Source organism: Nonlabens sp. Asnod3-A02, assembly GCF_045063755.1.
GTDB classification, from domain to species: domain Bacteria; phylum Bacteroidota; class Bacteroidia; order Flavobacteriales; family Flavobacteriaceae; genus Nonlabens; species Nonlabens xylanidelens.
The window spans coordinates 1,268,773-1,326,443 of sequence record NZ_JBEFOC010000007.1; the positions used below are offsets into that span (position 1 = coordinate 1,268,773).

At 34.1% G+C, this 57,671-nt stretch carries 55 protein-coding genes and 2 tRNA genes (2 of these 57 only partly in view); 37 read left to right on the top strand and 20 right to left on the bottom strand.

What is annotated here, in order from left to right:
- The 4 genes from lepB to ACJJVN_RS09230 form a co-directional block, all read left to right on the top strand.
- Positions 1-79, top strand: the 3' portion of a protein-coding gene (gene lepB, locus ACJJVN_RS09215) for a signal peptidase I (protein WP_405377900.1). 1,562 nt of this gene lie to the left of the window's left edge; only the last 79 of its 1,641 coding nucleotides appear in the window; the start codon falls outside the window, past its left edge; it ends in the stop codon at positions 77-79.
- A gap of 12 nt (positions 80-91) precedes the next feature.
- Positions 92-706, top strand: a complete 615-nt coding sequence (locus tag ACJJVN_RS09220; RefSeq protein WP_104515202.1) for a WbqC family protein — start codon at positions 92-94, stop codon at positions 704-706.
- A complete protein-coding gene (locus ACJJVN_RS09225) occupies positions 707-1,555 on the top strand; it encodes a DUF1853 family protein (RefSeq protein WP_405377901.1) in 849 nt (282 codons plus the stop codon).
- Positions 1,556-1,799: 244 nt separating this feature from the next.
- A complete protein-coding gene (locus tag ACJJVN_RS09230) occupies positions 1,800-2,291 on the top strand; it encodes a Dps family protein (RefSeq protein WP_104514948.1) in 492 nt (163 codons plus the stop codon).
- Between the two features lie 73 nt (positions 2,292-2,364).
- Here ACJJVN_RS09230 and ACJJVN_RS09235 read toward each other — a convergent pair whose 3' ends face one another.
- Positions 2,365-3,036, bottom strand: coding sequence for a DUF4290 domain-containing protein (locus tag ACJJVN_RS09235; protein WP_104514949.1), 672 nt, complete (start codon positions 3,034-3,036; stop codon positions 2,365-2,367).
- 63 nt (positions 3,037-3,099) lie between these two features.
- Complete coding sequence (locus ACJJVN_RS09240; RefSeq protein WP_104514950.1) at positions 3,100-3,387, bottom strand: DUF493 family protein; 288 nt, start codon at positions 3,385-3,387, stop codon at positions 3,100-3,102.
- Positions 3,388-3,455: 68 nt separating this feature from the next.
- On the opposite strand from ACJJVN_RS09240, the gene ACJJVN_RS09245 reads away from it, so the two are divergent.
- The 5 genes from ACJJVN_RS09245 to ACJJVN_RS09265 all read left to right on the top strand — a co-directional run bounded on the left by ACJJVN_RS09245 (position 3,456) and on the right by ACJJVN_RS09265 (position 7,974).
- Positions 3,456-3,983, top strand: coding sequence for an AAA family ATPase (locus ACJJVN_RS09245; RefSeq protein WP_104514951.1), 528 nt, complete (start codon positions 3,456-3,458; stop codon positions 3,981-3,983).
- A 2-nt stretch (positions 3,984-3,985) separates the two neighbouring features.
- On the top strand, positions 3,986-5,872 hold the full coding sequence (locus tag ACJJVN_RS09250) for an ATP-dependent DNA helicase RecQ (RefSeq protein WP_405377902.1): 1,887 nt from the start codon (positions 3,986-3,988) through the stop codon (positions 5,870-5,872).
- Positions 5,865-6,818, top strand: coding sequence for a methionyl-tRNA formyltransferase (fmt, locus tag ACJJVN_RS09255; RefSeq protein WP_405377903.1), 954 nt, complete (start codon positions 5,865-5,867; stop codon positions 6,816-6,818). The genes ACJJVN_RS09250 and fmt overlap by 8 nt, the downstream gene beginning before the upstream one ends.
- Before the next feature lie 153 nt (positions 6,819-6,971).
- Positions 6,972-7,244: an HU family DNA-binding protein gene (locus tag ACJJVN_RS09260; protein WP_104514954.1), complete on the top strand. Its 273-nt coding sequence runs from the start codon at positions 6,972-6,974 to the stop codon at positions 7,242-7,244.
- Positions 7,245-7,413: 169 nt separating this feature from the next.
- Positions 7,414-7,974 carry a YqgE/AlgH family protein gene (locus ACJJVN_RS09265; RefSeq protein ID WP_104514955.1) on the top strand — a complete coding sequence of 187 codons (561 nt, stop codon included), beginning with the start codon at positions 7,414-7,416 and terminating at the stop codon, positions 7,972-7,974.
- Here the strand turns inward: ACJJVN_RS09265 and ACJJVN_RS09270 are convergent.
- Both ACJJVN_RS09270 and ACJJVN_RS09275 read right to left on the bottom strand, forming a co-directional pair.
- Complete coding sequence (locus ACJJVN_RS09270; RefSeq protein WP_405368667.1) at positions 7,971-8,807, bottom strand: aminotransferase class IV; 837 nt, start codon at positions 8,805-8,807, stop codon at positions 7,971-7,973. The genes ACJJVN_RS09265 and ACJJVN_RS09270 overlap by 4 nt on opposite strands.
- 49 nt (positions 8,808-8,856) lie before the next feature.
- On the bottom strand, positions 8,857-9,246 hold the full coding sequence (locus ACJJVN_RS09275) for an START-like domain-containing protein (RefSeq protein WP_104514957.1): 390 nt from the start codon (positions 9,244-9,246) through the stop codon (positions 8,857-8,859).
- Between the two features lie 148 nt (positions 9,247-9,394).
- Here ACJJVN_RS09275 and ACJJVN_RS09280 point away from each other — a divergent pair.
- Positions 9,395-9,468: transfer RNA gene (locus tag ACJJVN_RS09280), tRNA-Met, on the top strand.
- 502 nt (positions 9,469-9,970) lie between these two features.
- A complete protein-coding gene (locus ACJJVN_RS09285; protein ID WP_405377904.1) occupies positions 9,971-15,322 on the top strand; it encodes a LamG-like jellyroll fold domain-containing protein in 5,352 nt (1,783 codons plus the stop codon).
- A gap of 76 nt (positions 15,323-15,398) precedes the next feature.
- Here the strand turns inward: ACJJVN_RS09285 and hisS are convergent, their stop codons facing one another.
- On the bottom strand, positions 15,399-16,769 hold the full coding sequence (hisS, locus tag ACJJVN_RS09290; RefSeq protein WP_405368672.1) for a histidine--tRNA ligase: 1,371 nt from the start codon (positions 16,767-16,769) through the stop codon (positions 15,399-15,401).
- Positions 16,770-16,891: 122 nt separating this feature from the next.
- Between hisS and ACJJVN_RS09295 the strand changes: the two genes are divergently transcribed.
- Positions 16,892-18,133 (top strand): ABC transporter permease, encoded by a 1,242-nt coding sequence (locus tag ACJJVN_RS09295; RefSeq protein WP_104514960.1) that lies wholly within the window; start codon positions 16,892-16,894, stop codon positions 18,131-18,133.
- Positions 18,126-18,659 carry a methylated-DNA--[protein]-cysteine S-methyltransferase gene (locus ACJJVN_RS09300; RefSeq protein WP_405377905.1) on the top strand — a complete coding sequence of 178 codons (534 nt, stop codon included), beginning with the start codon at positions 18,126-18,128 and terminating at the stop codon, positions 18,657-18,659. The genes ACJJVN_RS09295 and ACJJVN_RS09300 overlap by 8 nt, the downstream gene beginning before the upstream one ends.
- Before the next feature lie 4 nt (positions 18,660-18,663).
- Here ACJJVN_RS09300 and ACJJVN_RS09305 read toward each other — a convergent pair whose 3' ends face one another.
- A complete protein-coding gene (locus ACJJVN_RS09305; RefSeq protein WP_104514962.1) occupies positions 18,664-19,266 on the bottom strand; it encodes an alkylphosphonate utilization protein in 603 nt (200 codons plus the stop codon).
- Positions 19,267-19,520: 254 nt separating this feature from the next.
- Here ACJJVN_RS09305 and ACJJVN_RS09310 point away from each other — a divergent pair, with 254 nt between their 5' ends.
- Positions 19,521-20,696, top strand: a complete 1,176-nt coding sequence (locus ACJJVN_RS09310) for a hypothetical protein (protein WP_146080371.1) — start codon at positions 19,521-19,523, stop codon at positions 20,694-20,696.
- A gap of 83 nt (positions 20,697-20,779) precedes the next feature.
- Here the strand turns inward: ACJJVN_RS09310 and ACJJVN_RS09315 are convergent, their stop codons facing one another.
- The 6 genes from ACJJVN_RS09315 to aroC all read right to left on the bottom strand — a co-directional run bounded on the left by ACJJVN_RS09315 (position 20,780) and on the right by aroC (position 27,768).
- Positions 20,780-21,613 carry an N-formylglutamate amidohydrolase gene (locus ACJJVN_RS09315; RefSeq protein ID WP_405377906.1) on the bottom strand — a complete coding sequence of 278 codons (834 nt, stop codon included), beginning with the start codon at positions 21,611-21,613 and terminating at the stop codon, positions 20,780-20,782.
- Between the two features lie 214 nt (positions 21,614-21,827).
- Positions 21,828-22,706 (bottom strand): hypothetical protein, encoded by an 879-nt coding sequence (locus ACJJVN_RS09320; RefSeq protein ID WP_405377907.1) that lies wholly within the window; start codon positions 22,704-22,706, stop codon positions 21,828-21,830.
- Positions 22,706-24,544: a hypothetical protein gene (locus ACJJVN_RS09325; protein WP_405377908.1), complete on the bottom strand. Its 1,839-nt coding sequence runs from the start codon at positions 24,542-24,544 to the stop codon at positions 22,706-22,708. The genes ACJJVN_RS09320 and ACJJVN_RS09325 overlap by 1 nt, the downstream gene beginning before the upstream one ends.
- A gap of 103 nt (positions 24,545-24,647) precedes the next feature.
- Positions 24,648-26,099, bottom strand: coding sequence for a dicarboxylate/amino acid:cation symporter (locus tag ACJJVN_RS09330; RefSeq protein ID WP_405377909.1), 1,452 nt, complete (start codon positions 26,097-26,099; stop codon positions 24,648-24,650).
- Positions 26,100-26,189: 90 nt separating this feature from the next.
- Positions 26,190-26,702 (bottom strand): hypothetical protein, encoded by a 513-nt coding sequence (locus ACJJVN_RS09335; protein WP_405377910.1) that lies wholly within the window; start codon positions 26,700-26,702, stop codon positions 26,190-26,192.
- A 1-nt stretch (position 26,703) separates the two neighbouring features.
- Complete coding sequence (gene aroC / locus ACJJVN_RS09340) at positions 26,704-27,768, bottom strand: chorismate synthase (RefSeq protein WP_405377911.1); 1,065 nt, start codon at positions 27,766-27,768, stop codon at positions 26,704-26,706.
- A 71-nt stretch (positions 27,769-27,839) separates the two neighbouring features.
- Between aroC and ACJJVN_RS09345 the strand changes: the two genes are divergently transcribed.
- From ACJJVN_RS09345 to ACJJVN_RS09355, 3 genes are all read left to right on the top strand, one after another.
- Positions 27,840-28,610 (top strand): tetratricopeptide repeat protein, encoded by a 771-nt coding sequence (locus tag ACJJVN_RS09345; protein ID WP_405377912.1) that lies wholly within the window; start codon positions 27,840-27,842, stop codon positions 28,608-28,610.
- Positions 28,611-28,720: 110 nt separating this feature from the next.
- The gene (locus tag ACJJVN_RS09350) at positions 28,721-29,185 is read left to right on the top strand and encodes an energy transducer TonB (RefSeq protein WP_405377913.1); all 465 of its coding nucleotides are present in this window, start codon (positions 28,721-28,723) and stop codon (positions 29,183-29,185) included.
- A 2-nt stretch (positions 29,186-29,187) separates the two neighbouring features.
- A complete protein-coding gene (locus ACJJVN_RS09355) occupies positions 29,188-29,979 on the top strand; it encodes a chorismate synthase (protein ID WP_405377914.1) in 792 nt (263 codons plus the stop codon).
- A 136-nt stretch (positions 29,980-30,115) separates the two neighbouring features.
- Here the strand turns inward: ACJJVN_RS09355 and ACJJVN_RS09360 are convergent.
- Positions 30,116-30,189: transfer RNA gene (locus tag ACJJVN_RS09360), tRNA-Arg, on the bottom strand.
- Between the two features lie 131 nt (positions 30,190-30,320).
- On the opposite strand from ACJJVN_RS09360, the gene ACJJVN_RS09365 reads away from it, so the two are divergent.
- From ACJJVN_RS09365 to ACJJVN_RS09375, 3 genes are all read left to right on the top strand, one after another.
- Entirely contained in the window at positions 30,321-31,208 is an 888-nt protein-coding gene (locus ACJJVN_RS09365; RefSeq protein WP_405368696.1) for a phosphatase PAP2 family protein, read from the top strand.
- 65 nt (positions 31,209-31,273) lie between these two features.
- A complete protein-coding gene (gene folE, locus ACJJVN_RS09370; protein WP_104514974.1) occupies positions 31,274-31,873 on the top strand; it encodes a GTP cyclohydrolase I FolE in 600 nt (199 codons plus the stop codon).
- A 52-nt stretch (positions 31,874-31,925) separates the two neighbouring features.
- Positions 31,926-32,228 (top strand): hypothetical protein, encoded by a 303-nt coding sequence (locus ACJJVN_RS09375; protein ID WP_104514975.1) that lies wholly within the window; start codon positions 31,926-31,928, stop codon positions 32,226-32,228.
- Between the two features lie 31 nt (positions 32,229-32,259).
- Here ACJJVN_RS09375 and msrA read toward each other — a convergent pair whose 3' ends face one another.
- Positions 32,260-32,787, bottom strand: coding sequence for a peptide-methionine (S)-S-oxide reductase MsrA (msrA, locus tag ACJJVN_RS09380; protein ID WP_405368698.1), 528 nt, complete (start codon positions 32,785-32,787; stop codon positions 32,260-32,262).
- Between the two features lie 113 nt (positions 32,788-32,900).
- Between msrA and ACJJVN_RS09385 the strand changes: the two genes are divergently transcribed.
- The 9 genes from ACJJVN_RS09385 (at position 32,901) to ACJJVN_RS09425 (ending at position 43,659) form a co-directional block, all read left to right on the top strand.
- The gene (locus ACJJVN_RS09385; protein ID WP_405377915.1) at positions 32,901-35,354 is read left to right on the top strand and encodes a DUF5916 domain-containing protein; all 2,454 of its coding nucleotides are present in this window, start codon (positions 32,901-32,903) and stop codon (positions 35,352-35,354) included.
- 20 nt (positions 35,355-35,374) lie between these two features.
- The gene (locus ACJJVN_RS09390; protein ID WP_405377916.1) at positions 35,375-36,034 is read left to right on the top strand and encodes an ABC transporter ATP-binding protein; all 660 of its coding nucleotides are present in this window, start codon (positions 35,375-35,377) and stop codon (positions 36,032-36,034) included.
- Entirely contained in the window at positions 36,035-36,802 is a 768-nt protein-coding gene (locus ACJJVN_RS09395; RefSeq protein ID WP_405377917.1) for a TIGR02757 family protein, read from the top strand.
- Positions 36,803-36,876: 74 nt separating this feature from the next.
- The gene (locus ACJJVN_RS09400) at positions 36,877-38,079 is read left to right on the top strand and encodes an ATP-binding protein (protein WP_405377918.1); all 1,203 of its coding nucleotides are present in this window, start codon (positions 36,877-36,879) and stop codon (positions 38,077-38,079) included.
- Between the two features lie 48 nt (positions 38,080-38,127).
- Positions 38,128-40,029, top strand: a complete 1,902-nt coding sequence (locus ACJJVN_RS09405) for a vWA domain-containing protein (protein ID WP_405377919.1) — start codon at positions 38,128-38,130, stop codon at positions 40,027-40,029.
- Positions 40,026-41,276 carry a dihydroorotase gene (locus tag ACJJVN_RS09410; protein ID WP_405377920.1) on the top strand — a complete coding sequence of 417 codons (1,251 nt, stop codon included), beginning with the start codon at positions 40,026-40,028 and terminating at the stop codon, positions 41,274-41,276. The genes ACJJVN_RS09405 and ACJJVN_RS09410 overlap by 4 nt, the downstream gene beginning before the upstream one ends.
- Entirely contained in the window at positions 41,269-41,631 is a 363-nt protein-coding gene (locus ACJJVN_RS09415; protein WP_104514983.1) for a hypothetical protein, read from the top strand. Before ACJJVN_RS09410 ends, ACJJVN_RS09415 begins: the two co-directional genes overlap by 8 nt.
- 5 nt (positions 41,632-41,636) lie before the next feature.
- Positions 41,637-42,311, top strand: a complete 675-nt coding sequence (locus ACJJVN_RS09420) for an alpha/beta hydrolase (protein WP_405377921.1) — start codon at positions 41,637-41,639, stop codon at positions 42,309-42,311.
- A 31-nt stretch (positions 42,312-42,342) separates the two neighbouring features.
- Positions 42,343-43,659, top strand: a complete 1,317-nt coding sequence (locus ACJJVN_RS09425) for a DEAD/DEAH box helicase (protein WP_405377922.1) — start codon at positions 42,343-42,345, stop codon at positions 43,657-43,659.
- A gap of 262 nt (positions 43,660-43,921) precedes the next feature.
- Here the strand turns inward: ACJJVN_RS09425 and ACJJVN_RS09430 are convergent, their stop codons facing one another.
- The gene (locus tag ACJJVN_RS09430; protein WP_104514987.1) at positions 43,922-44,437 is read right to left on the bottom strand and encodes a hypothetical protein; all 516 of its coding nucleotides are present in this window, start codon (positions 44,435-44,437) and stop codon (positions 43,922-43,924) included.
- Positions 44,434-45,237, bottom strand: coding sequence for an MBL fold metallo-hydrolase (locus ACJJVN_RS09435; RefSeq protein WP_405377923.1), 804 nt, complete (start codon positions 45,235-45,237; stop codon positions 44,434-44,436). The genes ACJJVN_RS09430 and ACJJVN_RS09435 overlap by 4 nt, the downstream gene beginning before the upstream one ends.
- Before the next feature lie 48 nt (positions 45,238-45,285).
- On the opposite strand from ACJJVN_RS09435, the gene ACJJVN_RS09440 reads away from it, so the two are divergent.
- Positions 45,286-46,770, top strand: coding sequence for a TonB-dependent receptor (locus ACJJVN_RS09440; RefSeq protein ID WP_405377924.1), 1,485 nt, complete (start codon positions 45,286-45,288; stop codon positions 46,768-46,770).
- A gap of 98 nt (positions 46,771-46,868) precedes the next feature.
- On the opposite strand, the gene bcp is transcribed toward ACJJVN_RS09440, so the two are convergent.
- Complete coding sequence (gene bcp / locus ACJJVN_RS09445) at positions 46,869-47,318, bottom strand: thioredoxin-dependent thiol peroxidase (RefSeq protein ID WP_405377925.1); 450 nt, start codon at positions 47,316-47,318, stop codon at positions 46,869-46,871.
- Between the two features lie 37 nt (positions 47,319-47,355).
- Here bcp and nth point away from each other — a divergent pair, with 37 nt between their 5' ends.
- Both nth and ACJJVN_RS09455 read left to right on the top strand, forming a co-directional pair.
- Entirely contained in the window at positions 47,356-48,018 is a 663-nt protein-coding gene (nth, locus tag ACJJVN_RS09450; RefSeq protein WP_104514990.1) for an endonuclease III, read from the top strand.
- Positions 48,019-48,123: 105 nt separating this feature from the next.
- Positions 48,124-49,425, top strand: coding sequence for a hypothetical protein (locus ACJJVN_RS09455; protein WP_405377926.1), 1,302 nt, complete (start codon positions 48,124-48,126; stop codon positions 49,423-49,425).
- A gap of 168 nt (positions 49,426-49,593) precedes the next feature.
- On the opposite strand, the gene ACJJVN_RS09460 is transcribed toward ACJJVN_RS09455, so the two are convergent.
- Positions 49,594-49,740: a hypothetical protein gene (locus ACJJVN_RS09460; RefSeq protein ID WP_170034531.1), complete on the bottom strand. Its 147-nt coding sequence runs from the start codon at positions 49,738-49,740 to the stop codon at positions 49,594-49,596.
- 74 nt (positions 49,741-49,814) lie between these two features.
- Positions 49,815-50,399 (bottom strand): RNA polymerase sigma factor, encoded by a 585-nt coding sequence (locus ACJJVN_RS09465; protein ID WP_104514992.1) that lies wholly within the window; start codon positions 50,397-50,399, stop codon positions 49,815-49,817.
- A 207-nt stretch (positions 50,400-50,606) separates the two neighbouring features.
- Here ACJJVN_RS09465 and uvrA point away from each other — a divergent pair, with 207 nt between their 5' ends.
- From uvrA to ACJJVN_RS09490, 5 genes are all read left to right on the top strand, one after another.
- Positions 50,607-53,408 carry an excinuclease ABC subunit UvrA gene (uvrA, locus tag ACJJVN_RS09470; protein WP_405377927.1) on the top strand — a complete coding sequence of 934 codons (2,802 nt, stop codon included), beginning with the start codon at positions 50,607-50,609 and terminating at the stop codon, positions 53,406-53,408.
- Between the two features lie 91 nt (positions 53,409-53,499).
- Positions 53,500-54,576, top strand: a complete 1,077-nt coding sequence (gene corA, locus ACJJVN_RS09475; RefSeq protein WP_104514993.1) for a magnesium/cobalt transporter CorA — start codon at positions 53,500-53,502, stop codon at positions 54,574-54,576.
- Positions 54,567-55,886, top strand: coding sequence for a hypothetical protein (locus ACJJVN_RS09480; RefSeq protein WP_405377928.1), 1,320 nt, complete (start codon positions 54,567-54,569; stop codon positions 55,884-55,886). Before corA ends, ACJJVN_RS09480 begins: the two co-directional genes overlap by 10 nt.
- 286 nt (positions 55,887-56,172) lie before the next feature.
- Entirely contained in the window at positions 56,173-56,733 is a 561-nt protein-coding gene (locus ACJJVN_RS09485) for a hypothetical protein (RefSeq protein ID WP_405377929.1), read from the top strand.
- 3 nt (positions 56,734-56,736) lie between these two features.
- Positions 56,737-57,402: a hypothetical protein gene (locus ACJJVN_RS09490; protein WP_405377930.1), complete on the top strand. Its 666-nt coding sequence runs from the start codon at positions 56,737-56,739 to the stop codon at positions 57,400-57,402.
- Between the two features lie 77 nt (positions 57,403-57,479).
- On the opposite strand, the gene ACJJVN_RS09495 is transcribed toward ACJJVN_RS09490, so the two are convergent.
- Positions 57,480-57,671 carry the 3' end of an aminotransferase class I/II-fold pyridoxal phosphate-dependent enzyme gene (locus ACJJVN_RS09495; RefSeq protein ID WP_104514996.1) on the bottom strand. It continues 1,065 nt past the right edge of the window, so the window shows 192 of its 1,257 coding nt (coding positions 1,066-1,257); its start codon lies beyond the right edge, outside the window; the stop codon is at positions 57,480-57,482.

Sequence of the window (57,671 nt, forward strand, 5' to 3'; positions counted from 1 at the left end):
TTTCTTAGTAATATTAGGTGGTTACTTTGTGGTTAAAAAGATCATGAGTAATAAGAAAAAGAATCAGGAAAACTCTTAATAATCTATGGCTATGAATGATTTGATTATTCATCCCTCCTACTTTGTGGATGTCATTACACTCATTCATATACATCATGCTCAGAATATTATTCTCGAGCAGCAGGATAGTTATGTAAAACAAACTTATAGAAACAGATGTTACATTGCTGCAGCAAATGGTAAACTAGCACTTAACATTCCTATTGTTCATCAAAAAAAAGGACATTCTGTACTGTACAGTTCGATAGAAATAGATAATTCACAAGCCTGGGCTTCTACGCATTTAAAGAGTATAAAGAGTGCTTATTACAGTAGTCCCTATTTTGAATATTATCAAGACGACCTAGAAGAATTATTTAAGGAAATACCATCTTCATTATTAGAGTGGAATATAAAAACCCTTCATTTTTTGATGCACCATCTTCAAATAGATCGCACTATAAATAGAGTTGTTAATTATGAGGATAACGCACTTGCAAAAAGACTCATTACGGCCAAAGGTGATGCCTTATTTCAACTAGACTCATACATTCAGGTATTTCAAGAAAAGCATGGTTTTACACAACCATTAAGTGGCTTAGATCTATTATTTAATCTAGGACCTGCAGCTGGTAGTTATCTTAAAAAACAATACCATAAATTATAAATGGATAACAGTCTAGCAAGATTTAAAAACTTTTATAGCACTGCTACCCTATGGTCAGGAACATTATTAGGCCTTGATCAATTTCTTTTCTCCAGTCTCAAATTTGACCATTTAAAAGAGAAAGCCTCTATTGATTTACCTATAATACCTCAAAAAACAGTTTTAGGTAAAAGAGCTGAACATTTTTTTAAATTCTGTATAGAGCAGTCTAGTAACTATAACTTACTAGTGTCCAATCAACAAATTTTTAAAGGTAAAATTACCATAGGTGAACTGGATTACATCGTACAAGAAAAACGCAGTAAACAAATTATTCATGTAGAATTAGTTTACAAATTTTATATCTATGATATCGATAAAGATGTACGTGATAAAGACCCAATAAGACAAGAGCTTAGTAAGTATCAAGGGCCTAATGGAAAGGATAATTTAGTCCGTAAAATCGACCATCTTAAAAACCACCAGTTACCCTTACTTTACAATGAGCATACACAAGATATATTAGATCAATTTGACCTGGACGTTCATAAAATGCATCAGGAGGTCTGTTTTATAGCGCATGTGTTTATTCCTCATAGGCTATGGAATCATTCCTTTAAGTACATTAATAAAGCTAGTATTGTGGGATATTACTTTAAGTATTCCGCTTTCGCGAAAGCGGAAACATCAAACATCTATTTCTTACCTAAAAAGTATGAGTGGAAAATGAAACCTCAAGAGTTAGAGGAATCTTTTACATTTCTTCAAATTTTAGAACTAACTACAGCCAGTCTATCACGTGGATTTGCACCGTTAATATGGATGCAATTAGAAGACAGCACCTTTGAGCGATTCTTTGTGATAAAGTAAAACTCGCTGCATAGAGTTCTACTATATTTTAATCACTCACACCTATTTGTGATTTCATAAACACATTTTAACTCAATATTCAAAACATGAGTTGTTATGTCTAACTACCTTTATATCATCATAAAACCATAAAATAGTCTTCTAGATTTTTAATTAATCTTAGAATTCAAATCGATAATGGTAAAGTAGCGTCTTCTATTAGATGTCAGTAATAAAATGTTTAAAAAACTAAAATAACCAAGAAATGAATTATTTAAATTTTGATTTAGAAAAAGCAAAAAACACCAGTAAAGAACTTAATATACTCCTAGCAGATTATCACCTATACTACCAGAAACTGAGAAATTACCACTGGAATATAGTAGGTCGTTCTTTCTTTGATCTTCATGTAAAATTTGAAGAAATGTACAACGACGCGATTTTAAAAATTGATGAAGTTGCAGAGCGTATATTGACCTTAAGATACCAACCTACTTCTAACTACAGTGATTATTTAAAATTATCTAACTTAAAAGAAACTAAGTCAGAGCTTACCGATATAGAAATGGTGAACAACCTGATTGAAGATCATGGAAGTATTCTTACACAAATGGCAAAAGTGGTAGAAACTGCCGGAGAATGTGAAGACGAGGGTACTATTGATTTAATAGGCGCTTATATCAGAGAGTTAGAAACTACAACGTGGATGTTAGACGCATGGAGAATGAATACAGAGAGTACTAGAAAGTCTGTATAACTCTCAATTAACACATAAAAAAGTCCCTTTTTATTGCAAAAAGGGACTTTTTTATGTTTAAGAATTAAAAGAATTAGTTTCTTCTTCTTCTATTATTGTTGTTATTGTTATTACTGCGACCACCTTTTTTATGATGACGATGGTTTTTATTACTAACACGATTACTACTCGTGTTACGGTAAATCAAAGACTTAGATTCTAGAAGATCTTCTTCTTTGGCAGCAAGGTTAATCTCCCCATTACTTAATTCAAACAAATGTTTGAAAATAACAGCATCATCTACAGAGTCTTTATTCCAGTTAAGGAAAGATTTCTTCATGTGATTTGCTATTATATAACTTAAAGCCTCTCGCTTCTCTCCTTTCTCCCATCCTAAAGCGATGTTAATCATGCTCTGGATATTATTTCCATAAAACCTATAACGAGGTCTTTTTTGAGGATAAGTCATTCTCGCTGGTCTCGCTGCAAGAACTTCCTTATCTGGAATAGGATAAGGTGAGTCTACATCTAGATCAAAATTTGCAATTACAAATAATTGATCCCACAGTTTATGTTGAAAATCTGCTACATCTCTTAAATGCGGATTCAGATTTCCCATCACACCTATAATGGCAGTTGCCATACGGTTGCGTTCCTCCTTAGTTTCTAGCGCTCTACAGTGCTCAACTAGTTTTTGAATATGTCTTCCATATTCAGGTATAACGAGCTGGTTACGCTCTGTATTATATTCTAGTGATGATATCAAATTGAAAATGTATTACTTGTTGTGAAGTGTTGCAAAATACATAAAAAGTTGTAATTAATCTACTTAAAGTGATATAACACCTTCTACAGTACTTACCTCTTTGTATTTTTCTATAACAGCATCAGGATCTTTTAACTTTACCATGATAGAAACACTTGTATAAGTTCCTTTACTAGATTCTTTAGTTTTAATCACAGCACCTGTATTATCAAATATATCTTCTATCTCTTTAATTTGCGTCCCTTGAGACGGAACTATAAATTTATATAGATATTTTGCTGGCCATGAACTGGTATCAGCAAGTTGTAGTTTCAACTTTGCGTAAAATTCTTCAGATTTTTTTCCTTCCATCATATCGATGCAAATATAATTCATGATAGACACGATTACTAAGCATAGATTTAGTTATTTTGTACTTTATGGAAAAGTTGAAAAGAATCTTAATAATAGGTGGTCCAGGATCTGGTAAAACTAGTGTCCTTAAAACGATAGAACTTAATGGTTTTAAAGTCCATCATGAAATATCTAGAGAAGTAACCGCAAAGGCTCAAGAAGAAGGCATCGATCAATTATTTTTAACAGACCCTTTTGCTTTTAGTAATCAACTACTTGCTGGCCGTATCATTCAATATAACGAGGCAGTAAATGGAATAAACTTTTATGACAGAGGCATTCCAGACGTACCTTCTTATCATGTATTTACCGGTGATGATATCCCAGATGAATACATGACAGCATGTGACGACCACAGGTACGACCAGGTGTTTTTTCTACCACCATGGGAAGAAATCTATGAAAGCGATGCAGAGCGTTATGAAAGCTATGAAGAAGCGGTCGTGCTAGGTGATATTCTTAAACGCTTTTACACTAAATTAAACTACACTCCTATAGAAGTGCCTAAACTAGACATAGAAGGCAGGTTTAACTTTATAAAGAACCATTTATAATATTGATCAACAAATCGTTAGACATATTAAACACGGTTTACGGTTATGAGAACTTTAAACCTTTACAAAAGGACATAATCTCTAACGTATTAGATGGTAAAGACACGCTTGCTCTATTACCTACAGCTGGTGGTAAATCTATTTGTTATCAAATACCAGGCATACAATTAGATGGAATATGTATAGTTATTTCGCCTCTTGTTGCATTGATAAAAGACCAGGTAGACCAACTTAAAAAACGCAATATAAAAGCGGTAGGTATTACAGGTGGTATATCCTATCAAGATCTAGATAATGTTTTAGATAACTGTATTTATGGCAGTTATGATTTTCTATACTTAAGTCCAGAGCGTTTACAGCAGTCATTAGTAAAAGAACGCATTCTTAAAATGAATGTGAACCTTATCGCTGTGGATGAGGCACATTGTATTAGTGAATGGGGACATGATTTTAGACCTGCATATCGAGAGATACATATATTAAAAGAATTACATCCCAGAGTACCTGTTATAGCTGTTACCGCTACAGCAACTCCTACCGTAGAAAAAGATATTATAGAAACCCTAGAATTTGATAATTATAGAGTTTTTAAAGCTAGTTATGAGCGAAGTAATATAGATTATCATATCCATAAAACTGGTGATAAAAGAAGCTCGCTCAATAGTTTTTATGCAACACATCCAGGTAGTAGCATTACCTATGTAAGAAGTAGAAAAAATGCTGTAGAATACACGCAACAGCTGCTACATAATGGTATTACAGCAGGATTTTACCACGGCGGTTTAAACAATAAATTAAGAGCAAAAACATCAGATCAATGGCTTCATAATCAGTTGCAGGTCATGGTGGCGACTAACGCCTTCGGTATGGGAATAGATAAACCAGACGTGCGTACTGTAGTCCATATGCAATTACCAGATAGTATAGAAAGTTACTATCAAGAAACAGGTAGAGCCGGTAGAGATGGATTACCTAGCATAGCCTACAGCATTTATAATCGCAACGACCTCGAGCATGCTTATAATCAGTTCATAAAATCACAGCCTACCCCTGCTTACCTCAAGTTTATATACCGCAAATTATCTAATTATTTGAGAATAGCACTAGGTGAAGGTGAACAAGAAACACATCCTTTATCATTTTCACAATTTTGCAGTACCTATCAATTAAACGGTATGCAAGCCTACAGCGCATTAACCGCATTAGAGCGATTTAGTGTCATCAGTCTTTCTCAAGGTTACCATAGACGGTCTAGTGTCCGCTTTCGCGAAAGCGGAAAACAAATCATGTACTTTGCTCAAAACAGGCCTGTCGTTAATGCTATCATACAGTCCATATTGCGCACCTATGGTAGTAGTGCAAATCAGGTGCTACAAATCAATGCAGCATTAATTGCAACGAGAAGTAATACTAGTGAGAACGAAGTTTACGAGACCTTACAATTATTACATGATCAAGAATTAATAGAAGCCACTATTACTAACACAGATCTACAAATAACCTATTTAATACCTAGAGATGACGAGCGTGTAATCAACAGTTTTTCTAAAGAACTAGAACGACAGAATGAATTGCGACTGGATAAGTTAAAAGCACTAGTAAGATTGATAACTAATACAGACACCTGTATTAATAGTATGTTACTAGCTTATTTTGGAGAAAAACCAACCTCTAACTGTGGTAAATGTAGCAACTGTTTAAAAGATAAATCACTTACATCTATATCACAAAAAGTATGGCATGTTTTACAAAAAGAACCTCTAGATATAGTAGAGATAGAACGACTTATTAAACAGCCCAAATCAATAATCATAACAGAAATAAAATCATTATTAGAAAGCGGTAAAGTAACCGTAACTAATGATAATAAATACCTATTAAATGGATAAATCATTGAGAATTGTATTTTTTGGAACTCCAGAATTTGCAACTGGAGTTTTAGATACTTTAAATAAATCACACCATACTATAGTAGCTGTAGTTACCGCGCCAGATAAACCTGCCGGTAGAGGTAGAAAAATTAACCAAAGTGACGTAAAAAAGTACGCCGTAGAAAACGAGCTACCAGTTTTACAACCTACTAATTTAAAATCAGAAGATTTTTTAAAAGAACTAGCATCTTACAATGCAGACCTGCAGGTTATTGTAGCTTTTAGAATGTTACCACAGGCCGTGTGGAAAATGCCAGAACTAGGTACCTTTAATCTACATGCTAGTTTATTACCTCAATATCGAGGTGCTGCACCTATAAATTGGGCTATTATCAACCAAGAAAAGAAAACTGGTGTCACCACTTTCTTTATCGATGAAAAAATAGATACCGGTGCTATCATTGCAAATCAAGAAACTGATATAGCACCACTAGAAGATGTAGGCTCACTTTATGGCCGTTTAATGGCTATGGGTGCTTCATTAAGTTTAGAAACAGTAAATAATATAGCGGCAGGAACCATAACTACTACTATACAAAAAGACTCGCAGGACTTAAAAGATGCACCAAAATTAAATAACAGCAATACTTTAATTGATTTTAAACAACCTGCAAGCACAGTAGATGCACTTATAAGAGGTTTATATCCATATCCTGTTGCAAAGGCAACCTTAATTAATAAAGAAGCTATGGTGGTTAAGATTCATAAATCTACCGTAATAGAAAAAGACCATAAAATGACTCCTGGTAGTTTTGTAATAGAAGAAGGAAAAATGGTGATAGCATGTGGTAAATACATGATAGAGATAGATGAGATACAAATACCTAATAAAAAGCGTATGAAAGTAAAAGATCTACTCAATGGATATACATTTGATCCTGATGCTAGATTTGACGTGGCTTAAGCGCATTTACCTTCTAAAAGCATATAGTTATTAACAATCTGTCGGTTTTATGAACAAATCATCGAGTTTTACGCTCTAATCCTTGTGTGGTCGCATATTCCGTATAAATTTGTTTCACGTTTTAGTTTAACCAACATTAATTTAAATTCAATTATGAACAAGACAGATTTAATCGAAGGAATGGCAGAGCATGCTGGAATTTCAAAAGCAGCAGCAAAAAAAGCATTAGAATCATTTTTAGGAAATGTAGAACAGTCTCTTAAAAAAGGAGATAGAGTATCTCTAGTAGGATTCGGTTCTTTCTCAGTTTCTAAAAGAGCTGCACGTGAAGGTAGAAACCCACAAACTGGTAAAACTATTAAGATCGCTGCAAAGAAAGTTGTAAAATTCAAAGCAGGTAGTGATTTACAAAAAGCTGTAAACTAATTTAAAATTAGTTTAAACATTTAAAAGTCCCGACTTAACTAGTTTAAGCTCGGGACTTTTCTTTTTAACCTACTTTTTTGATTAATTATCACTAGATACATTCTAAATTGATAAAATTAGTAGGAAATTGGTAAATTTTTATTAAGTTTATTTTAACTAATTAAACTCTATGAAAAATGTAATTCCAGAAAAAGGAAATCTTTTGGTTTCAGAACCGTCTGTTATCGGTGATGATTCATTCTCAAGGTCGGTTATATTACTTACTGAGTTTAATACAGAAGGTGTGGTGGGTTTTATACTTAATAAACCACTAGACTGTACTCTTGATCAATTGATACCTGAAATCTCATTAAAACTAGAAGTCTATCAGGGCGGCCCAGTAGAAACAGATAATCTATATTTCTTACACAACATTCCAGACCTTATACCAGAATCTCATTTAATAGAAGATGGTATATACTGGGGCGGTGATTTTCACGCTGTAAGTGATCTTTTAAAAAAAGGGATTATTACTGGTGAAGAAATAAAGTTCTTTCTAGGCTATTCTGGTTGGGAACGCTCTCAACTAGAAAATGAATTAGACTCTCATTCTTGGGTAGTGGTAGAAAATACAGACAGTAAAGACCTACTATCTGACAATATGCATGATATCTGGAAGAAGAAAATGAAAAACCTAGGTGGTGCTTATGAATTATGGTCTAACGCGCCAGAAAACCCTTCTTACAATTAATGAAAGAAGGTGTCGTTAAGTAATTCTGTTAATTCATTTGCCGTATCCAGGCTATATTCTTTTTTACGATATTTAGTAATGCTTTGAACACCTTTAACCATATTAGTAACAAAGATTTCATCTGCTCTTTGTAATTCAAATGGTGTGATAGTTTCTTCTACAAATTGATAATTAAGCATTTTCTTAAGTTGCTTAATTATTTGAGCTCTCATTATTCCTGTTAAACAACCATCAGAAATAGGTGGTGTTTTAATGACATCACCTTTACGTAAGAATACATTTCCAGATATGGCCTCTACAATCATTTTATTTTGATTGAGTAATAACAAATCATCATAGCTATTCTCTTTGGCAAAAATACCAGCTAGAATATTGATCGCTTTATTAGTAGATTTCAAATTGCTAAGCATAGACGCATAGACTAGATGATCTTTGAATAAGTCTACCTCTTTCTTTCCATCATTTATGTATGCATGTTCTAATGGAGTACAAGAAATAGAATAGTTAACACCGAGATCTTCTGGCGTGTAAAGTCCACCAGATTTTCTCCAAATTGTGATTCTTACTCTAGCGTGATTTTTTTCTAGACCTTCGTTAGTTAAAAGTTCTAAAATACTTTCTTCTAAAAACTCTGGTGTAAAAAAATCCGGAATATCCATACGCAAAATGCGCATGCTAGACATTAATCTAAAATAATGATCTTCAAATAATAATGCTACGCCATTATAACATCTTAATGTTTCAAACACACCATCACCATAAAAGGTACCTCTATTATCAAAAGGAATTAATGCATCTTGTTCTTCTAAAAATTCTTGATTAACTATTACCATAAAAAAAAGCCCTGTATTTCAGGGCTCAAAATTAATTCTTAATTATCTATTATCTGGATCCTATGACCTTTTTTAGAGCACTAATTTGATTTTCCCAGAACATTTTTTGTTCTTCTACCTCGTCATCATCATCACCGAAATCAGTAATCATTAAGGAAACATCTTTAGTTATTTCATCAACTTGAATTCTGAGTTCAAAGAACTTTTCAGTATCCTCATCATAATCCCATTGAAAACGAGCTCTTTCTCCCGCTACTCTTTTAATTATTTTTGCTACTTCCTCTTGTCCGTCCCAAATAAATTTGAAATATTCTCCACGACTATTTACATTATCAGCAAACCATTCAGACATTCCAGAAGGAGTCGCAACGTGTTGATATAATAAAGTAGGTGAAGCTTGTATAGGAAACTCTAGGTCAAATTTGATTGGTTCTTGCATTTAATAAACTTTTGTGGCAATATAAGGCTTAATTTGTTTCATTAAAAAACAAATTAATCTAAATTTTTAATGAATAACATTTGGATTTCAAAAATTAATTAATGTATATTTGCAGCCGCTTAAAAACGGTAACGTAATTAAGTAAAATGGCGTGGTAGCTCAGTTGGTTAGAGCGCAGCACTCATAATGCTGAGGTCGGCGGATCGTGCCCGCCCCACGCTACAAATCCCTTACTATTTTTAGTTAGGGATTTTTTTATTTATATACTCTTCTTCCCTACTTAATTTTACCAGCAACTAGATTAGATTTTAGACTTCCTACAATTAAAAAAGAATTTTAAAGTTGAACATTACAACATTTACCTATTGATAAAATAAATTAAATACTTAAATATGGTTATCAATACATTGTTTCTTTAAGATTCTTCCACTCCTATTTAATACATACCTCATCATAGCATCAATTTAGATCAATATCTCTTTTTACATATGTTAACCTCCTAAAAAGAATCTATATTTTATCATAAATTCCATTTAACAGTGTATAGTTCTAACAATTAGTACATTTAAACCGATTAAACAACAATTTATCGATACAACCGTACTACTAACATTCGACGAATGGTAAAATAAATGGGTAATTCATCGATATTATTGCTAAAATACGATTTATATCGATAAATGACATTTAAATTCGTGTACCCTGAATTCAATTTTAAGTACACATGAAAAAAATTACCCAACCTGAACAAAACTATTCTCTTGTATTTATTTTATTCTTTCTAATAAGCGTTTCTAGCATAGCACAAACTAGTAGAGTCACTCTGGATATCAATTGGCCCACAAATTCTGGTCAAAATTACGTATTGGTGTATGATCCAGCTGGAACTGAATTAGGTAGATACTGTAATCCTACTAACTGTTATAACGGAGCCAATAGATCATACTCAACGACTATCGACTTTGGGTGCCTTCCTGACGCAAACAATTATAGAATTAGACTTTTTGATAGATTCAATAACGGATGGGGAACCAGCTCTGTTACTGTGAATTCTGGCGGAAGCCCTGTTTTAACTTCTACAATAACTGGTGGTCAAAGTGGCGCGTCCTTTTTCTTCAATGTTTCTGGTGGTGGTTGTGGTGCACCTACTCCAGAAATAGATATCATAGGTAACGGATTAAGCATTTCTAATAATGACAGCACTCCAGATACTGCAGACTCGACCGACTTCGGTATTGCAGATGGATCAACTTCCTTATCAAAAACATTTACTATTGAAAATACTGGAACTGGACCACTTACCTTGTCAGGAGCTCCTGTAACCATTAGTGGTGTTAATGCTGGAGACTTTGCTGTAACATCACAACCTTTAAATAGTATACCTGCAGGATCTTCTAGTGATTTTACCATTGAATTCTCGCGTAGCGTTCCTGGATTAAGTAACGCCACCATAGAATTAAATTCTAATGATGCTGATGAAGGTACTTACAACTTTAGTATAACAGCTAGCTCTGCTGGACCAGTATCTACTCTTTATTATGAAAATTTTGATGCTGGGACTGGTGGATGGACTTCTACTTCTATTAGTGGTTTTGAATTTAGCCTTGGTACCGTTTTTAATGAAAAAGGTGAAGGAGATTATTGGTATACTGATAACTGGAACAACTTCCCTTCTAACGCTAGCGCTACCGTAACGAGCCCTATAATATCCACATTAGGTTATACAGATTTAAAATTCTGGATAGATTTCAGGACTAATACTAACGACGGTGATGACGGTATGAGAGTACAATATAGTAGTAATGGTGGTGCTACCTGGAATACTTTGGGGACAGATTCATCTGGCGAGAACTGGTATAATTCTGGAGATGTAGATGGTTTTGCAAATAATGCAGACGGCTGGACTGGTGATAATTCAAATTTAGATAACTCATTAAGTAGATTTGAAGAAGCTAGCCATGACTTACCTACTATTGCTTCTAATAATCCTAATTTGAGATTTAGAATAGCATTTGCAAGTGATGGTTCTAATACAGATGATGGGGTCCTTTTTGACAATATTATTATTACTGGACGCAAAATTATTACAGACATCGCACCTGACGGTCCAGCAGATGTTAACGATAATCTTACTCTGTGGTTAAGATCACAAGATATTGCATCTACCGACGGTACTTTGTTGCCATTATGGGAGGATCAAGCTCTCGATAACGATGCATTTGAAGTCCCTGCCAGCGCACCTGTTTTTGCTAATAACGTCACCAACAATATTAACTTTAACTCTACTGTTGCATTTGATAGATCTCAACAACAACATTTAAGAGGTAAAGGAGGTTTTAACTCTAACGATTACTGGATAGTGGTTAGAAGTACCATAGATATGACAGGAGCGCTAGCTGGTGAGACCATGTTACTAGGCGCAAAATATGCACCTGTTAATCCAGCAAAAGATCCTTCTGGATTAGGATGGGGACCTGTATCTGCACGTTATGATGATGAGGTTATTGCTCATAGTGTTGGAACAGTATCTGAAAATGACCCAGCAGATGGTAGTTATGGAAGAGCACTATCTGATGCTTCAGGAACTTTTGATGATGTACATATTCTGAATGTGAAAAACAACCCTGCAAATAACCAAACTGAAATTTATTTAAACGGTCGTAAAATCGATAATCAGACAGGTGTAACACAAGTGACAAGACAGACATTAAATTTTAGTGGTTTTTCAAATAAACCTTTTTATATAGCTGCTGGTAGATATCAATTAAACGGTCTTCCTTTTGAAACACACCTCAACGGTGAGATTACAGAAGTTTTCAGTTATCGCGATAGAAAGTCAGAATTAGTACAACAAAGAATCTATTCATATCTAGCTATTAAAAATGGGGTTTCTCTTCATCAACCTAGTAGTACATTAGATGATCATAGAGCTGACTGGGATTATCTAGATTCTGATGATAATGTTATATGGGATTATAGCTCAAACACACAATTTAATTATGATGTTGCTGCCATAGCTCGCGACGATAAATCTGAATTATTTCAAAAACAATCTAAAAGCGAGAACTCTACAAGTATAGTAGCTATAGGTCTAGATAAGGTGGAAGATTTAGGTTCTCAAAATTTAGAAGTATTTGAAAATGACAAGGACTTCCTTTTCTGGGGACACAATGGTCAGGACTTGAACGCATATGCTACAGTTATAAATCACGACTTAGGAATTGTAAATTCGGTATCTACTAGTCTCACCAGGGTAAATCGCATATGGAAAATAGAAGAAAAGACTGCTACTGACATTGCTACAACAGAAGTAAGAGTAGCTACTTCTGATTTTTCAGGTTTACCAGCACTAACCGCCAATAGAGAATATGTATTAATAGTAGCAGACGATGCTAATTTCACAACTAACCTAGAAACTCGATTTTTCTCCAATGATGGGTCTTATGAAAGAGCGTCATATAATTTTGACGGAATCAAATACTTCACATTAGGTATTACCGATGTAAAATATGACGATAGAAGTGTTTCTTTTGATGGTGTAGATGACCATATCATCATCGATAATCCACAAGGTTTAGGTAGTAACTTCTCTGCAAGTGCGTGGGTACTTAGTGCAGGACTCAACAGTACTAATACAGAAAGAACTATCGTTGCAAAAAGAGCAGATGGTACTGGTTTTCAATTATCTCTTAAGAATGACAACCGCATTTCCCTAAGATGGAATGGAAGTACCTTACAAGAAATGGTATCTAATACTGCTTTGAGTGATGGTGTATGGAGACATATAGGTTTCTCTTATGATGGGACTACTGCAAAAATTTATATAGATGGTGTTCTAGATATTCAAGAACCCTTCTCTACTCCTTTACCAGATGGAAACCTATTAGGGATAGGTGCTAGAATAGATGAAGATGAAACTGCTCATGATCATTTTAATGGAGAAATAGACGAAATTAGAATGTGGGATATTGCACTAAGTCAAAATCAAATACGATTTATCATGAACCAAGAGCTACAAGAAAATTCAAATCTTGTTGCTGGTAAAACCATACCTACTACCATTACTAAGAATGATATATCTGGATTAAACTGGAATGATCTTACTGCTTACTATAGTATGAACAGCTTTATAGGAACAGCATTAAATGATGAGTCAGTAAACAAAGGATATGGTAGAATGGCAAATGAAAATTATTTTGAATTAAGAAGTCAAACTGCGCCATTACCTTACATCAGTGGTGCTGATGGAGTATGGGAAAATACTTCTAGTTGGGAAAACGGCTCTCTTCTCTATACACCTGGTAGTACGAGAGTAATAAATGGAGTCGTTGAAAAGATAAATTGGAACATTGTTAGGACTAAAGACGAAGTAACTATTTCTAATACAGATATAATTCTATTAGGCTTATTTGTAGAAAGTAAAGAAATGAATGTAGATAATGATCATGGTTTAACCATAACTCATGTTCTAGATCTTCAAAGCTCTATAGATTTAAAAGGAGAATCACAATTAGTACAATTAACTAACAGTGATTTATTAGAATCTACAACAGGTTATATAGAAAGAGATCAACAAGGAACAGGTATAACATATGATTATAATTACTGGAGTTCTCCTGTTAGTATTACAACTGTTAACAGCAACAATAATGGATATACTCTAGATAACGTGCTTAAAGACGGTACTCTAGTAAATACCCCACGAGATCTCAATTGGACAGGAACTGGAGTAAGAGATGGTATTCCTGGAGACGCTACAACAGCAGCAACTATTTCTGGTAGATGGTTATATAAATACAGTAATTTAACCAGTAATACTTATTCTAACTGGCAGTATGCCGGACCTAATGGAGCGATTAACTCAGGAGAAGGATGGACTATGAAGGGAACAGGATCTGCTACAGAACAGAATTATGTATTTGTAGGTAAACCTAATAATGGAGATATAGATCTTCCTATTAATGCTGGTAATGATTACTTAATAGGTAATCCCTACCCTAGCGCACTAGATGCCCATGAATTTATATCAGATAATCCTAATCTAGATGGTACCTTATACTTTTGGGAACACTGGGGTGGAAACACACACATACTAGCTAGATACCAAGGTGGATATGCGATGTACAACTACTCTGGTGGTGTCGCAAATGCAACGATAGGAACCTCTAATCCTGATGTGAACCAAGGAGGTATTCCTACTAAACGTCCAGAACGTTTTGTACCGGTAGCGCAAGGTTTCTTTGTAACAGGTATAACAGACGGTACTATAAGATTTAGAAATGACCAAAGAAACTTTGTAACAGAAGCCTCAGGTAATAGTTTATTTGTCGCTGCACCTGGAGCAAGTTCTGGTAACGTGGCTTATGATGATTACAACGGTATTAATGACCCTAGACCTAAAATAAGATTAGGCTTTGATAGTCCTAGTACGATTCACAGACAGCTATTACTTACCATAGATGCAAATGCTTCTATGAGTTATGATAATGCTTTTGACGGTGTTCAAATAGATGAACAAATAGATGACATGGCATTTATTTTAGGAAATCAAAACCTTTCCATTCAAGGAATTAATGCTATGGATCCTCTCGTAGAATTACCTCTTATGGTAAAACTAGATGCCGCAGGAAGTATTACTATAAAACTAGATGATATTAAAAATGTAGAATCAACGCAAAAAATATTCTTGAAAGACGCTGTATTAAATACCTATACTGATTTAATGAATGGAGATTACCACAGCCCAATCCTTGCTGCTGGTGTAAACTCCACACGTTACTCTATAGTATTTAACGATCCAGTAACTTTGAGTAATGAAGATGTGGTATTACAAGAAAATGATCTTATCGTTTACACGCCTGCAGGTACAGAAACTCTCAATGTAAAGAAAGAACAAGAGATTATAGTAGAAACTTTAACCCTTACTAACATGTTAGGACAGCAAGTAAAAACATGGGACGTTACCGACCAGGATGGTATCATATCCGTGCCAGTAGCTAACCTAGCAAGCGGTAATTACATCATTGTACTAGACACTAACTTTGGTTTACAATCTCGCAAAGTGATTATTAAATAAAGAAATAGCCTGCTATATAATGACAAAAGCCTTTGATTAATTTCAAAGGCTTTTGTTTATATAAAAATTTACTATTTTAAGAAAGTCTAGAAATAATCTCTTCTGGAGTTAATTGTAGTTGTTCACCACTAGCCATATTCTTCAAATTTAGCTTTCCATCATTTATTTCATTCTCACCAGCTAGAATCACATAGGGTATGGCATTACGGTCTGCATAGCTCATTTGTTTCTTCATTTTTGCACTATCTGGATAGAGCTCTGTTTTAATTCCGCTTTCGCGAAAGCGAGATAACCATCCAGCACAATATTGCGCTTCAGACTTACCAAAGTTAATAAACAACACCTCTACTCCTGCTCTAACAGAGTCTGGGAATAGATTTAATTGTTCTATCACTAAATAAATACGGTCCAGTCCAAAACTGATACCTACACCACTCACATCTTTTAAACCAAATATACCAGTAAGGTCATCATAACGACCACCACCGCCTATACTTCCCATAGCAACACCTTCTGGCGCGGCAACTTCAAAAATACAGCCTGTGTAATAATTAAGTCCACGTGCAAGTGTGATGTCTAGATCTAGAACGGCACTTTTTAATGGCATTTGAGTTATAGAGGAATTTATAAATTCTAATTCTTCAATACCCTTAAGCCCTATTTCAGAATCTTTAAGCAATTCCTTCATGCTTGCAATCTTCTCTGCATAGCTACCGGTAAGTGAAAAAACAGGATCTAAAAGATCGATCGCTTTTTGATCGATTCCCTTGGAAAGCATCTCTTCTTGTACTTTCTCTTTACCTATCTTATCTAGTTTATCAAGAGCTACAGTAAAGTCTATCAACTTATCCTCAGCTCCCATCACCTCTGCAATACCAGCAAGAACTTTACGGTTGTTTATTTTTATAGTGCACGCTTTAAGATCTAGGTCTGTAAAAACGGCATCATATAATTGTACCAGTTCTACTTCTTGTAATAAAGAATTACTTCCTACCACGTCTGCATCACATTGTGTAAACTCTCTAAAACGCCCTTTCTGTGGTCTATCTGCACGCCATACATTTTGCATTTGGTAACGCTTAAATGGGAATGTGATATCATTTTGATGTTGTACTACATACCTAGCAAATGGTACGGTAAGATCATAACGCAGTGCTTTTTCAGAAATTTGAGAAGTCAGCTGGTTTTCTTTTCCTGTTTCTAATAGTTCTGGACTAGCTTTTTTAAGATACTCACCACTATTTAAAATTTTAAATATAAGACGGTCACCTTCTTCTCCATATTTACCCATTAAGGTATCAGAGTTCTCAAAACTAGGTGTTTCTATAGGCATGAATCCATACAACTCAAAATGATGCTGAATTTTATTCATGATGTACTGTCTGCGCTGTACTTCTAGTGGACTAAAATCTCTTGTACCTTTAGGAATGGATGGTTTCTTTGCCATAATAATATTTAAGGATGCAAATATAAACAGTTATCTCATGCTTGTTCATAAACTAATTTTAATAAAAAGATAATTTATACCTAGATCTTGTAACTTTCTATCGATTTATAAGTCTTACTTCCATGTTAGGATTACTACGCCAAAATATAAGCATCGCACAACAGAGCATTAAAGGTCAGTTGTTGCGTACCATACTTACCATTATCATTATAGCCATAGGTATAACTGCCCTAGTAGGTATACTTAGTTCTGTAAATGCATTATCCTCTACCCTTTCCAATGGATTTTCTGGAATAGGGACTAATACGTTTTACATACAGCGGTATGCACAAACTTTTCAACGACGTGGTGGTAACAAGCGTACTGTTGTTAATCCTATTATAACTTATAGAGAGGTTAAGGAATTTGAAGAATTATATGATCCAGCTTATACACAGGTAGGACTTTCTTTTCAGGCCACTAGCGCTGCAGAGGTAAAAAGTGAAGATCGTAAAACAAAACCTAACGTAATCGTTGCAGGCGTTAACGAGCATTATGCAGAAAATGCAGGGATTAAACTAGGAGAAGGACGTATGTTCTCTTCTCTAGATATTAAAAACAAATCAAAAGTCTGTATCATAGGTAGTGATATGGAAGAAGAACTTTTTCAAGGTTTTAACCCTATAGGTAAGACATTAAGTATAAGAGGTAATAAATTTACTGTAGTAGGTATACTAGAAGCAAAGGGTTCTACCTTTGGTAACAATGTTGATTTACGTGTATTAATACCTATCGATGTTGCCCGTGGTATTTACACCTCTCCTAACATTAATTATGATTTAAGTGTTAAGGTGTTTGATCAGAATCTTATGGATACTGCAAAGGATCAGGCTCTTGTTCTTATGCGTAATATTAGAGGTCTATCTCCTGTAGAGTCTACTAACTTTGGTGTTATACAAAGTGACCAATTAATGAGTCAGTTAGATGATCTAAAAGGTATTTTAAATTTTGCCGCTATTATAATAAGTGTCATTACCATCTTTGGCTCTTCTATTGCATTAATGAATATCATGCTGGTTTCTGTAACAGAGCGTACCAGGGAAATAGGTGTAAGAAAAGCTCTAGGTGCAAAACGTAGTACCATCTCATGGCAATTTTTTATTGAGACCTTTTTAATAAGTCAGTATGGTAGCTTTTTAGGTATTTTACTAGGTATGTTAATAGGTTTTCTAGTCTCTTCTGGATTTGAAATACCGTTTGAAATACCGTGGAGTGCGATTATTGCAGCAACCATAGTATCTATTGCCATAGCTATAGCATCTGGTCTTATACCTGCTATTAAAGCTGCAAGACTTGACCCTATCGAGTCATTGCGTTATGAATAACATTATTACAACCTATTATAAATCTCCTGTAGGTGAATTAATTTTAGGCGTCTATAAAGATCAATTGTGCCTAGCAGACTGGCGCTACAGAAAACAACGTCATCAGATAGACACTCGTATTCAAAGTATTTTAAACTCTAACTATAAAGAAGGGCAACACTCACTTCTAGATATTACTATAAAACAATTAGACCTCTATTTTAAAGGCGATCTTCAAATATTTGATATACCGCTTTTACTTCTCGGTACAGATTTTCAAAAAATGGTATGGAAATCACTACAGACTATTCCTTATGGAGAGACTTGTAGTTATGTTACGCTTTCGCGAAAGCTAAATAATGAAAAAGCTATACGAGCAGTAGCTGGTGCAAATGGAGCAAATGCCATATCTATAATTATACCATGTCACCGCATTATAGGTGCCGATGGATCGTTAACTGGGTATGCTGGTGGATTACCTGCCAAAAAAAAACTCCTTCACATGGAAGGAGTTGATTTATCAAATGGGCAACAAAGCCTATTTTAATTTTCTAATCTTCCTTAGAAGTTTTCTTTACAAATTGCGTTAATAAAACCACTTGTGTAGGCCCTACCTTACCTTCTATCTGGTTTGCGTTATCATGCACTAAAGAGATATTACGTACCGCTGTACCTCGCTTTGCGATAAGACTAGAACCTTTAACCGGTAAATCTTTAATGATTACGATACTATCACCTCTTTGAAGAATATTACCATTTACATCTTTATGAATGATTTTAGGACCACGGTGTATACCATCCTCGGCCCATTGTTTAGTACTGTCTTCTAGATACATCATATCAATAAGGTCTACAGGCCATCCATGAGGTCTTAATTGATCTAACATACGGTAAACAACTACTTGTACAGCAGGTACTGGACTCCACATAGAATCATTAAGCGCTCGCCAGTGATTTGCGTCTACTAGAGATTCATCTTCTAGTTGTGTTCTACAAGTCTCACAAGCTAGAATAGCTGTGTCTTTAACATTCTTAGGAGAATCTGGTACTTGATAAGTATCGAGGTTAACCTTTACTTCTAGTGTATCTGTTGCAGCACAAAGCTCACAAGCGTTTCCTGATCGGTCTTCTAACTGTTTACGTAAATCTGACATAGCTATTTTTTGGTGTTTGCAATATTACATATTCTCTGAGAGGTACACCTATTTATAGTAAGGTTAATTACCTTGTTTTTAATCTTAATATACATGAAATAGTACTGACTTTGTAGGCTCTTAAAAAATGAGACGATAAAATACCTTTTAATAGGTAATCCTTAATAACTCCCTTTTTAATATATTTAAATTTTAAAACATCAAATAGAAAGTTCTTAAATGCGTTTTAAGAAATGAAAACCAAATTTATTCCCATGCAAAAATTGTTATCGCTCTTACTATTTTGTACCATTACTTTTACCGCACAAGCCCAAGACGACACTATTTCTGAACAGATTAAAACAGAAAGAGATGTTGAACTCAATAAACTACAGAAAGAATTAAATAACAATCAATTCAAAATTACCAATTTAACCGAGCAATTATCGCAAATAAGTGGTAAACAATATGGTCGCAAATTAGACTTGCAAGAACAGATACAAAAGGAACTAGATAACCGAATTAAAATACTAGAAGAAAGTCCTAAAGTAAAGATTAAATCTAACGGACAACTTGCTTTTACTGAACTTATCAAAATTCAAAAAGATATACAACCTGCAAAGTTATATTTATCCTCAAATGGGTTTTATACCAAACTAGGTAAATTTGATAACCTACAAGGCTACTCAGAATTTACAGCATGGAAGTCTGAGTATGATAAATGGTATGTAAAGAAAAAAGGAGACAACGCTACACTCGATTTTATTAATAGAACCGTCTCTTTGATAAGTGATTCTACTAATGACATCCCACTTTTTGGTTCTATTTCACAGTCGGTAACCTCTGGAATCACATTAATTTTATCACAGTTAAAAGGTAGAGACAAAGACCTTATAGAAAAAACACCGAGAGTTTTAATGCTCTTAAACTCTATTGGTCAATTTGAATCTGAAAAATCTATACTCGACAATGAATGGAAAACTATAGACAGCGAGTTAAAAGAATTACAGTCAGAATATGAAGCGCTAGTAGATAAGCAAATTGCTTTTTACAATATAGATAGAACTAAGTACAAGACTTTCCTAACAGCCACTCTAGACTCAGATATCGATGCTTTTAAGTTGTACAGTAGAGATAAAATATTATTGAAATTAAATACCTTAGAAAACGGCAATAATCAAAACTGGATGGGTAATGTAGAAACTTACATGTACCAGGTACAATCTATAAGAATACGTTTTGGAGAGCTTACTGGTCGCATGCTCAATAATATTGAGAAGTATGAAAAGCTATTTGTTAAATTCTCTAATGAAGATAATTTCTCCAAAGAATTTGTAAAAAGAGCCAAAGAATTAAGAGAGGACTTAAAACTTGTAAAAGAAAATTTCATCTTACAATTTAAGCCTACTAAATACATTGAAGACTCTGCAGTGATGTATATTAAGAGATAAGATATACGTACTTATTGCATTATTTGTGGTAATTCCGCTTTCGCGAAAGCGGAACAGTAAAACAACTTCTCGTTATTTAAATATTAATAAGCATCATGTCTATCATAAAAACGATGGGCATGAGCTTTTATATAATATTTGAAAAGATCTTGTATAGAATGCACCACTTCTGGATAAATTTTTCCGGACGTTTCATTACAGTAAATTTTTGCCACATGTGTCGTTAATACTAAAGAATTTAATGAATTTGCAGTTACGTATCTCGAGAAGTAACCATTTCCTTCAAAAACATCGTTTATCTTACACACTACTTTTTGATCTATAGGTAACGACATTCCATCTAAAATATCCTGCCATTGCGTTATAGCGGTGCCATATTTTTCTTTATCGACATTACTAGTACCTATGTTAAAAACAGGCACTACTCTATCCCATCTCTTATAATTATAAGAATGTAAATCATAAAAAACCGTACTCCCGAATAGTTCTTCTAGCTTTACCATAAGGGTGAGCACTACTTTATAAAAATTATCATGTTTACGGATGGATCTATCATGTTGATCTGAATTTAACGGTTTTCTCCAAACATTTTTTCCCCAAGCTGTTTCATAAATAGCATCTTGTGGGTGTCTGTTTAAGTCATACTCAAATCTACTATCTAGAGCTATTAAAGTTATAGGTAAACCAGCTATCATCTGCCCAGTACTAGGGTCTTCTTCATACCAGCGCTCCTGAATATTGAGTAAGCAATTATCTCTCAAATCTTGTGAAAAATGATGGCCGTTATTAATCGCAGCACAAGCATATGGTACGTAGTCATCTATCTTTATTGAAAAAGAATAATCATCTACTACGGCATGGAATATTTCTTCGTTTTCAATTCGTTCTATGATTTCAAGAATAGATAATTTAACCATGTAATGAGATGCTATGAGGGTTTTAAATATACATTAACTAATAAGTGGTCTCACTTTTACAAAAAAGCAACAGACCGATAAATAATGATATAAGTAAAATTAACCCTTTTAAGGATTTGTTTTCATAAGATGCATTAAATCTAAGAAGGAATTAACATAATTCATGAATAATCATTTCTTTCTCATAAAATACGATTAGAAAAAAGAATTTGGGTTAATTACCTAATACTTCTATGTTGTCTATGTAAAAGAATTCATCACCAGCCCAATTTTGAAATTGAACTCTTATCACTAAAGAAGAACCACTTAAACCGGTAAAAACAACGGTGTCATTTGGGAAATATGGAGCACTACCAGCACCACCGCTTAAATAATAAGGTAGCAATGTATGATTTGCATTACCATTACCGTTAAAGTCAGTTATGGTAACAAAAGGACCATTATCTACTGAATAAGATACGTTGACATAGTCATTTACCATATTGGTATCGTCAGTTGCATGTAGAGAGGGATTATATTCTAGTGTACCTGATCCACTAATGTCTAGGCTAAAAGAAATATTTGAATACCCAGTAATATCTATAGACTGCGTATCAAATTGTATAGGTCCATTAGTATCATTTGCTTCTAAAACACCAGATTGAGTTTCTACATAATCTGATGACGCTAGGCTCCCCAAAACATCATTGAGAATCCATTTAGACACTGACGAAGGATAATCACCTGAACCACCAGAACTATTAATACCTGTGCCATCTACATAACTTTCAAAGTCTTCAGAATAAAGTATGACTGGGTCTAAATTTAAACAGTTGATTTTTTGCCACACATTTTGAATTCCGTCATAAATTTCTAAACAACGAACTCCACTAGGGTACGTCACAAAAAGTAGAGTACCTTCTGACTCAATAGTCGTTAAAACTAAACTTTTCTGTGCTTCTAGTATGCTCGGAATTAACAAACCGCCAAAATTGATGGTGTTATTACTATCAATATCTAAGACAGTTGAAGGGTGAGGTGAATCTGTATTCACTCCAACCTGAGCTGAGATTATGAAAGGTATAAGGATAAAAAGAGTTTTAAAATATTTCATTATTGATAAAGTCTAAAGTTATCAAAAGCGGCAAGGTCACTACCACCATTAAATCTACCGTACATAACAACACTAAAGGTGGTCACTGTCGCAGGAATATTAACAGTAATCGTTCCTTGTAAGTCAGTATCACAACCAGCGCAAATATTTATCTCACCCTGACTTACTCCATCATAAAATAACTCGTAGCCATATCGGTCTGCTCCAGCGTTTAAATCTTGTGATTCATAATCAAAACTAAAAATAGGATTAATTGCGCCAGAAACATCTACATCTGCAAATGTTAATGTATGTAGAAAACTACCACCTCCATTAGTATTATCAAGGTCCCGCATACCCCAGAAATTATTATTTAAAGTAGATATAGAGGTCATAGAATTTACAATATCCCAGACATCCTCACCCACATGATATGCAGTAGGAGAAACGGTGTATCCCCAATTAACATTAGAGTCAAAATCTTGATTCATTTCCACAAATAATGGTATCTCATCATCAATTATTGTAAATGTAGTAGAAGCATTAGTGCCTATCTCTGCACTTATTCCTCCACTTATATTTTGTAAATCTAAGATTACAGTTTCATCTCCCTCTGACAATAAATCATTAGTAATAAAAAAATCAACTTGTTGAGAGCTAGAACTACCAGCAGGAAAGATTAAGGTTATAGGAAAGGTCAATGACGTACCTAGTCCATCAGTATCATAATCAGTACCGTTAACAGCAGTTGAAGATCCATTTAAAACAACCTCTACTGATGTAGCTGTCATACTAGACGGATTTATTATATCCACATCTATAGAACCTACAAGTCCGTCTTCAGTCTCAGAATAAGCAATACTATTAAATTGAACCTGAGTAGCACTATCGTCATCGTTCATTGTAATAGTATGAGATGCATTAGTACCTATTATCGTATTAATTCCTCCTGACTGATTCTGCATATCAAGAATCAAAATTTCATCTATAGCATTTTCATCATCTGCATAGGAGTATACATCAAAGCTTATCGTTGTTGCACCTGCTGGTACAGTAACCGTAAAAGGATAAGAAGTTACAGTATTGCTATTATTATCTATGTCATAATCGACACCTAATATACCTATCGTACTACTAGAATTAAGGTTCAGTTCTACAACAGTATCAACAGAAGGACTTGGGTTTATTACATTTATAGTAATAGTAGTGACATCATCTTCTAACAAATTAGTAGATACAGATGCAAAATCAATTTCTGTCTGTTTAAATTCAATCTCTCTATAATCACTTAACGTTTCTACACCAGGACTAGCTCCAGAACTTGCATAAGGAGTAACACCTAAAGCGATAAAGAAACCACCATCTGCAGCTACAGTTGTATAATTAAGACTAGTAGCACCAACTATAGCAACCTGATTAGTTCCACTCACGTCATCTGCACGATACCATTGAAAGACAGAACCTGATTCTGAATCATTTTCTCCATCACTATAAGAATAACTACCATTTAAACTTTCTCCTACTTCTAAAACTCCTGTATAATCAACACTCGATGCTTCTGGCACTTCATTCATACAGTACCAATTCATCCATTGACTTCTTGTTTCATCAAATATCTGAACGCAACGTATGTTTCCATCCTTAAGATATATCATCAAACCGTCAGGTATAGGTGTTGCTATAGTTGCTCTTTGAGCGATGGTAACAGTCGGTAATTTTAAACCTCCATAAACACCACTTTCTATTTCAGAATTAATATCTAGAACAGCGGCTGGATCTGGAGTTGCGGTACCTATTCCTACCTGTGCCATTAATAAATGAGACAGTAATAAGGTACTAATTAGTATTAATCTATTCATTCTATGCGCTTTAAGAACTATAAATATAGCTTTTAAAACTCAATAATACATGAACTATATGTTACCTTATTAATAAATAATTAACAGAGCGTTAACAAAATCACTAAGAGGATACTTCGTCTAGATGATCATCCCAATCTTTTACTTTAGGTTTACCAAATTTACCAAGTGACTTTGCTACTACTGACGCGACTGTTGCGTCACCAGTGACATTTACTGTTGTACGCAACATGTCAAGAGGTCTATCTACTGCAAAAATTAATGCTAAAGCAACTGGTAATAAGTCGCTAGGGAAATCAATTGATTCTAGCACGATTACTAACATAACCATTCCAGCACCTGGTACGGCAGCACTACCTATAGAAGCTAGCAAGGCAGTTAAGACAATTGTTAACTGTGCACTCAAAGATAGATCAATACCCAAGGCCTGACACACAAATACGGCTGCAACTGCCTGATAAAGACTCGTACCATCCATATTAATGGTGGCTCCTACCGGTAGCACAAAACTAGCAACCTCTTTCTCCACACCCATATGCTCTTCTACACGTTCCATAGTAACTGGTAATGTAGCCGCGCTCGAACTAGTTGAAAAGGCAAGTAATTGTGCTGGTGCAATTTGTTTTAAGAACCACAATGGAGATTTTTTAACGTAAAGCGCAAAAATCACACAGTAAACCACTATCATTAATACTAGACCAGCCACTACAGTAAGTGCATAATAAAGTAAAGCAAGAAGCACCTCTGGATCATCTGACGTTACTACTACTGTCGCTAATAATGCAAATACAGCAAATGGAGCAAAAAGCATGATAAGATCTACCATTTTAAGAACAACATCATTTAAACTATCAAAAAAGTCTTTTAATGGTTGTGCTCTTTTCTCTCCTATTAATAGCATAGAAATCCCTAAGAATATTGCAAAGAAAATTACTTGCAACATGAGACTATTGTTAGACATCGCAGCAACGGCATTGCTAGGTACCATATCAACCAGCGCTTGCAATGGTCCAGCATCTTTTTGAGCTGCAGCAGTCGCTAGTTTTCCTTGAATATTTGAATTGCCCTCATACGTAGCACTCAGATTGTCTATAGTTTGTTGAGAAATTCCTTCTCCTGGTTCAAAAACGTTTACTAACACAAGACCTATAGAAATAGCTATTACCGTGGTTGCAATATATATAACCACAGTACGCAATCCCATATTACGGAATTTTGCAATATCCTTAAGGTCGGATATTCCTTTTATAAGAGATGCCAGAATTAATGGTACAGCTATTAATTTAAGAAGGTTGACAAAGATTTTACCAAAAGGCTCTATCCAACGACTAACAAAATGACGTGCATTAGAAATATAAACATCTTTAGCTGGTATAATAGATTCTGTAGTAATAATTTTACCATCAACGATACTATTCTTAATATCTACCTTTGAGGCAATAGTTTTAACAAAAATTTCTTCTTGTCCCCAACCTAGTTGCATAAGAATAAACCCAAATGCGATTCCGAGAATCATTCCTATTAATATCTGCCAGTGTAATGCTAATTTCTTCATGTAAAGACGTCTTCTTTTTTTCTATGTGGTGTAATATACTTAAAGTTTTTGTGGTGTTTCCGCTTTCGCGAAAGCGAAACTAAAACTATCTTAATCTAACAATTTGATTATCTGCTTTCTAAGCAAAATAACGAGTAGTCCTATGAGTAAATAAAAAATATCATAGGTAATGTCATAAGTGACTGATCCTGAATAAAAGTCGTTTAAATATAAATCGTTAGTGCTGTGGGAAACATCACTTTGAAACTTTTTAAACATCCAATGCAAGAAATCTGGAAGTACATCAATGATATTCATCATTCCCAAAGTGAACAAAATCACTTCAAATATTTTTTCTGTTTTCACAGCTCCTAGTGTGATCTGTGTAGTATCAAAACCTTTATCCAATTTTAAAACAGTTATAAGCTGGTCTACAAACACAAAAAAAACAAAGTAAATAGCTATACTGACTAACAATAAGGATGCAGCCATTAATAAAATACTCATTGTGTTTTCACTTTCTATAATAGGAAATACTAATGAAAACAAACTGATAAACACGTAGAATAAACTTACTACCCCTATACTTTTAAATACTAATCTAAATAAATCTCGTACCGACATATTAAATTTTTGATGTACGTGCTCTCAAAAAATGATCTGCAAGAACTAAGGCTGCCATAGCTTCTACGATAACTACAGCTCTAGGCACCACACATGGGTCGTGCCTACCTTTACCTTGCATCTCTACTATATCACCATTAGAATTAATGGTTTCTTGTGATTGCATTATAGTTGCTACTGGTTTAAAAGCTACTCTAAAATAGATGTCCATACCGTTAGAAATACCACCTTGTATACCACCACTTAAATTAGTTTTGGTCGTACCGTCTGTGTTATATAGATCGTTATGCTCACTACCTTTCATTTTTGCACCGCAAAAACCACTACCGTACTCAAAACCTTTTACCGCATTTATGGATAGCATCGCTTTTCCTATATCTGCATGTAGTTTATCAAAGGCTGGTTCTCCTAATCCTGCCGGTACTCCTTGCACAACGCAAGTTATAGTACCACCTATGGTATCTCCTTCTTTTCTTATTTGGAGTATTCTTTCTTCCATAGCTTTTGCAGTAACTGGGTCTGCACAGCGTACGATATTGTTTTCAATTTCTGAGAAGTCAAGTGCTTGATAAGGTTTATCAATAAAAATATCACCTACACTACTAGTGAACGCAGTCACTTTAATTTGTGAAAGCATTTGTTTTGCGATAGCACCTGCTACTACTCTACTAGCCGTTTCTCTAGCGCTGCTGCGACCACCACCGCGATAATCACGATGTCCATATTTATCTTCATACACCTTATCTGCATGACTAGGTCTAAAAGTATCTTTTATATGGGAATAGTCTTTTGACTTTTGGTTCTCATTTACAATCTGAAAACCTATAGGAGTTCCTGTAGTTTTCCCTTCAAATATTCCCGAATAAAACTGCACCGTATCGCTTTCTTTGCGTTGTGTAACAATTTTACTTTGTCCTGGTTTGCGTCTATCTAGATCGTATTGAATTGCTTCTAGATCTATATCTATTCCTGCTGGGCAACCATCTATAACACCACCTATTGCAGCGCCATGTGATTCTCCATATGTTGTAACGGTAAAGTTTTTACCAAAGGTATTTCCTGCCATGTGAGCAAATATAATGCATCAATAGCATTAGCTTTGTAGGTAACATTCAATTTTACATGTAAAATATCTTTATGAAAAACATTCTATTTATAATTGTCGCTGCGATACTTCTACTACCGTCTTGTAAATCTAAAAAAGTAGCAACAGTAAATGAGGTTGTAATTTCTAATTATTCAAAGGCAAAAATAGCTTTATCTTCAGGAGAAATTGATTTAGGTACAGATCTTATAGACAAAGCCATTCAAGATAATGATCCAACAGAATTAGAAGAATTGTATTACCTAAGAGGTTTTATCTTACACGCTTATGGTAAAACTGAAGACGCTAGAACTTATTATCAAAAGGTTTTAGACATGAATACCACTTATTCCTCTTACTCTAAAAAAGCACAAATACTTCTAGAACTAACTTATGAAGAAGAAGCTTATAAAAAATCAAAGATGGAAGAAGATGAAAAAGAAAGCATCCATGATGATAAACCTATAAATATTAAAGATTTTCAAGTGATAGAAAAACAACCTAGGTTTGAAAGTTGTCCAGATACTACAAATACAGAAATTCAACGATGTACTAATCGCACATTACAAAGACACATAAGTAGGAATTATGACAGTTCTATAGGAAAACAATTTGGAGTCCAAAAAAGAACAAGAACCTATGTACTATACTCGGTTAATGAAGAAGGTATAATATCACACGTAAGAGCACGAGGTTCTAACAAATTCTTAGCTTTGGAAGCAAAAAGAGTCGTTTATAGTATCCCTAAAATGATACCTGGTTTACAAAAAGGAGAACCTGTGTCGGTGCCATATAGCATACCAGTGACCTACGCACCTTATTAATTAAGATAAACAGTTAATAAATTAGGATAAAAACCACATGAAATAAAAGCTACACTACTTTTAACTTAATGCTTGCTAAATCTAATATATTTGAAAAAAAATAATAGAAAATGAAAAAAATACTTATAATCGCAACGCTTCTAGTAGGATCAATAGGTTATGCTCAAAGCTCATCCTTAGAAGCATTATCGATCGACAACGTTGATCAAGCACCATTATTTGATAACTGTAAAATAGAAGATTCTAAAAACTGTTTTTCAACTAGCATTACAAGTTTTATCAATAAAAACATTAATAAAGATCTTGCTAAACAAAGTAACCTTTTAGGAAAGCAACGAGTTGTATCTCAATTTTCAATAAATGAAGAAGGTCGTATAGAAGGTATTTCTTCTGTGTCTACTCAAGACATTTTGAAAAAAGAAATGAGTCGTGTTTTAAATATGTTGCCTACTTTAAAGCCTGCTATGAAAAATGGTAAAGCAGTAACGGTAAGTTATAGTGTACCAGTAGAGTTTGCTTCAAAACTAGACTTCCCCATCTCAGCTCCTAATCCTAATAAAATTCAAAACAACTAATTATGTTCAACAAAATCCTATTTGCTTTTTGCTTAATAGCTTTCATATCATGTGATTCTAGCGATGATAATGACGGCAACATGACTAACACAGACTTTAATTATTTTCCACTGTCTGTTACAAATACATGGGATTTTGAAATAACAACAGGTACAGACACACCTTCTAACGAATCCCTTACGGTAGAGACAGTCTCTGGTACAGAGTTCACACTTACATCAGATCCCACTGATCCTGCAGGATTCATGACACGTATTTTAAGTGGTGGAGCTTTAAAGGATGAAAACGGTACTTTAATAGGTAATGGAAACATTGACTTCGGCTTACAAGGTTTAAGTAATTTTAATGTAGCTATTGTAAATGGTACCTTATATGATCAAAATGCAAACGTTAACACTGAGCTGTTCTCAACAACTGGTACTACCTCACAAACAGTAGATGTTTATGATCTAGATATCACGTATCAAGTTAGAACTGTACAACAGGCAGATGTAGCTCAAATGGTAGTAGAAGGTGTTACTTATAGAGATATTATACACTCACAACTTATTATCAACGCAACAATATCTACAGATGTAACAATAGGTAATTTTACTCAACAAGTACCTTTATTAGATCCTCAAGACGTTATAGTTGTAGATAATTACTGGTCAAAGGACATAGGTTTAATAAAATCAGATAATCAACTAGATTATGAATTAAGAGATTATTCAACTTTAGGTCTTACGTTACCAGTACCACAAAGTGCTAGTATTTTAACAACTCAAAATTTAACGACTTACACAGTTCAATAAATCAGTTAATTTTTATAGAAAAGTGCTTTTGTCGATAAAAGACAAAAGCACTTTTTTTATGCTTTATAAGAAAAGATTAAGTAGGAAATTGATATAAAGCAAAAAACGTCCTTACAATTAAGTAAGAACGTTTTTGTGAGCCCGATAGGATTCGAACCTATGACCGCCTCCTTAGAAGGGAGGTGCTCTATCCAGCTGAGCTACGAGCCCTAATGCTTAAATTATCTCTAAGCGGTTGCAAATATAATACTATTTTATAAAGTGCAACAATAAAAATGAAAAATAAAAATGACTTAATTCGCATAGGTTAATAACTACTTGAATTACTTAATTTTGCATCTATGAATTTTTTGAAAAATATTTTTACGTTAGTGCTATTATTGGCTGTTTCCAGTCTTTATTCGCAAAATTTCAAGCCAGATTCTTATACAGCTGTAGATGTAGAAGAAATGAATACATGGCAATTACTTAAATACGATGGTCTTAATGCACTTAATGGTGTTGGCTACTCCTATCTGAGACCTTTTAATTGGCAAAAAAATGACTTCTATAGAGCTGGAGCCACTGGATTATTAGTTGGTGGTCTTTATACATTTGATAATGAGTCCAGCGATTATTTTAGAAGACAAGAAAAGGATGTACCAGAATTAATCAAAGATTTTGGTTGGTATTTTGGTAGTCCGCAAAACAATTATGGTGTTACTGCTGGTATTTATGCTTACGGATTAATAACTAAAGACCCAGAATGGAGACGTACTGGTGTCTTAATGATATCTAGCGCAACAGCTGGTGGACTTTTACAACAAATATTAAAGACATTAACAGGAAGAGCTAGACCAGAAACTGATCTAGGGAGAAATGAATTTAGACCATTTTCAGGAGAGTCTGGTTTTAGATCATTTCCATCTGGACACACTGTACTTGCATTTACCACAGCTTATGCCCTAGCAAAACATTTTGATAACCCATTTGTAAAAGCTGGTATTTATACGGTAGGTCTCATATCGCCAGTATCTAGATTATGGGCAGGAGCACACTTTTTAACAGACGTAGTTCTTAGTATGGCTATTACTATAGCTACTGTAGAAGCTGTAGACAGGTACTTAGATACTAGAAATGGTTATGGTGAGAAAAGGTACGGTACAGGTAAAACTGGCCAGAATCCAAAAAAAATGGTGTTTAACATAACAGCCACAACAAACACTTTAGGTGTAACTTTAAATTTTTAAACGTTTAACATCTCAATTATTTAGTTAAACGATTTTGGATTAACTTTGAATCATATATTAATATTATGGCGCCATATAGAGTTTTTGAAGAGTATAACATTAAGATCACCGAAGAGATTCAGGACAAGTATCGCGACGTTATTAAAGAAATAGGAGAAGATGTAACTCGAGAAGGGCTTGTTAAAACTCCAGAAAGAGCTGCCAAAGCAATGCAGTTTCTAACGTCTGGTTATGATATAGACCCAGCTGAAATCCTTAAAGGAGCTATGTTTGCAGAGGATTACAACGACATGGTAATAATTAAAGATATAGAGTTATATTCTTTATGCGAGCACCACATGCTGCCTTTCTTTGGTAAAGCACACATCGCTTATATACCTAATGGACATATCGTAGGGCTTTCTAAGATACCTCGTATAGTAGACGTGTTTGCACGTAGATTACAAGTTCAAGAAAGACTTACTCACGACATATTAGAGTGCATAGATAAAACATTAAAGCCGCAAGGTGTTGCTGTAGTTATAGAAGCTTCTCATATGTGTATGATGATGCGCGGCGTACAAAAACAAAACAGCGTTACCACCACTAGTGGTTTCAGAGGCCAATTTGAAAAAGTAGAAACACGTAGCGAGTTTATGAACCTAATTAGCTCAAAATTACACTAAAACCTCTTTTTGGAACGTTATTTGACTATACACTAGTATTAAATTCAAATATATGTTTCAATCAAAACGTTCAAAATTAATTGCTAGTATTGTATTAGACCTAATTGGTATGGCATCTGTACCACTAGGGTTTACTGAAATACTGGATTTAGGTTGGGCACCCATTGCAGGTTATTTAATGACCAAATTATATCCAGGTAAATCTGGAGTAACAGCTGGGGTACTTACAACCATAGAAGAATTAATGCCAGGTATGGACGTGATTCCATCATTTACCATAATGTGGTGTTATACTTACCTGATCAAATCAGGTGTAGAAAAAGAAGAAAATGTCATAGATGTAGATCATTCATAATAAAAAAGCTCCATAAAGGAGCTTTTTTATTTTACACTGCGAGCTCTTTAAAGCCATCCATTAATTTCTTAATCTTAGGATCTATAATCACCTGACAGTATCGTTGATCACGATTATTATTGTAATAATCATTATGCCCTTCTTCGGCTAGATAAAACTCAGTTGCAGGTGCTATTTCAGTAACAATAGGATCGTCAAATGTAGAAGATGCATCGAGTTCTCTAACCAGCTCTTTAGCTATTTTCTCTTGCTCTTCATTTACATATAGAATAGCACTTCTATATTGTGTACCTACATCATATTGTTGCCTATTTAAAGTAGTAGGATCATGAGTAGCCATAAATACTTGTAATAATTCTTTAAATGAAACTATATCATTGTTATAAGTTATTTCAATAGCCTCTGCATGACCAGTTCTTCCTTGCATCACCTCTCTATATGGAGGGTTTTTAATAAAACCACCACAAAAACCAGATCGCACCTGCTCCACTCCTTTCACTCTTTGAAAAACGGCTTCGGTACACCAAAAACATCCACCTGCTAAAATCGCTTTTTCCATCATCCTTTTTTTATTTACAATTTACAACCGAGAGCTCAATTTTTACTTTAATTAACAAGTCTTTAATGAATTCATTTTTTGTAGTCCTTAGATTTGCTTTTTGTTTAAATTTTATGAGTAAAATTCATTATTTTTTCTTTGCAATCCTTTTTTGTTCCGCTTTCGCGAAAGCGCAATCATCTACAGCAACCTCAGACTCTCTAGTAGTTAAGAGAAAAACGTACCATGCCACAAGAGTTACAACTACACCTGTTATTGATGGGAATCCATTTGAAAGTTTTTGGGACCCTATTCCTGTAGGAAATAATTTTATAATGACAGAACCTACTAATGGTTTAAAGGAAAGAGATACTCATAAGACAGAGTTTAAAATAGCCTACGATGATAACGCTTTATATGTTGCTGGCTTTTTATATGATAATGATGCACAAAATATTGCGAGACAGTTCTCTCAAAGAGATGATGTAAACGCACAAGCAGACCTTTTTGGATTCTTTATAAATACCTATAACAATCAGATTAACCAGACTAGGTTTTATGCAACTAGTGCAAACGCTCTAGGTGATGCCATTGCCGAGGGAGATCGTGAGGATTTTAGTTACAACGTAGTTTTTCAATCAGAAACGAGTATTAATGAACGTGGATGGTATGTAGAAATGAAAATCCCTTATCGCACCCTACGTTTTCCAGAGGTAGATATTCAAAACTGGAGTTTTCAAATATTTAGAAAAATACGTTCTATTAATGAAGAATACACTTATAACTTTCTAGACATAACAAAAGGTGTAGGCACACAATATGATGCTTTACTTACTGGTGTAGAAAAAATCGATCCGCCGTTGAGGTTAAACTTGTATCCTTATGCTTCTATTATTCACGATAATTTTGATGGTAATTCTACCACAGAATACAGCGCAGGAATGGACCTTAAATACGGTATAAATGATGCCTTTACCCTAGATGCGACACTTATCCCTGACTTTGGACAGGTTGCGTTTGATCAGGTAAGGCTTAATTTAGGACCATTTGAACAAGCCTTTGGGGAGAACAGAGCATTTTTTAATGAAGGTACAGACCTTTTTAATAAAGGAGGTATATTTTTCTCACGTAGAATAGGAAAAAGACCTAGTGGATCTGGCAATCTAAATTTACAAGAAGATGAGTCTGTGGTTGAAAACCCTAGTAAAGCACAATTGCTTAACGCTATTAAAATTACGGGAAGAACTAAAGGTAGACTAGGTGTAGGTTTTCTAAATGCCATTACCGAAAAAACTGAAGCCATAGTAAACAACGATCTCGACGGTACTACTCGTAAAGTGGTAACAGAGGCGCTTACTAACTATAACATGTTAGTACTGGACCAACAGTTCAGTGCAAATAGCTCTATCTCTCTAGCTAATGCGAGCACCATAAGAAATGGAAGTTTTACTGATGCAAACGTGACCGCTATTGTTTTAAATCACAACGATAAAAAAGCAGCAAATAATTATGGTACTGAGTTAAAAATGAGCAATCGTTTTACACCTACCGGAACAGATACAGGTTATCAAGCTCAGGCTACATGGGAACGCACAACTGGTAAATGGAGACCCTTTTTAGGTTATTATTATACCGGTAAAAACTGGGATCCTAACGACCTAGGTATAAACTTTGAAACCAACTCTAGCATTTTTGCAGGAAATCTAGATTACGTTCAATTTACCCCACAAGGTATTTTTAACAGATATGAATTAAGAACGAGAGTTAGACACCGTAGACAGGCCAGTCCAGATTTACATTTAAACAGTCAGCTTACCTTTAACCCTTTCTTTTTCACACGTGAGCGTCTTGCCTTCGGTGCTACATTTGATATTACAACTAGAAATTTAAATCAATTTGAATCTAGAATTCCAGATCAAATTGTTCGTTATAATTCTTCTTACTACACAAGCGGTTTTATCTCTACAGATTACCGTAAGAAACTCGCACTAGACATGAGCATATCTAGATTTAAAAGATTTAACGACCTAGAACACAGCTATGATTTTGATCTAAGCCCTAGGTATAGATTCTCTGACAAATTTTTACTTATCTATAATTTTAATTGGGATAAGAGCGATAATAGATTAAGCTATGTAACCATAGATAACGATCAGGCCATAATGAGTAGAAGAAACACACACTCTGTGGAAAATAGAATTTCAGGGACGTATAACTTTAATAACAAGCAAGCATTGAGTCTTTCTTTTAGAAATTTCTGGTCTAAGGCTAGATTTAATCGTGATTTTCTAGAACTACAATCAGATGGTACAAGTGAAGAAAGCGATTATGCTCTAGACGAAGGTGTGAATCCAGATGCAAATTTTAATATTTGGAATCTAGATTTATCCTATTCTTGGAGATTTGCACCTGGTAGTGAAGCTACATTATTATACCGCAATAGTATCTTTAATCAAAATGATCAAGGAACCATTTCTTATCAAGAAAGTCTAGACGATTTATTAAAGCAACCTACTAGAAATAATGTATCGTTGAGAGTTACGTATTTCTTAGACTTTAATAATGCAAAAAAATGGTTTAAAGCATAAAAATCCATTACTTTGTACTTATGATTAAAGCAACACAGATTTATAAAAGTTTTGGAGATTTACAAGTATTAAAAGGTGTAGATCTAGAGATAAAAACAGGAGAGATAGCTAGTGTTGTAGGTAGCTCTGGTGCAGGTAAAACAACACTACTGCACATATTAGGAACACTAGAACAACCAGATTTTAAACCAGGTAGTAGCCTAGAAATAGACGGCACTGACATTATAAAATTAAAAGGAAAACAACTCAGTAAATTTAGAAATAATTCTCTAGGCTTTATATTTCAATTTCATCAATTATTACCGGAGTTTACGGCATTGGAGAACGTATGCATTCCAGCATATATTGCAAATACCGATAAGGCTACCGCAGAGAAAAGAGCCAAAGAACTTCTATCCTATTTAAAACTATCTGATAGATTTAATCATAAACCTGGAGCACTTTCTGGTGGTGAACAACAACGCGTGGCAGTAGCTAGAGCATTGATCAATAATCCTAAAGTTATTTTTGCAGACGAGCCTACAGGTAATCTAGACAGTGCAACTGCAAATGATCTTCACCAACTCATATTTCAACTGAGAGAAGAATTTAATCAGACTTTTGTAATCGTCACACATAACGATGAACTTGCAAACCTTGCAGATCGTAAACTAGTAATGAGCGATGGTAAATTTTTATAAATGAATCGTAAAGAACTTAAAGAATTTCTAGATATAAAAGTAGAGCAATACAACACGCCAGATTTTATACCGCACGATCCTATTCAAATTCCTCATCTTTTTACCGATAAGAAAGATATAGAAATTGCTGGCTTTTTAGTCGCTACCATCGCATGGGGAAATCGTAAATCCATAATCAACAATTCTAACAAATTGATGGAATTGATGGAACATTCTCCAGCAGATTTTATAAAGAATCATGAAGAAAATGATCTCGATAGGTTTGATGGTTTTGTCCACCGCACTTTTAATAGTGAGGACTGCAAGACCTTTATGCGATCTCTACAACATATTGAGAGTAAGTATGATGGTTTAGAGCACGCTTTCGCGAAAGCGTATCTAGAACAAAACAATTTACAAAAAGCCATCTCACAATTTAAAACCATCTTCTTTGAGGTAGATCATTTGCAACGTACACAAAAACACGTGAGTGATCCCATGAAAAATAGCAGTGCAAAAAGGATCAACATGTACCTGAGATGGATGGTGAGAAAAGATAATGCAGGTGTTGATTTTGGGATCTGGAATTCTATACCTATGAGCGCACTTTCATTACCACTAGATGTACACACTGGTAATGTAGCTCGTAAACTCAAGTTATTGAAACGCAAACAAAACGACGCAAAATCTGTCGCAGAGTTAGATAAAGTATTGCGCAAGTTTGATCCAGTAGATCCTATAAAATATGATTTTGCATTATTCGGCCTAGGAGCATTTAAAGAATTGTAGGAAAAAAGAATTTATTTTCATCATATTTTTAATTAATAAGACTAACTTTGATGGAATCTGTTTAATCTAATCATATGGTAACTGCTCCTTTACATCCTAAAGAGGATGAACGTATTGCATATTTGGAGTCGTTTCATATAGAAACAGATCGTGAAAAAGTACTGGACGAATTAACCGAACTAGCCTGTAAACTTACTAAGGTACCTAAAAGCCTTATCTCTATAGTAGATAAAAACGAGGTGTGGTTTAAATCACAAAATGGTTTAAAATTAGACAGTACTCCTAGAGAATTAAGTTTCTGCTCTCATGCCACAAGTATGGATGACGATAACTTTTTTTACATAGAAGACGCTAGTAAACATAAAGATTTTAAAGACCATCCTTATGTTAATGTAGAAAATGGAGTTAAATTTTATGCCGGTGTACAACTTAAAGATAGCAACAACTTACCACTAGGTACTGTTTGCGTTCTAGATGATAAACCTCATAGTCTAGATGATTCTCAAAAACAGTCCTTAATCATGATAGCAGATCTGGTTATGAGACAGCTAGAACTCAACAAACGCAATACTGATCTCTCAGAAAAAACTCGATTATTAGAAGAGAATAACGAGATGCTTAGAAATTTTGCTCACGTAGTTTCTCACGACATGAAAATGCCACTTGCAAATATGATACTTACTAGTGATGTGATGTCTCATAAATATAGCGATATTTTAGATGCAGATGGTAAGCGATATTTGAAAACGATAAAAGACTCTGCTTTTTCTATGAGTCATTATGTAGATAATATATTGAGCCATTATGAAAGTGATCAACTAGCTATAGAAGAAAAAGATCAATTTGATATTTACTCCATTATTGAAAAAGTAGAAGAGTTGCTAGGTCGTAAAGATGATATTCAAATAGTATTTCCAGAAGATAATCTGGTTATATATAGTAATAGTGCTGCCATAGAACAAATACTTCTTAATCTTATAGGCAACAGTATTAAGTACAACAACAGTGACCTTATAAAAATTCAAATTCTAGCTACAGAAACGCCTAAATATTATCGTGTTGCTGTAAAGGATAACGGTATAGGGATTCCTAAGGATAAGCAAAAAGACATCTTTAAATTATTCACTACTCTTAATAAAACAGACCGTAGTGGTAAAAAAGGTAATGGTATAGGGCTTTCTACTGTTAAATTACTAGTCGATAAACTAGGCGGTGTTATTAAATGTGATTCTCAAATTAACTGTGGAACTACCTTTATATTTACCGTAAGAAAATAGAGGCTTTTTTAAGCAAAGGCAGTATCTTTGATATTGCAATTTCTATAGATGTTATTTAAAAACCCAATAATTCTTTACGGCCTATTTTTTCTAATAGTTCCTATTATTGTTCATCTTTTTCAACTGAGAAAATTCAGTAAAGTCTCTTTTACTAATGTTGCTTTTCTTAAACCGCTTATTTCTCAGACTAGAAAAAGTCGTCAACTTAAAAAATGGCTTACTTTACTAGCTAGATGTGCTGCTGTTGCTTGTATAGTTATAGCATTTGCCCAACCTTTTTTACCTGGTAGTAAAACTGCTACTCAAGAAAAACAGACTGCTATCTACCTAGATAACTCCTACTCCATGCAGTTAAATGGAAAAAATGGAGAGTTATATAAAAATGCAACCAGCCAGTTATTAGAAAAATTACCTGCAGACAAAGTCTTTACACTTTTTACTAATGATAAGGTATTTGCACATACTAACAGACAGCAAATTACTAACGAGTTGCTTAGTAACAACTACTCTAGCACTGTCCTTTCATTTGATCAAATACAGCTTAAGGCTGCTTCTTTACTAGACGATAAAAACGCGGTCAAGGAAATAATTCTTATATCTGATTTTCAAAACAGTACGGCAACTGATTTTCCTGACACACTTAAAAATGTAAAAAGAGAACTGGTTAAATTAGAACCTCAAGAAATCAATAATATTTCTATAGACACTGCATTTATAGTTAGCCAGGCTAGTAACAGTATTAAAATACAAGTAGACCTTAGATCTAATTATAAAATAGAGCAACCAGTTACCGTATCTCTAGATAATAATAACATTCTACTAGCAAAAACATCTACCGTATTAGAAAATAATAAAGGGACGGTGATTTTTGAAATTGAAGCTAATGAGCCTATTACAGGAAGAATATATCTAGAAGATCAAGGTCTTAGCTATGACAACGAGCTTTTTATAAGTACAGGATCTAAAAAGAAAATCAAGGTATTGAGCATCAATGGTGCCGACTCTAATTTTTTAGACAGACTGTATAGTGATGAGCAATTTGATTACACCAGTGTTAAGGAAAGAGATATCAACTATAATTTAATTAAAGAACAGAACATCGTTATTCTCAATGAAGTAATCAATGTACCAGCTAGTCTAAGTAAAGAGATCAACTCATTAACTAACAAAGGTGGCTATCTAGTACTAATACCGTCAGATAAAGCAACGGCTAGTTATACTTCTATAGGTTTACCTGGTATAGAGTTTAATGAGATCTCCAAAAAAATAACCACCATTAATTTTAATCATCCATTATTTAAAGGTGTTTTTAATAAACGTATATCTAACTTTCAATATCCTAATGTAAATAGTGTACTAAAAAGTACTAACGCACTAGACCCTATTTTAAAGTATGGAGATGGCAGTAGCTTTTTATATAAAAATCAAAATACTTATGTATTTACTACTAGCTTAAATATAGAGAACAGTAATTTTCAAAACTCTCCACTTATTGTTCCTGTTTTTTACAACATGGCTATTAACGCGTTACCAGTCCCACAACTGTACTATGAACTAGATAATAATAATGAGATTGCTATTAATACCGCTGTTAATCAAGATGATATTTTGAATCTTTCTAATGAGTCTACTCAAATCATACCTAGACAGCAAGCGTATGATAATTATGTTTTACTTACCGCTGGTAAAGAACTATCACTTTCTGGTAATTACAATGTGACGGTTAAAAATGAAAACATTTCTACCTTAAGTTTTAACACAGCTAGGGCAGAAAATCAACTAAAATATTACTCTGATGCAGATTTAGGTAACAACCTATCAGAATCTATAGACGATTTGCTGTATAAACTCAATCAAGAAGAGAATATTCTTTCCTTGTGGAAATACTTTGTTATGGGAGCATTATTCTTCCTTATTTGTGAACTATTGATTTTAAAGTTTGTAAAATGATATTACTAAAGAACGCTACAATTATAGACGCTACTTCTACCCTAAATGGTAAAAAGCGAGATGTCCTTATCAAAAATGGTAAGATTGAAAAGATAGCGTCGTCTATAGAAAATAGTGACGCAAAAATCATCCAAAAAGACAACCTACATCTTTCTATAGGATGGATTGATACCAGTGTAAGCTTAGGAGAACCAGGATTTGAAGAAAGACAGACACTCAAAAATGGTATCAAGGCTGCCGCTGCAGGTGGTTTTACAACTATAATGCTCAACCCAAACAATCAGCCTAATCCACAAGATCAATCTGGTGTCATGTATTTAAAGAATGTTACGGCAAATCAAGCAGTGAGTATATTGCCCGTAGGTTCTTTTACTCTACATCAAGATGGGGAACACCTTGCGGAATTGTATGATATGCAAAAAGCAGGAGCCGTTTCATTTTATGACTACAAACATGAGGTGACTAATGCAAATCTTCTTAAAGTAGGATTACAATACACTTCTTCTTTTAACGGTGTCGTACAGTCTTATCCTCAAAATAAAGACATTGCTGGAAAAGGAATGGTAAATGAAGACTTAGTAAGTACCAACCTAGGTCTCAAATCCATGCCCAGTCTAGCCGAAGAATTACAAATAGCCCGAGATTTGAGAATAGCAGCCTACACAAAAGGTAGATTGCACATCCCTACCGTAAGTACTACCGAAGGTTTAAAACTAATCAAGGAATATAAAAAGTCTTCTAAAAATGTAAGCTGTAGTGTTTCCATACATCATCTTACTTTATCCAGTAATGAATTAGAAAGCTTTGATGCTAACTTTAAATTACAACCACCACTAAGAGATGATAAAGAAGTAAAGCAACTACAGAAATTCCTTAATTCTGACGTGATAGATGTAGTGACCAGCGACCACATGCCGCTAACTATAGAACATAAAGATCTAGAATTTGATAGAGCAACTGCAGGTACAATTGGAATGGAAAGTGCCTTTGGCGCTTTAAATAACTTAATTGCTACAGATAAAGCTGTAGAATTACTAACTAACGGTTATGCGGTCTTTAATCAAGAAAGACCACAAATAGAAGAAGGACAGATAGCAAACCTTACTATTTTTGAGCCAGAAACGAGTTATACCTTTGAAAAAAGCAATATTGTTTCTACATCAAAAAACTCGGCTTTTTTAGGTAAAACTATGAAAGGAAAAGTAATAGGAATTATCAATAATAAAAAAGCCCTCTGGAATGAGTAAAAATCCACCAGCAAAAAATCTAGCGATACTAGCTTATGCCAGTGCTATATTTCTATACATTCATTTTATAGTATTCGTTGCCGTTTTCGGAATTGCCGTTATTCTTAATTACAATAAAGGAAATAAATTTGCCAGCTTTCACATAAGACAAATGTTCGGTATAGGAATTATTGCAGTAATCATTTCTGTATTTTCTGGAGCCATACCAGAAGACCAACTATTACTACCGTTAATTATCATAACCATGATGGTTTTACTAGCTCTATTAGGTCTAGTAAGCGCATTGCGCAATCAACAAGATTTATTACCATACATAGGAAAGTACTTCCAAGAATGGTTCAACTTTATTAAATAAAACCAGTGAATACTTCTCTTACTTTACAACATATCACACGTCCTGCACGCAAAGAAAACGCTCCTTTACTCCTACTACTTCATGGTTATGGTAGTAATGAAGAAGATCTATTCTCATTTGCGCCAGAGATAAGTGAAGATATTTTTATAGTATCTGCACGCGCACCATATGACATGCAACCACAAGGCGCCGCGTGGTATGCCATTAATTTTGATGCGGCAGGCGGCAAGTTTAGTGATAACGATCAGGCTAGAGAGAGCATGATGAAAATCAATACTTTTCTAGAAGAATTAAAAGCAACCTACTCTATCGACCCTAACAACATGAACGTGTTAGGCTTTAGTCAGGGTGCGATACTTTCTTATGGACTCAGCCTTTCCCAACCAGGTTTATTCCGCAATGTAGTAGCGATGAGTGGTTATATTAATGAAGATATTATTGCAGGTAGAGATGGATTAGGAGTACGCTTTCGCGAAAGCGAGATCAAAACCAACTATTTCATATCACATGGAACCGTAGATCAAGTTGTACCTTATGAATGGGCAAAAAAAGCACCATTGCTTATGGAGGAAATAGGTGCGGAATATGTTTTTAAAGACTACCCAATAGGTCACGGTGTTTCTAGAGATAATTTCTATGACATGAAGGAGTGGCTAGAGAAGAGAGTTTTAAGCTTATAATAGTAAGTTTCCATTGATTAAATAATTACCCATGAACAATTCCATAAAATCACGTCAGCAAATTCTAGATAAATTAGGAATTGTTTCACTTAACGATATGCAGCAACAGGCGCATAGCGCAATCACAAACCATAGAGATACGGTGATTATCTCACCTACTGGTACTGGAAAAACCCTAGCGTTTTTACTGCCAGTTATAGAGTTATTAAATCAATCGATTACAGAAGTACAAGCCTTAATTCTGGTACCTTCTCGTGAGCTTGCTATACAAATAGAGCAAGTTATAAGAGAAATGGGAACTGGTTATAAAGCAAATGCTATCTATGGAGGCCGTGCTGGAGCAAAGGACAGAGAAGATTTATCACATACTCCTGCCATTCTAGTAGGAACTCCTGGTAGAATAGCCGACCATTTACGACGTGAGACCTTTGACCCTTCTTTTATTAAAACACTTATTCTAGACGAATTTGATAAATCTCTTGAGACCGGTTTTGAAAAAGAGATGAAAGAAATAGTATACGCACTACCTCATATAGGGCGTAACATATTAACTTCTGCAACTTTTAAAGCTGAGGTGCCTGCATTTGTCGGTCTACAAGATCCACAGGTTTTAAAATTTGAAAAGAAAACCGATAGTGTTCTACAAATTAAAACTCTAGCATCTGATTCTAAAAATAGATTCTTAAATCTAGAACAAATCATTGCTCGTACTAATAAAGGTAACGGTATTATATTCTGCAATTTTAAGGATTCTATTGAAGAGGTAAGCGAATTTCTTAATGGAAAAAACATATCTCACTCTGTATTTTATGGTGGTCTAGAGCAAAGAGATCGAGAACGTGCTTTGATAAAATTTAGAAATGGTACGCACCAGTTATTACTTGCAACAGATCTTGCGGCTCGTGGTATCGATGTGCCAGAATTAGATTTTATTATCCACTTTGAATTGCCTTTTCACAAAGAAGAATTTACACATAGAAACGGTCGTACCGCTAGAATGCATGCAGACGGTACCGCTTATATCTTACACAATAAGAAATATAAACTACCAGATTACATAGAAAATAGTACTCCATTAGAATATTCAGAACGCTTAAAAGTAGACCAAGTACAAAAATGGGAAACCCTATTTATTTCTGGTGGTAGAAAGGATAAAATATCAAAAGGAGATATTGCAGGTTTATTCTTTAAACAAGGTAATCTAGATAAAAATGAGTTGGGTAATATAGAGTTGAAACAGGACTGTGCTTTTGTAGCCGTTCCTTTTGAAAAAGCACACCAACTTTGTCAAGATCTAAATAACTCTAGGATTAAGAAGCGTAAAGTGCGTATTTATAGGCTGGATTAAAAGATCTAATAGATAACCATATTTAATTAGTACTGAGAAAACGGATTTGTAAATAGTAAGTCAAAACAATTAAAAACACTCCCATAAATCCATTGTGGAATCTATCTAGTGCTACAATTCTTTTTTTGATTCTAAAAAGACGCAAGAAATTATCGAGTATCGATGGTAATCCCTTAAAAGTAGCGTAAAAAAAATACAAACTGAATAGAATAAAAAGTATCTGTAAAAGTCTGTAATTCATAAATGGATTTTAAATACCTACCTACTTCCTATTTCTATCATACAAAACTGAAGATACCGTTTCCATGGTTACATTTTTATCTACGTCAAAGTCGTAGCGTATAAGCACATCACCCCAGCGATCGTTATCAGTAAAGTTAGCCAGTACCCATTTATGATTGATAAATTTTGTGTCTATAATTCTAAAACCACGACCTTGTCCTTCATATGGTACCAAAGGGTTGCCATTAGGTTTTACGTTTAGATCTAAAAGCTCTTCACCTATTATATATTCCACCTCTTCTGGTGTAAGTCCTATGTTGTATAAGTAATTCTCAGCTTCTGGGTTTCCTTTAAGAGAAAAAACAGAATTCTCATAATCTACTTTGTACGGTACAGACTCTGCTTCTTTTCTAGCTTGGTCTTTTTTATAAACCTCAGTTCTCAGACTTTTTACTTGACTTTCTAGTTTTTCTTGATACTTTCTACCATTTACATAGATAACTAGTGCTATAAGTGACGCAAAGATGAACAGGTATAAATAAATGCTTTTTTTCAATGTGATATAATTTGAAGGTTATCGTATGCCAAAAATACATTTTCAGGAAGTGTTTTCTCTACTTCTTCATGAAAACCTAAGTGATGGCTTATGTGTGTAAAGTAAGTACGTTTAGGTTGCAATTCCCTTACTAATTCTAATGCTTCTTCTAGATTAAGATGTGTCGCATGCTCTTCTTCTCTCAACATATTGAGAATAAGAACGTCTAGATTTTTAAGTTTCTCTTTTTCGCCTTGAGCGATAGTCTTAACATCTGTCATGTAAGCAAAATTGCCTATTCTAAATCCATGAACAGGTATATAACCATGGTCTGCAAGAACTGGTGTCACCTGAATACCATCTATAAGGAAAGGCTCATTTTCAAATTCATGAACATCTAGGGTTGCTACACCTGGATATTTATTTACCGTAGTAAAAATATAACTGAAACGCTCTTGCAACGCTTTATGAACGCGTGCTGTCATGTGGCATTGTAAATTACCTTGTCTAAAATAAAAAGGTCTTAAATCATCTAGTCCTGCGGTATGGTCTGCATGTTCATGAGTAAAAAGCAGTGCGTCTATACTAGAAATACCTTGAGTAAGCATTTGCTGACGGAAATCTGGACCACAATCTATTATAAATCGTTTATCATTTACCTCTACCATCGCACTTACCCTAAGACGCTTGTCCTTAGAATCATTACTTAAACACACTGGATGTGAGCTACCTATAACAGGAATACCTTGTGAAGTACCTGTTCCTAAAACCGTAATTTTTACTTCCATAATTGTTTTATAAAAGTATTGATATTTTTTCATTTAAGTACAGCTGTTTGCTACCTTTGTGAGAACAGCAAAAGATATATAATGGGAATTACCTTACCAGGAGATCATGATTTTGAATCAGTTCCGTCTATAAAGAATAAAGTTTTAAGAATTAACCTGAACCGTAACATTTACGGAACCTTTGCTGAAATAGGCGCTGGACAGGAAACCGTACGACAGTTTTTTAGAGCTGGTGGTGCCTCTGGTACTATTGCAAAAGCGATGAGTGCTTATGATAAGGACTTTTCTGACTCCATTTATGGTGTACAAGATGACGGCCGTTATGTAACAGAATCTCGTTTAAAGAAGATGTTACAACACGAGTCTAATCTTATAGAAGAAAGACTATCGAGAGAAAAACATCCAGAAAAATTATTCTTTACCTATGCAAATACGGTAGCAACTATAGATTTTGCAAAGCGTTATTTAGGTCACGGATGGGTAGGAATAAGATTCCAAGCCTCTCCAGAAGAAGAGTATTCTGAGATTATTCTTCATGTTCGTTTTAAAGAACGTGATGCACGTCTACAACAAATAACACTAGGTATTTTAGGTACTAACCTTATATATGGTGCTTTTTATAAGCACGATAACCCTAGAAAATTATTAGAATATTTATACGATCATATCGATAAGGATAAGATTGAGATAGATATGATTAACTTTTCTGGCCCACGATTTAAGCAAGTTGATAACCGTTTAATGAGTTTACAACTTCTTAAACACGGTATGACAGAGGCGGTTATGTTCGGCCCTGATGGTAACAATATTTTAAGTGCCCGTATTCTTTACAAGAAAAATGTATTGGCGCTACGTGGTAGTTTCCGTCCTGTGACTAAAGTAAACATAGATATGTTTGAAACCGCACGCCGCAGGTTCTTAAAATCTGGTACCGTTAAAGAAGAAAATGTAGAGACTATTTTTGAAATTACACTTTCTAACTTAAGGTCACAAGGAGAAATAGATGAAGAAGATTTCATGCATCGTGCAGAATTGTTATGCTCTCTAGGACATACAGTTATGATATCTAACTTTAAGGAATACTATAAGCTAGTAGAATACTTTAATAACTATACAAAAGCACGTATAGGACTGGTAATGGGTGTGAATAATCTAGTAGAAATTTTTGATACTAAATACTATACTCATTTAAGTGGTGGTATTCTAGAGGCCTTTGGAAAACTATTCTTTAAAGACCTGAGAGTATACCTATACCCTATGCTAGATAAAGAAACTGGCGAACTTACTACAAGTGAAAACCTAAAAGTACACCCACGTATGAAGGAACTTTATAAGTTCTTTAAATACAACGGTAAACTAAAAGATCTTGATGATTACAATCCAGACATTCTTCATATATTCTCTAGAGAAGTTCTAAGAATGATCGATGAGTGTGAAGACGGCTGGCAAGAAATGCTTCCTGAAGGTATACCAGCATTGATGGAAAAAGAGAACCTCTTTGGCTGCAACAATAAAGTAACTTCTCATAAAGATACCGACTCTCACGTAGAAGACGCACCTTTATAGTACAAGTAACTTTTAAATATAAACCCCAAATGGTTGATGAAATTCAACTATTTGGGGTTTTATAATTTTAATGAAACTACATTAATAAGTTATTAGCCTTATAAAATCTGAGCTGCGTGATCTTTAGTTTTCACTTTACCTATCACATCGGTAATCACGCCATTTTCATCAATAACAAAAGTAGTGCGGTGAATACCATCGTATTCTTTACCCATAAACTTTTTAGGTCCCCACACTTGAAATGCGTTTAACAACTTGTGATCTTCGTCTGCAAGAAGGTCATAGGGTAGTTCATATTTAGTTTGAAAATTCTTCTGTCTCTTAGGACTGTCTGCACTTGCTCCTAGTATTTCATAACCGCTTGCGCGAAAACGATCTACATTATCCCTTAAATTACACGCCTCGGCCGTGCAACCTGGCGTACTTGCTTTAGGGTAAAAGAATAAAACCAATTTCTTACCTGAGAAGTCAGACAAAGAAACTGTTTGCTCATCTTGATTAATAACCGAAAAATCTGGAGCCTTATCTCCTACTTTTAATGAAGTCATATCGTATTTTTGAATGAATTAAAGCATAAAGATAGGAATGAACAAATCAGAAAAAGTTGAATTTATCATAAATAAATTAGCAGAGTTATATCCAGAAATTCCTATACCGCTAGATCACACGAGCCCTTATACCCTATTGATAGCTGTTTTAATGAGTGCACAGAGCACCGATGTACGTGTTAATCAAATAACTCCTCTCCTATTTGATCGTGCAGATAATCCCTATGATATGGTAAAATTATCTGTCGACGAGATACGTGAAATCATAAAACCAGTAGGACTATCACCTATGAAAGCAAAAGGTATACATGGACTATCACAAATTTTAATTGATAAACACAATGGTATAGTACCTAGAACTTATGAAGAGCTAGAAGAATTCCCTGCAGTAGGACATAAAACTGCAGCTGTTGTTATGGCACAATCCTTCGGGATCCCTACATTTCCAGTAGACACACACATTCACCGATTAATGTACCGCTGGAATCTTACGAACGGTAAAAACGTAGTCCAAACAGAAAAAGATGCTAAACGTCTCTTTCCAGAAGAAGTATGGAACGACCTACATCTTCAAATTATCTGGTACGGTCGTGAATATAGTCCCGCTCGCGGTTGGGATCTAGAAAAAGATATCATCACAAAAACTGTAGGTAGAAAAACGGTACTGGATGAGTATTATAAGAAGTTGAAGAAAAGGTGAAAACGTAAAACACAATATTTAAATTCTTAATAATAGAAAATGATAAAGATATTTAGTTACCTTATAATTATATATATTCTAGCAATTAGTTGTCAATCTCCCAAAATGAATAATCAGTTTGAAAAAATTGATTTCCCTACGACTAGCTTTATAATAAATCAAACAAAAGACACTACTCTATTTGGACCAGAAGGAACAAGGATTTTTATAGGTTCTAAAACATTTGAATTTCCTAACGGTACTCTAGCAAAAGATTCTATTAGGTTAGATTTAAAAGAGTTTTATAAAAAATCAGATATAGTTCTTGCCGAATTATCAACTGTTTCAGATAGTAAATTACTTGAAACAAGAGGGATGATAAAGATAGAGGCATCCTCAAACGGTGAGATACTTTCCTTAAAAAAAGGGAAGGAAATTGTAATTCATTTTCCGAAAAAGAAATTTGATTTCACTAAAAAAATGAATCTTTTTTATGCTGATGAAACTGCAACAGACAGCTCTGCTTTAAACTGGAAAATTGACACTGTAAATCTTGTTAAAAAGACTCTTAAGCTTAGCTCATTTGGCTGGTGGTATCCTTCTACAAATGACTCAACAAGTTATAATTTCATTCCTAAAAAACGGATAGATACTTTATACAGCTGGAATCCTCTTGATTATTATATAAGAGCTTATGATTTCACCTCAGAAACGAAAAAAGAAATTGAGACTACTCTTAACAAAAACGATTATCCGAATTTTGAGAATTGGAATGATTATGGTGTGGAATGCGAAATGGAAATTTCTAAAAATGGCCGTCTCAAGAACATTAAGATAAATACTAAAGTTTCAAATTCTACAAAACAAGAAATAGTAAAATTCTTAAAAAACTTACCCCTACTCGAACCTGGTAGAAACAAAAATGGTGATATTATTGAAAGAAAAGGTTTATTATTTATTCAAGGAGGAAATGTAATACCTCTCTATCAAACTAAAAAAGAATATATCACCTCATTTGATCGGAAATATTCAAAGTTTGAAAAAGAAGTTATAAAAGACATTGATGATGCTGAGTTAGAATACTACATATTCAGTGTTACTAATCTTGGCTGGATCAATTGTGATATATTTATTGATTTTGATGAAAAAATGGATCTAATAGTAGACACTCCTCTTTCTTCTAATACAAAATTAAAAATGGTTTTTAATGAGTTTGATGGTGTATTAAAAGCAAATACAAAAGATGGAAAATATACATTCCTAAATGTTCCCAAAGGGCAAACAGCAACCATCATTGGGATACAAAATAATAATGGTAAAATAATGGTTGCTTTTAAAGAAATTAACATTTCTATTAACCAAATTAATGGTTTAAAATTTGAAGAGACAACTCTTTCTCAATTAAAAAATAGACTTGATAATTTATAAAAGTACACGTAATTAGTTTTACCAATAAAAGTAAATCTAGTCTAGGAGTAACTAAAATATATTTTTTTCGCGAAAGCGAAAACACGACAAATAAAAAAATCCACTTTCAAAAAATTGAAAATGGATTTTTCTGTTTTTAAAACAAAAGCTAGCACTAGGCTCATAGTGCTAGTTGTTAAATGTCTCAAACGTCATATTCTTGTATCGAGTCACACTTAATGCTTTTGAGAAACTAAGTAAAAAGTTGATAGTTTCTTTTTTGGGTCCTGTTGGTTTCACTGGTTCAGGTAATGATTCATTGTAAAGTTTTGCCATGTGCAAGTAAGTTTATTTTTGAATTAAACGCACTTTTCAAAACTATATTATAAGAAATGACCAGAAAAAGTTATTTATCTTGTTAATACGATATTATGCTTATCAATTACTTTACGTAAGTTAATTAACGCATATCGCATTCTACCTAAGGCTGTGTTGATACTCACGTCTGTAGATGCTGCTATTTCTTTAAAGGACATCTCTTTAAAGATGCGCATAGTAAGTACTTCTTTTTGATCTTCTGGCAGTTCTTCTACCAGACGTCTTACGTCTTCATGTACCTGACTGGTAATCATATCAAATTCCATGCTCTCTTCTCCATCGCTTATTACATCAAAAATATCAAAATCATTACGAGATTGAAATTTAGGCATGCGTTTATTGCGACGGAAATGGTCGATGACAAGATTATGTGCAATACGCATTACCCAAGGAAGAAATTTACCTTCTTCATTGTACTTTCCCTTTTTAAGGGTACGTATTACTTTTATAAATGTATCTTGAAATATATCTTCAGTAATGTCGCGATCCATTACTTTAGAAAAAATAAAACTGTAGATTCTTTGCTTGTGACGTACGATAAGAGTTTCTAATCCCTTTTCATTACCTTCCATATACTGCCTTACCAACGCAGCATCTTGTACATTTTCTAATTTCATATTATAACAACTTAAGTGACCTCAGATAGAGCCTTAGATCAGATTTTTTAAAGTAGTGTTATAGTATAAGCAGTATGTTTAGAAATTGTTACCGGGATAAATATACCAACATTTATTCCACAAATACAAAAAGTGACAACATTTTTTAACATTTTTATTGCAATAAACGATTTTTTGAAGGACAAAGTCCCTCTTATCTTTGTAGTTATGCCAGAAACAAAATTGTTTGCCGATATAGACCAGTTAAGCCCTAAAGAGAATATTCTTATTAAAGGCGCACAACTACACAACTTAAAAGATTTAGATGCTGTTATCCCTAGAAATAAACTCGTTGTAATAACCGGTTTATCTGGTAGCGGTAAGTCTTCTCTAGCTTTTGACACGCTATATGCAGAAGGTCAACGTCGTTATGTAGAAAGTCTTTCTTCTTATGCAAGACAATTTTTAGGTCGTTTAAATAAGCCTAAAGTAGAATATATTAAAGGTATTGCACCTGCCATCGCTATTGAGCAAAAGGTAAATTCTACTAACCCTAGATCTACGGTAGGAACTACTACTGAGATTTATGATTATTTAAAATTATTATTTGCTCGTATAGGACGTACCTACTCACCTATCTCTGGCGACGAGGTAAAAAAAGACACTGTAACAGACGTTGTTAATTATGTAAAACAACAGGACGAAGGTTCTAAATTGCTATTAACTACTAGACTTATAGTTAAAGGTAAACGTGATATTGCTGCACAACTGCAGGTACTCTTACAACAAGGTTTTACACGTATAAAAATAAACGACAGCGTCCATAGAATAGACGAAGAAGATTTGACTTATTCTAAAAAAGACGAAGTAAAAATAGTCATAGACCGTATAATCGTACGAGATAATGAAGATTTCTATAATCGACTAGCAGACGCTATTGATACTGCTTTCTTTGAAGGAAAAGGAGTTGCCTTTATAGAACACATGGACGGCAGCAAAGTGCGCGAGTTTACTAATAAATTTGAACTAGACGGCATAGAATTTCTAGAACCTAATCCGCATTTGTTTAGTTTCAATAACCCTTATGGCGCCTGTCCTAGATGTGAAGGTTATGGAGATGTAATAGGTATAGATGCAGACCTGGTGATTCCTAACACCGCACTATCTATATATGAACAGGCTGTTTTTCCATGGCGTGGTGATAGCATGTCTTTTTATAACAACCAGCTTATAAACAGCGCTAGCAAGTTCGACTTCCCTATTCACAGACCATGGTTTGAGCTTACTGAAAAACAAAAACGACTGGTCTGGGATGGAAACAAATACTTTGAAGGTATTCATACCTTTTTTGAAGAACTAGAAGCAAAAGCTTACAAGATCCAGAATCGTGTCATGTTATCTCGATACCGTGGCAAGACTAAATGTAGCAACTGTAATGGCGCTAGATTAAGAAAAGAAGCTGACTATGTAAAAATAGCTGACACTACCATAACAGACCTGGTAACGTTACCTATTAAAGAGTTGGTCTTATTCTTTAAAGATTTACAATTAAACGATCACGATCAACAAATTGCAAAACGTTTACTTATTGAGATCAATAATAGACTTGCTTTTTTATCTGACGTAGGGCTAGATTACTTAACCCTTAATCGTAAATCTAATAGTCTTTCTGGTGGAGAATCTCAACGTATCAATCTAGCGACATCATTAGGTAGTAGTCTGGTAGGTAGTATGTATATTCTGGACGAACCTAGTATAGGACTGCATCCACGAGATACGAAACGATTGATTAAAGTACTCAAGAATTTACGTGATTTAGGGAATACGGTCATCGTCGTGGAGCATGATGAAGAAATAATGCAAGCCGCAGACCAAATTATAGATATAGGTCCAGAGGCTGGTACTCATGGTGGTGAAGTGGTTGCTGCAGGAACACTGGACGAGATCTTAAAATCTGACAGTCTTACTGCAAAGTATTTGAATGGATCTATGGAGATTCCGCTTCCGCGAAAGCGAAGACCTAACAAGTATTATATAGATATAAAAGGTGCGAGACAGAATAACCTGCAGAATATAGATGTGCGTTTCCCACTAGGTGTTTTAACTATGGTAACCGGTGTTTCTGGTAGTGGAAAATCAACTCTGGTAAAACAAATTCTATATCCAGCAATCTTAAAAAAACTAGGTGGTTATGGAAAAAAAGCAGGACAATTTACAGAGATATCTGGTAAGTTTGAAAATGTAAAAACAGTAGAATTTATAGATCAAAACCCTATAGGTCGCAGCTCTAGATCTAATCCTGTAACCTATATAAAAGCTTATGATGACATACGTAATCTATTTGCAAATGAGAAAGTTGCAAAAATAAGAAACTATAAGCCTAAACACTTTTCTTTTAACGTAGATGGCGGTAGATGTGAGACTTGTAAAGGAGATGGTGAAGTAACTATCGAGATGCAATTCATGGCAGATGTTACTCTCAAATGTGAAACCTGTAATGGAAAACGTTTTAAGAAAGAGATTCTAGAAGTGAAGTTTTTTGATAAGAATATAGACGATGTTCTCAACTTAACTATTAACGATGCAATAGCGTTTTTTAACACCAATAAAGAAGCTAAAATCACAAGAAAACTACAACCTTTACAGGACGTAGGATTAGGGTACGTAACCTTAGGACAAAGCTCTTCTACCCTATCTGGTGGAGAAGCGCAACGTATTAAGTTAGCTAGTTTTTTAGTAAAAGGAACCACGTCAGATAAAACGCTTTTCATATTTGACGAGCCTACTACTGGACTTCATTTCCATGATATCAATAAATTATTAGATAGTTTTAATGCATTAATAGAAAAGGGACACTCTGTAATTGTGATAGAACACAACATGGATCTGGTAAAATGTGCTGACTATGTTATAGACCTAGGTCCAGAAGGCGGTAAACTAGGTGGTAAATTAGTCGCCACAGGAACACCTGAAGAAGTGGCTAAGATTAAAGACAGCTATACCGCTCCTTACCTGGCAGAAAAATTATAATTAAACAGACTCTCGCGCTATATAAATGAGTGCGATTTATTCAGTTTAAACTTATTACATTTGATTAAGTCTGCATTCTAAAGTCATATTCATGAGAAAACCTAATATAAGATTGCGTCGTAAAGCGACACCTAAGTCTAGAACTAACGTATTCCAGCCACCTGGAACCATTTCTTATGTAGGAGAAGATAGGACTGGCGAAGTTAGCGCAGAGACTATTCTGTATGATGAGACCCATTTTTCTAAGCAAAATGGTATATTCTTAGATCAATTAAAGGAAAATCGTGTTAATTGGTTTAATGTAGATGGAGTACATGATATCGCTATATTAGAAAAGATAGGTAGTAAATTTCATTTACACCATTTACTACTAGAAGACATAGCAAACACTACGCAACGTCCTAAAACTGAATTTTACGGAAACTATATATATCAATGCATTAAGATGATTTCTTATGATGCAGAGAATCATGAACTTAATGAAGAACAAGTAAGCCTAATACTAACTGAAGACGCTGTTATTACTTTTCAAGAGAAGACAGGAGATGTATTTGAAAATATTAGAGACCGCATAGAAAACAGTCGTGGTCGCATAAGATCTGTTAAAAGCGATTATTTATTCTATGCTCTTATAGACAGTATAATAGATCACTACTTCATAGCTGTTGAACAAATAGGAGAATATCTCGATCAACTAGAAGACGAAATTTTTGATAACCCTCAAAAAGATTCCCTGAATAAAGCACAAAAGAATAAAAGGATGCTGCTTCAATTGCGTCGTGCTATTTTTCCTTTAAGAGAATCTATTTCTAGGTTGCTTAAAGAAGACAGCGCCCTGATAGAATCTAAAACACATGCTTATTTTCAAGATGCCTATGATCACTGTATTCAAATTATAGAAACCGTAGAATCTTATAGAGAAATAAATGCTGGATTACGTGACATGTACCTATCTAGTGTAAGTCATAAGATGAATCAAATCATGCAGGTACTTACTATTATGTCTTCTATATTTATACCACTTACTTTTCTAGCAGGTATTTATGGAATGAATCTACCTGACATGCCAGAAATGGGATGGGAAAATGCTTATAGTTATTTCTGGATTGCTTGTGGAGTCATATTCTTCTCATTACTGGGCTTTTTTAAGTGGAAAAAGTGGCTTTAGGCTTATCAACATCTGTAAAAATTGTTTTTGCGGCCTTCATCCTACTCTTAATTTTAAGTTGTGAAAATCAACCACAAGAAATAAAGATTGCTTTAAACGACATTTCTTTAAGCGGTAATACAATTGCAGTAGGGATCGATAATGAACCAGCTAGAAGTTCCCAAATAATACCGATACAAGACAAAATCTATAAATATGTCGATGCACCTTCTGGTTTAAATTTTAGAGATGCGCCTAAGGGGAAATTACTTGGCAAATTTCCTGATAATTATAGATTAGAAATTCTTGAAATGACAGATGTTTCCAGCATTGTTAAAGATGGGAATAAAGAAATCTCTGGCACATGGGTAAAGGTTACCACTGGTCGTGTAATAGGTTATGTATTTGATGGTTTTTTATCAAATAACTATAAAGAGATAGCATATGAAAACAACATTAATGATCTCTCTATTCTTACCATGGATAGTTATGAAAAGAAGAATGATGAAACTATTCCATTTATATCCTTGACAGACGGTTATTGGTCTAATCGTTTTCCTAAAGTTCTAGAAGAATATCAAAATGAATCGAGCATAAATAATGACGAAAAGCAAAACGAAATCTATTACCATATAAAAGGTGAAGAAAGAATTACTTTTTTAAACAATAGAGAGTTAGACGAATCAGATTTTTTATTCATTTATAACTATCAAACAGATCAATTAAAACAATTTAAAGTAAAAGATGTACCTCTTTTTACTCATGAAAGTATTTATGGTGGTGGTGATTATCTTACCGGTTTTAACCTAGAAGGATTAATAGAAACTAACAACTACTCCTATTATAATTCTTTTGCACATGTAGGCAAAGAAAACCCCTTCCTGACAAATTCATTAAGTAGTATCAATTGGAAAGCTATAAATACAAGCAAAGTGCCTAAAATCGAATTGGCCTATGGAGAATTTTTTAAATCTACTCAATACGATATAAAAGTAGCCTATCACTATGTAATAGATAACAACGATTACTACTACACTCGTAATAGCTTTGACAATGGAACTTACACGGCAGACTACATATTTGCATTATCTCCATCTAAACAGGTCTTATACATGACAGAAGTAACTGACAGTGAAAGTCACAGTCCTTCTCTTTACCTTGAAGAAAACATGGAACTGCCAAAAGAGCCGAATCATTATGCTGGCAGATTATTTAAAGATAAACCACCTGTTATTTTCGGACTTTACTATACTAGTTTTGGTTGTCCATTTATCGCATTTTTAGACGATAAAGAACGTATTATTTATATACAATGTGATAATAGACATTAAAGGTTAAAGAAATAAATCATTATTGATAATGAAAGACTTCAGATTTTTAGAATATGACAATAAACGTAAAAATATATTATGCGCGCATAACACTTTGGCACAGGTATTGCTTTATTAGTTATGAAGGTTAACAAGAGTAATTTTCAAAAAGTTTTTTGGTTGGTTAGTAAGAATTCCTGAGTTGTCATCTTGATAGCTCGGGATTCTTCATTTTATGACAATTTGTATTTTATGTCCAAAACAAATCCATACCAATAACCATTTAAATAATAACTACTTTTGATATATGAAGCAAATAATCACCATAACCTTACTCCTATTATTTATAAGCTGTAAAACAGATTCAAAAAAACCTGTCGTAGAAAAATCTGTAAAAACTGAAGAGGTAAAGAAAGAACTTATTTTTCCTGATGACTTTTTAGGCATTTATAAAGGTAATCTAGTAAACACAACCAGTAATGGATTAGAAGATATTCCCATGGAATTTCATTTACTTGCTACAACTGACAGTTTAAAATATGATTATAAAATATTTTACGGTACAGAACGAGAAGAAAGAGCCTACACTCTTATACAAACAGGAAATAAGAATATCTATGAGCTAGACGAGAACAATGGTATTATTCTACCTGTAGCACAATCACGCAACACCTTATTTAGTACCTATGAAGTGGCTGGTAATTTAATAAACAACAGTGAGGTGTTTTATGAGGATCGTATGGACTTTATGATAACCATGTCTAGTCTAGAAAACAAAGAAGAAACAGGAGAATCTGCTGGTTACAAAGTAAATAGTTATCCTATTTTAGTAATGCAACAAGCGACTTTGTTTAAGCAAACAGATTAAGTTATGAGTTACAAAGCTTTAATTTTCATGTTATTTTCAGTGCTAGGTTATAGTCAAATTAATCAAATGGTAGAGATACAACATATCAGTTATTCTTCAGAGCATGTAATAGACACTCTTATCTCTAGATCATGGGAGAAAACTGATTTTTTGTCTAAAAAAAGAATAATAAAAAGACTTAAGGAAATTAACAGAAATAAAGAAAATGATAGCCTAAAAACAACTCATGTTCTTCTTGATACAGACAAAAGCATGAGCATCAAAATCGGGACAAATGTTGACAGTCTTTTTTATATTGACTTAAAAAATCCATCTACTAACTATAGTTATCGTCACTCACAATTTGCTGGTTGTCTTATGGGTTACAGAGATAGACAAACATATGAAACCATTACATTACCTAAAAATGGAGAAGTTTACGAAGTTATAATTCATCTACTTGATGATGAAAGATTTGCTAAAGTGAAAATCGATACTCATTTCTCTGAGGTTTACATTAATGTTCATTTAAAATATGATTATACCGATCATACGAAAACAGAAATTGAAACTGTGGATTCTCTTGTGAGTAATTCAAATTTGAAAAATAAATTGCCATTACCGCCTTTGCCAGAGGTAATTGAAGTTATTGAAGATATTGATAGAATAACCGTTTTCAATCGCTATTAATCATAGCCTAATTTATGAGAATAAAAAAAGCCCTGATTTCTCAGAGCTTGTTTCTAATTGAATAAACAATTTATTACTTATGCAAAAGCGGCAGCAACACTAGCACTTAATCTTTTATAAACACCACTATCTAGACGCTCACGTATACCTTCAAAGGCAGTTAACGTCTCTTCTATGTCTGCCATAGTGTGTGATGCAGTAGGAATTAACCTCAATAAGATTAACCCTTTAGGTATAACTGGATATACAACTATAGAACAAAAGACACC

Bases quoted from the DNA above. Each gene is read 5' to 3' on its own strand.
- ACJJVN_RS09460 (WP_170034531.1), bottom strand. From the start codon at position 49,740: ATGGCAAAACTTTACAATGAATCATTACCTGAACCAGTGAAACCAACA.
- ACJJVN_RS09320 (WP_405377907.1), bottom strand. From the start codon at position 22,706: ATGAAATATTTTAAAACTCTTTTTATCCTTATACCTTTCATAATCTCA.
- ACJJVN_RS09230 (WP_104514948.1), top strand. From the start codon at position 1,800: ATGAATTATTTAAATTTTGATTTAGAAAAAGCAAAAAACACCAGTAAA.
- aroC (WP_405377911.1), bottom strand. From the start codon at position 27,768: ATGGCAGGAAATACCTTTGGTAAAAACTTTACCGTTACAACATATGGA.
- ACJJVN_RS09440 (WP_405377924.1), top strand. From the start codon at position 45,286: ATGGGAATTACCTTACCAGGAGATCATGATTTTGAATCAGTTCCGTCT.
- ACJJVN_RS09260 (WP_104514954.1), top strand. From the start codon at position 6,972: ATGAACAAGACAGATTTAATCGAAGGAATGGCAGAGCATGCTGGAATT.
- ACJJVN_RS09220 (WP_104515202.1), top strand. From the start codon at position 92: ATGAATGATTTGATTATTCATCCCTCCTACTTTGTGGATGTCATTACA.
- ACJJVN_RS09225 (WP_405377901.1), top strand. From the start codon at position 707: ATGGATAACAGTCTAGCAAGATTTAAAAACTTTTATAGCACTGCTACC.
- ACJJVN_RS09375 (WP_104514975.1), top strand. From the start codon at position 31,926: ATGTTTCAATCAAAACGTTCAAAATTAATTGCTAGTATTGTATTAGAC.
- ACJJVN_RS09425 (WP_405377922.1), top strand. From the start codon at position 42,343: ATGAACAATTCCATAAAATCACGTCAGCAAATTCTAGATAAATTAGGA.
- ACJJVN_RS09335 (WP_405377910.1), bottom strand. From the start codon at position 26,702: ATGTCGGTACGAGATTTATTTAGATTAGTATTTAAAAGTATAGGGGTA.
- ACJJVN_RS09410 (WP_405377920.1), top strand. From the start codon at position 40,026: ATGATATTACTAAAGAACGCTACAATTATAGACGCTACTTCTACCCTA.
- nth (WP_104514990.1), top strand. From the start codon at position 47,356: ATGAACAAATCAGAAAAAGTTGAATTTATCATAAATAAATTAGCAGAG.
- fmt (WP_405377903.1), top strand. From the start codon at position 5,865: ATGGATAAATCATTGAGAATTGTATTTTTTGGAACTCCAGAATTTGCA.
- hisS (WP_405368672.1), bottom strand. From the start codon at position 16,769: ATGGCAAAGAAACCATCCATTCCTAAAGGTACAAGAGATTTTAGTCCA.
- folE (WP_104514974.1), top strand. From the start codon at position 31,274: ATGGCGCCATATAGAGTTTTTGAAGAGTATAACATTAAGATCACCGAA.
- ACJJVN_RS09345 (WP_405377912.1), top strand. From the start codon at position 27,840: ATGAAAAACATTCTATTTATAATTGTCGCTGCGATACTTCTACTACCG.
- ACJJVN_RS09385 (WP_405377915.1), top strand. From the start codon at position 32,901: ATGAGTAAAATTCATTATTTTTTCTTTGCAATCCTTTTTTGTTCCGCT.
- ACJJVN_RS09350 (WP_405377913.1), top strand. From the start codon at position 28,721: ATGAAAAAAATACTTATAATCGCAACGCTTCTAGTAGGATCAATAGGT.
- ACJJVN_RS09405 (WP_405377919.1), top strand. From the start codon at position 38,128: ATGTTATTTAAAAACCCAATAATTCTTTACGGCCTATTTTTTCTAATA.
- ACJJVN_RS09300 (WP_405377905.1), top strand. From the start codon at position 18,126: ATGAATAACATTATTACAACCTATTATAAATCTCCTGTAGGTGAATTA.
- ACJJVN_RS09305 (WP_104514962.1), bottom strand. From the start codon at position 19,266: ATGTCAGATTTACGTAAACAGTTAGAAGACCGATCAGGAAACGCTTGT.
- uvrA (WP_405377927.1), top strand. From the start codon at position 50,607: ATGCCAGAAACAAAATTGTTTGCCGATATAGACCAGTTAAGCCCTAAA.
- ACJJVN_RS09265 (WP_104514955.1), top strand. From the start codon at position 7,414: ATGAAAAATGTAATTCCAGAAAAAGGAAATCTTTTGGTTTCAGAACCG.
- ACJJVN_RS09315 (WP_405377906.1), bottom strand. From the start codon at position 21,613: ATGGTTAAATTATCTATTCTTGAAATCATAGAACGAATTGAAAACGAA.
- bcp (WP_405377925.1), bottom strand. From the start codon at position 47,318: ATGACTTCATTAAAAGTAGGAGATAAGGCTCCAGATTTTTCGGTTATT.
- ACJJVN_RS09365 (WP_405368696.1), top strand. From the start codon at position 30,321: ATGAATTTTTTGAAAAATATTTTTACGTTAGTGCTATTATTGGCTGTT.
- ACJJVN_RS09275 (WP_104514957.1), bottom strand. From the start codon at position 9,246: ATGCAAGAACCAATCAAATTTGACCTAGAGTTTCCTATACAAGCTTCA.
- ACJJVN_RS09465 (WP_104514992.1), bottom strand. From the start codon at position 50,399: ATGAAATTAGAAAATGTACAAGATGCTGCGTTGGTAAGGCAGTATATG.
- ACJJVN_RS09435 (WP_405377923.1), bottom strand. From the start codon at position 45,237: ATGAAAAAATATCAATACTTTTATAAAACAATTATGGAAGTAAAAATT.
- ACJJVN_RS09390 (WP_405377916.1), top strand. From the start codon at position 35,375: ATGATTAAAGCAACACAGATTTATAAAAGTTTTGGAGATTTACAAGTA.
- ACJJVN_RS09400 (WP_405377918.1), top strand. From the start codon at position 36,877: ATGGTAACTGCTCCTTTACATCCTAAAGAGGATGAACGTATTGCATAT.
- ACJJVN_RS09245 (WP_104514951.1), top strand. From the start codon at position 3,456: ATGGAAAAGTTGAAAAGAATCTTAATAATAGGTGGTCCAGGATCTGGT.
- ACJJVN_RS09485 (WP_405377929.1), top strand. From the start codon at position 56,173: ATGAAGCAAATAATCACCATAACCTTACTCCTATTATTTATAAGCTGT.
- ACJJVN_RS09310 (WP_146080371.1), top strand. From the start codon at position 19,521: ATGCAAAAATTGTTATCGCTCTTACTATTTTGTACCATTACTTTTACC.
- ACJJVN_RS09355 (WP_405377914.1), top strand. From the start codon at position 29,188: ATGTTCAACAAAATCCTATTTGCTTTTTGCTTAATAGCTTTCATATCA.
- ACJJVN_RS09240 (WP_104514950.1), bottom strand. From the start codon at position 3,387: ATGGAAGGAAAAAAATCTGAAGAATTTTACGCAAAGTTGAAACTACAA.
- ACJJVN_RS09270 (WP_405368667.1), bottom strand. From the start codon at position 8,807: ATGGTAATAGTTAATCAAGAATTTTTAGAAGAACAAGATGCATTAATT.
- ACJJVN_RS09395 (WP_405377917.1), top strand. From the start codon at position 36,035: ATGAATCGTAAAGAACTTAAAGAATTTCTAGATATAAAAGTAGAGCAA.
- ACJJVN_RS09455 (WP_405377926.1), top strand. From the start codon at position 48,124: ATGAATAATCAGTTTGAAAAAATTGATTTCCCTACGACTAGCTTTATA.
- ACJJVN_RS09490 (WP_405377930.1), top strand. From the start codon at position 56,737: ATGAGTTACAAAGCTTTAATTTTCATGTTATTTTCAGTGCTAGGTTAT.
- corA (WP_104514993.1), top strand. From the start codon at position 53,500: ATGAGAAAACCTAATATAAGATTGCGTCGTAAAGCGACACCTAAGTCT.
- ACJJVN_RS09295 (WP_104514960.1), top strand. From the start codon at position 16,892: ATGTTAGGATTACTACGCCAAAATATAAGCATCGCACAACAGAGCATT.
- msrA (WP_405368698.1), bottom strand. From the start codon at position 32,787: ATGGAAAAAGCGATTTTAGCAGGTGGATGTTTTTGGTGTACCGAAGCC.
- ACJJVN_RS09325 (WP_405377908.1), bottom strand. From the start codon at position 24,544: ATGAATAGATTAATACTAATTAGTACCTTATTACTGTCTCATTTATTA.
- ACJJVN_RS09415 (WP_104514983.1), top strand. From the start codon at position 41,269: ATGAGTAAAAATCCACCAGCAAAAAATCTAGCGATACTAGCTTATGCC.
- ACJJVN_RS09285 (WP_405377904.1), top strand. From the start codon at position 9,971: ATGAAAAAAATTACCCAACCTGAACAAAACTATTCTCTTGTATTTATT.
- ACJJVN_RS09330 (WP_405377909.1), bottom strand. From the start codon at position 26,099: ATGAAGAAATTAGCATTACACTGGCAGATATTAATAGGAATGATTCTC.